32 protein-coding genes and 3 pseudogenes are annotated in these 40769 nt (G+C 28.9%); 7 read left to right on the top strand and 28 right to left on the bottom strand.

The window, feature by feature from the left end; translation table 11 throughout:
- Positions 1–72: 72 nt before the first annotated feature.
- Positions 73–453, top strand: a pseudogene (locus tag ACJDTP_RS23790) (manganese catalase family protein); the annotation flags it as partial.
- 222 nt (positions 454–675) lie between these two features.
- On the opposite strand, the pseudogene ACJDTP_RS23795 reads toward ACJDTP_RS23790, so the two are convergent.
- From ACJDTP_RS23795 to ACJDTP_RS23805, 3 genes and pseudogenes are all read right to left on the bottom strand, one after another.
- Positions 676–2439: pseudogene (locus ACJDTP_RS23795) on the bottom strand (sensor histidine kinase).
- 552 nt (positions 2440–2991) lie between these two features.
- Positions 2992–3120, bottom strand: a complete 129-nt coding sequence (locus tag ACJDTP_RS23800) for a hypothetical protein (protein ID WP_406762642.1) — start codon at positions 3118–3120, stop codon at positions 2992–2994.
- A gap of 203 nt (positions 3121–3323) precedes the next feature.
- The gene (locus ACJDTP_RS23805) at positions 3324–5420 is read right to left on the bottom strand and encodes a methyl-accepting chemotaxis protein (RefSeq protein WP_406762643.1); all 2097 of its coding nucleotides are present in this window, start codon (positions 5418–5420) and stop codon (positions 3324–3326) included.
- Positions 5421–5857: 437 nt separating this feature from the next.
- Between ACJDTP_RS23805 and ACJDTP_RS23810 the strand changes: the two genes are divergently transcribed.
- Entirely contained in the window at positions 5858–7228 is a 1371-nt protein-coding gene (locus tag ACJDTP_RS23810) for an 8-oxoguanine deaminase (RefSeq protein ID WP_406762644.1), read from the top strand.
- A gap of 3 nt (positions 7229–7231) precedes the next feature.
- On the opposite strand, the gene ACJDTP_RS23815 is transcribed toward ACJDTP_RS23810, so the two are convergent.
- On the bottom strand, positions 7232–7627 hold the full coding sequence (locus ACJDTP_RS23815; protein WP_406762645.1) for a hypothetical protein: 396 nt from the start codon (positions 7625–7627) through the stop codon (positions 7232–7234).
- A gap of 500 nt (positions 7628–8127) precedes the next feature.
- Positions 8128–9372, bottom strand: coding sequence for an ammonium transporter (locus ACJDTP_RS23820; RefSeq protein ID WP_406762646.1), 1245 nt, complete (start codon positions 9370–9372; stop codon positions 8128–8130).
- A 364-nt stretch (positions 9373–9736) separates the two neighbouring features.
- On the opposite strand from ACJDTP_RS23820, the gene ACJDTP_RS23825 reads away from it, so the two are divergent.
- Positions 9737–9874, top strand: coding sequence for a hypothetical protein (locus ACJDTP_RS23825; RefSeq protein WP_161223409.1), 138 nt, complete (start codon positions 9737–9739; stop codon positions 9872–9874).
- A gap of 125 nt (positions 9875–9999) precedes the next feature.
- On the opposite strand, the gene ACJDTP_RS23830 is transcribed toward ACJDTP_RS23825, so the two are convergent.
- The 5 genes from ACJDTP_RS23830 to ACJDTP_RS23850 form a co-directional block, all read right to left on the bottom strand.
- Entirely contained in the window at positions 10000–10608 is a 609-nt protein-coding gene (locus tag ACJDTP_RS23830) for a hypothetical protein (protein WP_406762647.1), read from the bottom strand.
- A gap of 250 nt (positions 10609–10858) precedes the next feature.
- Positions 10859–12178, bottom strand: a complete 1320-nt coding sequence (locus ACJDTP_RS23835) for an SEC-C metal-binding domain-containing protein (protein ID WP_406762648.1) — start codon at positions 12176–12178, stop codon at positions 10859–10861.
- A 266-nt stretch (positions 12179–12444) separates the two neighbouring features.
- Positions 12445–13095 (bottom strand): DsbA family oxidoreductase, encoded by a 651-nt coding sequence (locus ACJDTP_RS23840; RefSeq protein WP_406762649.1) that lies wholly within the window; start codon positions 13093–13095, stop codon positions 12445–12447.
- Positions 13096–13591: 496 nt separating this feature from the next.
- Entirely contained in the window at positions 13592–16015 is a 2424-nt protein-coding gene (locus tag ACJDTP_RS23845) for a flavocytochrome c (protein WP_406762650.1), read from the bottom strand.
- A 14-nt stretch (positions 16016–16029) separates the two neighbouring features.
- A complete protein-coding gene (locus ACJDTP_RS23850; RefSeq protein ID WP_103698688.1) occupies positions 16030–16629 on the bottom strand; it encodes an NADPH-dependent FMN reductase in 600 nt (199 codons plus the stop codon).
- 244 nt (positions 16630–16873) lie between these two features.
- Here ACJDTP_RS23850 and ACJDTP_RS23855 point away from each other — a divergent pair.
- The 3 genes and pseudogenes from ACJDTP_RS23855 to ACJDTP_RS23865 all read left to right on the top strand — a co-directional run.
- Positions 16874–17011 (top strand): annotated as a pseudogene (locus ACJDTP_RS23855) (helix-turn-helix domain-containing protein); the annotation flags it as partial.
- A gap of 126 nt (positions 17012–17137) precedes the next feature.
- A complete protein-coding gene (locus ACJDTP_RS23860; RefSeq protein ID WP_406762663.1) occupies positions 17138–17740 on the top strand; it encodes a LysR family transcriptional regulator substrate-binding protein in 603 nt (200 codons plus the stop codon).
- Between the two features lie 144 nt (positions 17741–17884).
- Positions 17885–18823, top strand: a complete 939-nt coding sequence (locus tag ACJDTP_RS23865) for an FAD:protein FMN transferase (protein WP_406762651.1) — start codon at positions 17885–17887, stop codon at positions 18821–18823.
- Between the two features lie 258 nt (positions 18824–19081).
- Here ACJDTP_RS23865 and ACJDTP_RS23870 read toward each other — a convergent pair whose 3' ends face one another.
- From ACJDTP_RS23870 to ACJDTP_RS23935, 14 genes are all read right to left on the bottom strand, one after another.
- Entirely contained in the window at positions 19082–20650 is a 1569-nt protein-coding gene (locus tag ACJDTP_RS23870; protein WP_406762652.1) for an AAA family ATPase, read from the bottom strand.
- A 176-nt stretch (positions 20651–20826) separates the two neighbouring features.
- Positions 20827–21834 (bottom strand): DUF7309 domain-containing protein, encoded by a 1008-nt coding sequence (locus tag ACJDTP_RS23875; RefSeq protein WP_103699385.1) that lies wholly within the window; start codon positions 21832–21834, stop codon positions 20827–20829.
- 73 nt (positions 21835–21907) lie between these two features.
- Positions 21908–22255, bottom strand: coding sequence for a calcium-binding protein (locus ACJDTP_RS23880; RefSeq protein WP_103699386.1), 348 nt, complete (start codon positions 22253–22255; stop codon positions 21908–21910).
- A 362-nt stretch (positions 22256–22617) separates the two neighbouring features.
- The gene (locus ACJDTP_RS23885) at positions 22618–23427 is read right to left on the bottom strand and encodes an ImmA/IrrE family metallo-endopeptidase (RefSeq protein ID WP_103699387.1); all 810 of its coding nucleotides are present in this window, start codon (positions 23425–23427) and stop codon (positions 22618–22620) included.
- Positions 23411–23848, bottom strand: a complete 438-nt coding sequence (locus ACJDTP_RS23890; RefSeq protein WP_103699388.1) for a helix-turn-helix domain-containing protein — start codon at positions 23846–23848, stop codon at positions 23411–23413. Before ACJDTP_RS23890 ends, ACJDTP_RS23885 begins: the two co-directional genes overlap by 17 nt.
- Complete coding sequence (locus ACJDTP_RS23895) at positions 23845–24204, bottom strand: DUF4258 domain-containing protein (protein WP_206490982.1); 360 nt, start codon at positions 24202–24204, stop codon at positions 23845–23847. Before ACJDTP_RS23895 ends, ACJDTP_RS23890 begins: the two co-directional genes overlap by 4 nt.
- Before the next feature lie 290 nt (positions 24205–24494).
- Positions 24495–25205 (bottom strand): Fic family protein, encoded by a 711-nt coding sequence (locus tag ACJDTP_RS23900; RefSeq protein WP_206490976.1) that lies wholly within the window; start codon positions 25203–25205, stop codon positions 24495–24497.
- Positions 25206–25947: 742 nt separating this feature from the next.
- Positions 25948–26082, bottom strand: a complete 135-nt coding sequence (locus ACJDTP_RS23905) for a hypothetical protein (protein ID WP_278286309.1) — start codon at positions 26080–26082, stop codon at positions 25948–25950.
- Entirely contained in the window at positions 26079–26903 is an 825-nt protein-coding gene (locus ACJDTP_RS23910; RefSeq protein WP_406762653.1) for a CPBP family intramembrane glutamic endopeptidase, read from the bottom strand. The genes ACJDTP_RS23905 and ACJDTP_RS23910 overlap by 4 nt, the downstream gene beginning before the upstream one ends.
- 397 nt (positions 26904–27300) lie before the next feature.
- On the bottom strand, positions 27301–28434 hold the full coding sequence (locus ACJDTP_RS23915) for a hypothetical protein (RefSeq protein ID WP_406762654.1): 1134 nt from the start codon (positions 28432–28434) through the stop codon (positions 27301–27303).
- 39 nt (positions 28435–28473) lie between these two features.
- The gene (locus ACJDTP_RS23920; RefSeq protein ID WP_406762655.1) at positions 28474–29181 is read right to left on the bottom strand and encodes a hypothetical protein; all 708 of its coding nucleotides are present in this window, start codon (positions 29179–29181) and stop codon (positions 28474–28476) included.
- Positions 29182–29306: 125 nt separating this feature from the next.
- Positions 29307–29528 (bottom strand): YdbC family protein, encoded by a 222-nt coding sequence (locus ACJDTP_RS23925; RefSeq protein ID WP_406762656.1) that lies wholly within the window; start codon positions 29526–29528, stop codon positions 29307–29309.
- 13 nt (positions 29529–29541) lie between these two features.
- Positions 29542–33051 carry an Eco57I restriction-modification methylase domain-containing protein gene (locus tag ACJDTP_RS23930; protein WP_406762657.1) on the bottom strand — a complete coding sequence of 1170 codons (3510 nt, stop codon included), beginning with the start codon at positions 33049–33051 and terminating at the stop codon, positions 29542–29544.
- A 2-nt stretch (positions 33052–33053) separates the two neighbouring features.
- On the bottom strand, positions 33054–36230 hold the full coding sequence (locus ACJDTP_RS23935) for a helicase-related protein (RefSeq protein ID WP_406762658.1): 3177 nt from the start codon (positions 36228–36230) through the stop codon (positions 33054–33056).
- A gap of 118 nt (positions 36231–36348) precedes the next feature.
- On the opposite strand from ACJDTP_RS23935, the gene ACJDTP_RS23940 reads away from it, so the two are divergent.
- Positions 36349–36543 (top strand): CopG family ribbon-helix-helix protein, encoded by a 195-nt coding sequence (locus tag ACJDTP_RS23940; RefSeq protein ID WP_406762659.1) that lies wholly within the window; start codon positions 36349–36351, stop codon positions 36541–36543.
- A gap of 55 nt (positions 36544–36598) precedes the next feature.
- On the opposite strand, the gene ACJDTP_RS23945 is transcribed toward ACJDTP_RS23940, so the two are convergent.
- The 4 genes from ACJDTP_RS23945 to ACJDTP_RS23960 all read right to left on the bottom strand — a co-directional run bounded on the left by ACJDTP_RS23945 (position 36599) and on the right by ACJDTP_RS23960 (position 40353).
- Complete coding sequence (locus ACJDTP_RS23945; protein ID WP_406762660.1) at positions 36599–37063, bottom strand: hypothetical protein; 465 nt, start codon at positions 37061–37063, stop codon at positions 36599–36601.
- A 361-nt stretch (positions 37064–37424) separates the two neighbouring features.
- Positions 37425–37616, bottom strand: a complete 192-nt coding sequence (locus ACJDTP_RS23950; RefSeq protein ID WP_103699348.1) for a YwbE family protein — start codon at positions 37614–37616, stop codon at positions 37425–37427.
- Positions 37617–37722: 106 nt separating this feature from the next.
- Positions 37723–38502, bottom strand: a complete 780-nt coding sequence (locus ACJDTP_RS23955) for a class I SAM-dependent methyltransferase (RefSeq protein ID WP_406762661.1) — start codon at positions 38500–38502, stop codon at positions 37723–37725.
- A 45-nt stretch (positions 38503–38547) separates the two neighbouring features.
- Positions 38548–40353, bottom strand: a complete 1806-nt coding sequence (locus ACJDTP_RS23960; RefSeq protein ID WP_406762662.1) for a sensor domain-containing diguanylate cyclase — start codon at positions 40351–40353, stop codon at positions 38548–38550.
- Positions 40354–40769 lie beyond the last annotated feature (416 nt).

Consider the following 40769-nt stretch of genomic DNA (forward strand, 5'->3'; position numbering starts at 1 on the left):
AATTAAAGTTGTTCCTATAGGCTCAAGTCTTACACGAAGAGATTTTGGCAACTTTGCATTTAAGTCAACTGAACAGAAGAAATGGCCCATGTAGAAATAATTGCTACAATGGTATATCAACTTATGGAAAACGCAACTATAGAAGAGATAAAAAAAGCAGGACTTGCTGGGCATTATGCTGATCATAGAAAAGCATTATTTTATACAGATGCAACTGGAAATCCATGGACAGCAACTTATATACAAGCAAAGGGCGAGCCAATAGCTGATTTACATGAAGATTTAGCAGCTGAACAAAAAGCTAGAGTAACTTATGAGAATTTAATACACTTAACTGATGAACCTCAAATTAAAGAAATACTAGCATTTTTAAGAGAAAGAGAAGTTGTTCACTTCCAAAGATTTGGTGAATGCTTAATGCACGTTGAAGATGCAATGTGCATTAAAAAATAAAATATTATAATTTATATATAGGCTTATATATATAAATAAAACTGCCTCAAAATATAGTTTTGAGGCAGTTTTATTATACGTTAATAACTTTTTTATATTTTAAGTTAAAAAACCATAGAAATCAATTTCCCTATGTTTTTCTTATTATAGCTTATAATTTTTTCCGTATACCCTTTGTATTATTTAGGCCTCATAGTCCTACTCACCGCATTTTCCCATGAATTATAAGGTATATATATCTGAAAATTCAACATTTATTTTTTCTACATGATTGCTTAAATTGCTGTTAAATAACTTAATATTTTCTTTACTGTTACTTTCACCTGCCAGCCTAACAGGAAGTTTTATATAAAACTTAGTTCCAGCTCCATACTTACTTTCAACAGTTATTTTACCACCTTACATTTCTACTAATGATTTTACAAGAGATAATCCTATTCCACTGCCTTCATAATTTCTTGTAAATGATTTATCTATTTGTCTGAATCTATCAAATATTACATTAAGTTTTTCCTCTGGTATTCCTATTCCTGTGTCCTCAATTACTATAGTAATAAATTCTTCCCCATCAAATATATTTACAAATATATTTCCACCTGGTTTTGTAAATTTTATAGCATTTGAAAGTATATTAAGAATTATCCTTTCAATTTTATCTAAGTCACAGGCTATTATCTTCTCTTCTATTTCAGTATCAAATATTAGGTTTAAATTATTACTCTTTATATATTCAGCAACTGATAAAGTGATTTCTTCTATTACATTAATGACATTGCAATTAACAAGATTAACTTCAAAATATCCTGCATCCAGCTTAGTAGAATCAATAAGATTATTTACCAATCTTAGAAGCCTTAGACAATTTTGTTTTCCCATATTCATATTACTTATAATTTTTTCTTTTCCAACATTTTGCTGTTCAAGATTCATACAACTAATTTTTATCACATTTAATATTATATTCAGTGGAGTCCTAAGTTCATGAGAAATATTAGCAAAGAACTCTGTTCTTAATCTTTCTAGTTCAAGAGATTCATTTTTTAATGCTAATTCTGCTTGTTTTCTCTCTGAAATATTACGTACTGTAGTTATAATCCTTTTAGCTCCACCTATATTTGCAATTATAACATTTCTTTCCCCCCAAAACTCACTATTATTGCTCCCAATAAATATAGCCTCACCAATAAACATATTTGTTTTTGTTGTACTATTTAATCTCCCTTCCTTAGCTATTCTATCTAATAGCTCTTCTTTAGTTAAATAAGGATCTGGAGAATCTTTTGAAATAATATCCTTTATCCTCATATGTATAAATTCATTTCTGGAATATCCAAACATAGCTATAGCTGTTTGATTTACATCTGATATATTTCCATCATAATCATGAATTAATATAGCATCATTCACAGAATTAAAGATTGCATTGAGGTATTTCTGACTTTTTTCAAGTTCGTTTTGAGACTTTTTAAATTCTAACTTACTTAATCCATTTTCAGCTAGTATTATGATAAGACCTTTTAAACATTCTATTATATGGTTAACTTGTTTTCTTGGAAAAATAGGCACTTTACTAAGTGCTTCTAAATATTCTTTTTCATCAAATCCAAATTTTTGTGCCTGCCTGCGAAAATATTCTATATCTATAATTTCATCATCATAAAAAAATTGTCCAATAAAAATTGTAGCAACATGCATGTTAGATATAAAAATAGGCATTATAACTTCACGCATATTATTTAAACATTTATATTCCAAATGTTCATTTTCAGCCATATGTTTTTTTAAGTACATAATACTATTTTTACAATTTTCACAAGTAATTTCATGTTTCCTGTGAAATTTAGTACAAATATCCTGCCATCCCACTCTAATCTCATTAGTTCCATCTGCCCCATCAATCCCCATTGGAATTCCAAAAGTTTCATAAATATTATCCATGACTCTTTTAATCTCATTTATATTTATTAGTTCATTAAGTTCAAGCATTTTAAGTCCCCTTTACCAAATCAATTGCCAAATTATATTTATAGCACCTAGGCTGTATATTTATATATATCTACTGATTTATATGCTAAATCTAATTTATAATTATTATGTAAATGCTTTCTGATACCATAATTGTTTTTGTTTTCAAAACAATATAGTTATATAATTTAAGAAATGAAAATTTCACTAAATAATTATTTTATTATAGCTAACTTCTTTACGCTGTGATCTCTATAATATATTTCTTAAGTTCCAGTTCTAGATCCGCGTTAGTCATGTTCTCCAGTAGTTATATTAACTAGTAAATAAAATAGTTTAGTTTGTTTCTTCACCCTAATTATAACATATTTTACACATTCTTTACATAGTTTTACAAAAAGTACAAACTTACACAACAGTACTAAGTCGTATGGAACAAAATCACAATGGACTTTGGTTAAGTTCCGTATTGTGCTTCGCCTCTCTTCATATGCTTTCCAATTTTGCAATATAGCCAATAAATATTTATAGTTTCGGTAATCCACCAAATAAGTCTAAGTTCACATTTGAATATCATCCTTCTTTCTTTAATTTCTCTAATATTTGTTTTTCTATCTTTACACCATATTTAGCTACAATTTCATCTGCTAAAGCATGTAAACAAAGTTTGTTTTCACCACTATTACTATTCGTAATAGTCACTTTTTTATCTTCAACAATAGAGATTAACATTTTTGAAACATTAACAAAAACAATGAAAGCCACTGAAATCAGTGGCTTTGCATTGCCTGCATACCTGGTATAGCTTCTAAATTCTTTAATTTTAACGCAAAAAATGAGCTAAGAAATTTTCCCTTAGCTCATTACATCTTTAACTTGTTATTTTCTTTCATGTATCTTAAATCTTACAATGTAGAATCCAATTTAAACAATTTAACTATTTCATCCATTTTGCCAGCTAGTTCATTAAGTTTTTGAGATGTTTCTGAAATGGAATTCATAGAATTAGTTTGTTCTTTAGCTATGGCTGCTACTTCTTCCGTTGCACCTGCTGATTCTTCTGATACAACAGATATCTTTTCAATAGAAATTATCGCCTTTTCTTTATTTTTATCTACATTTTTAATATTTTCTGATAAATTATGAATATGATTTAAGCTATTTTTAATAGAATCCTCAATTAAATCAAAAGATTTTTCTGTTTCAATTATTGCAGTATTAGCTTCACTTACAGCATCCACACCCGTATCCATAGTCTTCTTTGCAAGGCTTATTTCTCCTTGTATTTCATTTATAAGCGTAGCTATTTCCTTTGTATAATCTGTACTTTGTTCTGCTAAATTACGTATTTCTTCTGCTACAACAGCAAAGCCTTTACCATATTCACCAGCTCTAGCTGCTTCAATAGCTGCATTAAGTGCCAATAAATTTGTTTGTTCTGCAACACTATTAATTGTACTTACTATATTATCAATAGTGCCTGATTTATTGCCTAAATTATCAACAATTATAGATATTTTATTTGTTGCATCGCTACTTATCTTAAATTTTTTTGTAAGTATATCTAGAGATTTAGAACCTCTGATACCCATTTCTTTAGCCTTATTAGAAGTTTCTTTCACCACGTCAGAACTTTGTAGTGCAATTTGTATGTCATTAGCTAAACTTTTAATTGTTTCTAAACTATCTTGAGAATGCATTGTATGTTCAGTTGCACCATTTGCCAATTCTGACATTGCCTCTGAAACATTATTAATGTACATAACTGTATCCTCAGTATTTGTAGATAGACTTTTAGAATATTCATAAACATGGCTTGAACTATTTCGCAAGTTATCAACTATATTAATCAGATTTTGCTTTAAATTAAATACAGCCTTGATCATAATACCTGTTTCATCTTTATTTCCATAAAATTTCTTTGCTTTTTGATCTAAGTTCGAATCCAGATTATAATTAGATATATTATTTATAAGTTCAGTTGCTACTTTAATTGGTTCTGAAATTTTCTTCCCCAAATATAGTGCTACAATTATAGATAGCGCTATTCCTATTATTATAACGATAGAAATTATTGTTGTTAATTTATTTATACCGCTAAGAACTTCACTTATAGGTGGTGCCAAAGTTAGAACCCATCCATTTGAAAGTTTTGTATAAGCTAGGATTTTATCTTGTCCATTTTTGCTCTTATATTTAGCAACACCAGATTCCTTTCCTTTTATTTGGTCATAGATATCTTTGTAAACACCGTCTTTAACTGTAGCTAGATTGTCTTTATATGTAAAATCAGGATGTACTAAATAATCAAAGTTATCATTATATAATGCAGCATATCCTGTAGTATATACTTTAATTCCATTTATCAAATCTTTAATATCACTAAATTTTAAATCCACACCAACTACACCTATAAGTATGTTATCTTTAAATACGGGTTTTGAATATGTAATTACTTCTGAATCAATTGTTGATGCAGCATGTGGAATAGACCACTTTCCATCCTTTTGCTTCATGGTTTCATAATACCACTGCATATTTTCATTATTAGAATCATATTTATCTTTTGTTAATTCTGATTGTATTTGGAAACTGCCAGTACCTTTAGTATCTGCTAGAGTCACATCGGCTACATTACCAGTTAAATCCGGATTTAATATGAAATACATTGATAAATAATCTTTAGAACCATCTGAATAATTTTTTATGGTTGATGCCAATACACCTTTGTATTTTTCCATATATTGTGGGTCTACTTTTAATTGTTGAATATCACATGTGCTCATTACGTTATAATACAAAGAATCAACTTTATTTACTGGTAATTCAAATTTCCTATCTAAATTTCCACCCATACTTTGTGACATATATAAAAGCTTATCCATAGCATCATTATTAATAAATCTTTTTCCTACCGTTATTGAAATTACTCCTAAAATGGAAGATAGCACAATGCAGCAAGATATAATAGTTATTATAATTTTAGTACTTATTTTTTTCATCTTAATATTCCTCATATAGTAAAATTTGCAGTCAATTTTAGGCAAACGAGATTTAGCCTTAGATTAATTTCCAGCAAACAAACTGACTACATAAGACATAAAATTACTGGAAAGTATACTTATAAAATAGAAGATTTAGGTAAAATTTACCATTTTAATACTATAACACAAATTAATGGAAATTTAAATAACCTTATCCTAGACATTATGAGCCTATTAAATGACCGTATTGATAAACAGTTAATTTATTAAAATATTAGCATATGAAAGATGAAATTTATTACAAAAATTATAAATAAAACTATACAAATATCAAAATAATTGATATTATAATACCAAGGAAAATATAATTTTATATTTGCGCAAAAACGTGTAGAGTTAACCACTTTGAAATTACTCATTTCAAAGTGGTTTTTTATTTTAAGGAGGATTTTATGATGAAGAAATTAATTTTAAAGAACATTAGACATGCCATAACATTCAATGACAGAGAAGAGGTATTTGAAAATGTAGACATATTAATTGAAGGGTCTAAAATTACTTCAATAGCTACTTGCCTTGAAGTACCTGCTGAGACCGAAATTATTGATTGTACTGGACTTGTGGCTTTGCCAGGGTTTGTAAATACTCACCACCACTTGTATCAAACGCTATTTAGGGGAATAAAAGAAGTTCAAGAAAAGCCACTTTTCCCATGGCTTATTGGGCTTTATGAATTTTGGAAAAATATAACTCCAGATGCTGTATATTATGGGGCACTAGTAGGTTTTAGTGAACTTTTAAGAACTGGATGTACCTTAACTTCAGACCATCACTACGTATTTCCAAAGAACCAGCCTGATACATTAATTGATGAACAAATAAGAGCAGCACAAGAAATTGGAATTCGCTTTACTTCTACAAGAGGTTCTATGTCTTTAGGTAGAGATCATGGTGGACTTCCTCCAATGTCAGTTGTTCAAGCTGAAAGTAAAATATTAGAGGATAGTGATAGACTTATAAGCAAATACCATGATACAAGTGATTTTGCAATGACAAGAATAGCTCTTGCACCATGCTCACCATTTTCAGTCACCAAAGAATTAATGCTTGAAACTAAGAAGTTAGCCAGAAAAAGAGGAGTTATGCTTCATACTCATCTTGCAGAAACTATTGATGAAGAAAGATTTTGTATCGAAAAATATGGAAGAAGACCCTTTGAGCTTATGGAAGAACTTGAATGGCTTGGTCCTGATGTTTGGTATGCACATGGAATACACTTTAGCGATTCAGAAATAGATAGATTGAATGGAACTGGTATTGCCCATTGTCCTTCATCAAATATGAAACTTAATAGTGGTATCTGTAGAACTTCTGAAATTTTTAAAAAAGGTGGACATATAAGTATAGCAGTTGACGGAAGTGCAAGTAACGATGGTTCGAACATGTGGGAAGAAGTTAGACGTGCGTACCTTCTAAATCATTTAAAGTATGGAGCTGACGGACTCAATGCATATGAAATACTAAAGATTGCAACTAGAGGTGGTGCAGATGTTTTAGGAAGGCCTGATACTGGAAGACTTGATGTTGGAAAGGCGGCTGATATAATACTATTTGATCTTAATAAGGTTGAGTATGCAGGATGCCATGATCCACTTGTTTCATTAGTATGCCTTGGAAATTCAAGCTTTACCAAAATGACTATTGTTAACGGAAAGTTAGTATCAAGAGATGGACAACTTATTACTATGAATGCAGATGAAATTGGAAAGACGGCTCATAAAATTGCTAAAAATATAGTCAGCAATGAAAGATTACACAAAGGGTAGTATTCAAGATTTTTCACATATTATCTCGTAATTTCCTTTAAATTTATCGCCTTCTATAAAAAGCTCATATATGTCGGTTTTCTCTATTTTTATATCCTTTTCTCCCTTTCTCCCTGGATCAAACTCATATATTAAGTTTCCTTGTGAATCAATAAATCTTAGCAATAATTTTCCATCTTTAATAGTTGATTTATAATTAAATCGTATAATATCCCCTTGATTAAAAGTAATTGTATAAGGAATTTTTGAAGAATCTGTCCATTCTCCATTTGTACTCATACGCCTAGTTATTGATGTTGTTTTATTATTTTCTTTTATAACTGTGTAACATGATAATAATGTAATTAATCCAAAAAGTATAATGCATACAAAAGATTTTTGATAAGAGTTTAATTTCATGATATCCTCCTTTATTAAAATATTGTGATAAAAATATAATCAGTTTTAAAGAATTATGTATTAGTTTCTTAATAAATCATAGATATTCTACGATCATATAAATAATATGCCATCTTTCCTTCTAAAGATCTTACCTTTACCTGCTATATTCTAATAATAAGCATAATTTTTAAAGAATACCTTGCTATATTTCTAAGGATTTTCTAAAGATTATTTAACTTAACTTTATTCTTGCACCATTAAATTAAATATCTCGAAGGTTTAAATTTTCACCAGTGGATATGTTTCAAAGCAAAATAAAGGGGCTGTTGCAAAACTAACATATTTAGTGCGACAGCCCCTTTGTGAATTGCCGCCATGCAGCGGCTATCCTCTTAATGTATTGTCGTGGGTTTCATGATGGCGGCGAAGCACGACCTTTGAAATCCACCATAGAATTTTTTTAATTCTATTTTTTAATATTATACTTTCTCCATTTTATGCATTCATGCATTATATTCCTAGTCTAATCCATTAAATGATGGATAAGCAGATTCCCCATGTTCAGCTACATCAAGTCCATCAGCTTCTTCTGAGCTATCAACTCTAATCTCCATAAACATTTTCATAACTTTTATAATTAAGAAAGTCATCCCACCTGCAAATATTATTGTTATTACAATACTCATTATTTGTGCAATGAAAAGTTTAACATCTCCATAGAAAAGACCATTCCATTGTGCTACAGGATTAATTGCAGTTTGTCCAAAAATTCCAGTTGCAATACCACCCCAAATTCCACCGATTCCATGACATCCAAAAGCATCAAGTGCATCATCATATCCAAACTTAGCTTTTACTTTTTCCACAAAGAAGAAACAAATTGGAGATACTGCTATACCAATTATAATTGATGACCAAAGTGGAACAAACCCTGCTCCTGGTGTAATTGCAACTAACCCCAATACTGCTCCTGTTGCTGCTCCAAGTAATGTTGGCTTACCATGTTTTACTTTTTCAATTAACATCCATGAAAGCATAGCTGCAGCTGCTGCAGTATTTGTTGTCATGAATGCATGTACAGCAAGTGGACCAGCTCCGAGCGCACTACCTGCATTAAATCCAAACCACCCAAACCAAAGTAATGCTACTCCAAGAACTACAAATGGAATATTATGTGGTCTATATGCCATAATTCCATATCCACGTCTCTTACCTAACATAATACAAGCTACAAGGCCCGAAATACCTGAGCTTATATGAACTACATTTCCTCCTGCAAAATCAACGGCACCTAAAGAACTTATTAATCCACCAGCTCCCCATACCATATGTGCCATTGGATAATATACTAAAAGTGACCATATAGCTACAAATATGAACAATGCTGAAAACTTCATTCTTTCTACTAAAGCTCCAGTTATAAGCGCTGGAGTAATTATTGCAAACATCATTTGAAATGCAGCAAAAAGCTCTTGAGGTATTGTAGGTGCATATGCTGAAGGCTCTGCTCCTACCCCATTAAAACCTAAGAAATTAAGTCCGCCTATTATCCCATGAAAATCATTACCAAAAGACAATGAATAACCTACTAAAACCCACATTATTGATGCTAATCCACAAACAAAGAATGAAGACATCAATGTATTTAAAACATTTTTCCTACGAACCATTCCACCATAAAAAAATGCAAGTCCTGGTGTCATTAAAAGTACAAGTGCTGAACAGATTAATATAAAACTGCAATCGCCTAAATTAATTTCCATATAAAATCCTCCTTAGTATGTTAAATCTCAAAACAAAATTTCAGCTATTTATGTATAAGTTTTTTTAATTTTTGAATGTGCCTTAGTTTAAAAGTTACTGCGCATTACCTAAAAATTAATTTTTGAATTCTTTTTCTCAACTAAATAATGTCCTATTTTTTGTATAAAAAAACGACATCCGAAAAATATACTTTTTAAAGTATGTTTGTCGAACATCGTCGTTCTTATTTCATAGTATATTATTCTCACGGAATTTTGTCAATATTATTTACATTTAAAAATACAAATGATTATTTTATTATCATAACGATGATTAAATCCTCGAGTAATCTATAAAACATTGAATAATTCTAATATAGGGGCAATGGCCATAAAGAAGGAAACAATTGATGCAGCTGAAAATGAAATTTCTAATGATTTGAATATCTGCATGGTAATTCATGTAGATCCAGTAAAAGAACAACCAAAAAAAATAGGCTCAACAATAGCCCATTTTCACTAATCTTATACCTTGTCTATAAAAAGTGAGCTGTTACATAAAAAAATCACTACAGCTTTAAAAATCTTTATCAATAAAAAAGAATTTTAACAATGCTCTTGTGCATTACTAAAATTCTTTTTACATAATTATAATTTTTTAACCTTGAATTTATCCTTGTCATTTACTATTTTAATATTTAAATTATTTAATACTTTATCTAAACTTTTTATTTGATTAATATATTTTATATTATCTTTTTTAATTACCTTTTCTATCATTTTAATTATAGCTTCTTTTTCTTCAACTTCTAATTTAATTCTTTTACATATATATTCTCTGTTAATGTGAATTAATGTAGTCCAAATTTGTTCTTCTACTATGTTATTAATGTTCATCATAACCCAAGTGAAATCTTTTCTTCTATCTTTTACAGGGTATGCCTCCTTAAAGAATTTTATAAAGGCATCTTCTTCTTTAGGCTCCTTTTCAACTACATATTTGCCAAACTGATTTTTTAATTCATTTTGAAGATACATAACAGTATTCGGTTTAACTTTATCTGACATCTTCTCAATATTATCATAGATAAAATTATAAGTATCTTGAATCTTTTCTGGGTCAGCCTCACCCTTTTTTAGTATCTTAGCAATATCAATATATTCTAAAATGTTCTTCTTACAATTTAATTCTTTCTTATATAACTTTTCCCATATTTCTTCTGCATTTAAATTTTCTAAGCTTAAGTTTTCTTCCATGCTTACACTCCTTGGTATCTTTTAAGATACTATGTATTAAAATAATTGTACTCGTAAAAATATTTGTATTAAATTATTATCAAGGTACGCGATAATTTTATCACAATAAAATAAAAGGAGCAATTATAATGAATAATATCTTGAAAATTAACAAGGAACCGTCAAAAAATAACTAATAATTATACTTGTATATTTTGTATACTTTATTTGTTATTTTATTTCTGTTTCCTTAATTAAAGTAATCTAATAATTATTCCAATAAATTAATAACCTTCTCATCTTTACCACAACACTTTTTATATTTTTTTAAACTACCACATGGACAAGGATCATTTCTTTTTATATCCTTATTTGCCTTTAAGCTAACTACATTTGATTTAATCTCATTAGTGGTTGACCCCTTATATCTCCATAACCTAATTTTCTTAACAAATTTATTCATCATACTAGATGCAACATATCTGGCTTCGTCATTTTCAATATTAATTAATTCTATCATTTTATCTACTGCATCTTTAGGTTCATTTTCTTGAACATCAAAAATCAAGTCTTCCATCATAGCTATTAGCATGTCTCTATCTACTCTAAACATATTAGTAAACTCTTTATAAAAAGTTTTTCCTGCTTTACTATTATAAACCCAATTTTCTTCTAACATATTTAATAATTCTTCTTTCGAAATCATGGCATAACTCAAATCTTTTTCTGTATCTATATCCTTTAATAGTTCCTCAAAATTATCTATTTCATTATTAACAATAAATATTCCTTCTTCTCTATATTCATTGTAGTAATATGTTGCCTCCCTAATTAACTCTTCTAATTCACAATTTTCTATATTAAAATATCTTTCTATTATCTCTTTAGCATCTTCTAGTTTTAAAATACCATATACTTTATTCATTGCCCTAAAGATATTTATAATTTCACTATTGAATTTTATTTTACGTCTATATTCAAGATTATTTCTTTCTTTGATTAATCCTTGTACTATTTCAGGCATTAAAAATATTGATACCCCATCTTTTGCAATTGGAAAGAGCATTCCTTGCTGTATAAAATATACGCTCTTATCTGCTTCCTCTTCATCAATATCATCAAAAAGTTTTACACCTTTGCTATCCACATAACTTTTTAAAATCTTATATCTTTCTTCGTCAAAGAATAAAGCTCTTTTTTCAACCAAATTCTTATATTCTTTAAGTAATGTTTCAATTAATTTTTCTTTATTTAAACCTGATATCTTATTTACTCCAAGATTTCTTGCTATATTATATATTTCATCTTTAGATAAACAATTTATTAATTCATTTAAATCAAAAGAATAAACTCTTTTACTTAGCTTTTTCTCTATTTTATCAGCAAGTTTATCTAACCCATCTTCTATGCTCCTGCAATCCTCACATAGCCAACCATTATTTTCATCACTAAAATAACTTGCTTGTTCTCCACAGTTTTTGCATTTATTATTTTCTATTTCCTCTTCATTGCACTTTTTCATCTCAATACATTTACCTGTATTTTCTTCTCCATTTTTTATTTGTTTATTATAATCATTCTTTTTCTTCAAATAATTCTATCTCCTCTGTATATAAAATCAAGCTAATTCTTAAGCACAAATTTGATTTTATATATAAATTAAATTTAAGTCAATAACTCACTAGTACTTTCTATTTTATCTGATAAAATACCAAAGGCTATTTCAAAATTGAAATTAAATTCCTATTTTGAAATAGCCAAGTCTTAGTTCTTTATTAATTTTTCAAGAAATCAACTATAAATTTTCCGTTGTATTTCCTTCACCAACTAAACTATAGAAATCTTTAGTAAATACGTCTACTGAAGTAATGAGAGTTCTTCTTTTCTTACTTTCTCCAATATCTCTAAAAACAACTCAGGTTGTTGCGCACCAGATATTGCATACTTATTATTAAATACAAAGTAAGGAACACTGTTTATTTTAAGCTTTGAGGCACTTTCTTCGTCCCTTCTCACTTCCGCTCCATACTTATCTGATTCCAATACTTGTAAAGCTTTATCAATATTAAGACCCACTTCACCAGCTAGCCCAGCCAATACTTTATAGTCAGATATATTTAGTGAATCTATAAAGTATGCTTTTAAAATTCTTTCTGCTAATTCATTCATCTTTCCTTCTGTTTTTGCATAATGTGTTATCCTATGTGCATCAAAAGTATTAGTTGGCATTAAATTATCAAAATTATAGTCAAGACCAATATCCTTAGCTTGTTCAACAATTTGATTATTTGATGCTTTAGCTTGCTCTACTGATATGCCATACTTTTTTGCTATTATTTCATGAATATTTCCATCAAATTTCTTTTTAGCTGCTAAATCAAGCTCAAAACTTCTAAAAACTAATTCAACTTCATTCCTATGTTCAAATCTATTTAAAGCAATTTCTAATCTTCTTTTGCCCATATAGCAAAATGGACACATAAAATCAGACCATACTTCTATTTTCATTTCTAACACTTCCTTCCTAGTATTTATATAATAAAATTTTAATTATAAATCAAACTTTCTCTTAATTCTCTCATGCTAATTCCTACATTAAATAAATTAATAGAATTATTGATAATATGGCTAAACCACCTTACTTCATAAAAATACAAAAACTAAAATTTATCTTTTTATAGCACGATAAAATATTTATTTCAATTAAATTGTAATAAATACAATTGTACTTGTCAATATATTTCTGCTGTAATTAGTATATAACTTCAATAGCAATTATTCTTTATCTGAAGTCCTTTTACCCATTTCCATACCATATATAACTCTACCGAACATTTAAAAGAAAAACTTGATTTTTATAATGTACAATATCTAATGAAGAATAAGAGAAAGAGCCTATAACAGCATTTTCACTTATGCGTGTTATAGGCTCTTCGTCTTTGTATCTGGCTCTTTATCTAAACATTAGGCACAATCAAATAAATAACAAGCCCATGTGCCTTAACTATTTCATTTCATCAACTGCAGTTTTACCAGCAATTCTTCCGAAGGTAAATATATCAGTTAATGCATTACCGCCAAGACGGTTACCTGCATGGATACCTCCAGCAACTTCTCCAGCAGCATAAAGATTTTTAATTGGTTTATCATTTTCATCTAATACATGAGCTTTAGTATCTATCTTAAGCCCACCCATTGTATGATGAACTGCTGGCTTTCTTGGAGTAGCATAAAACGGTGCTTTCTCTACTTTTAAGCTAAATGTATCCTTATGGAATTCAGGATCAAAACCAGCATCCACATATGAATTATATTTATTAATTGTGTCTACAAGAACTGCAGGATCCATTCCAACTTTTACTGCTAGTTCTTCTAGGGTATCTGCTCTAAATAAAGTACAAGCTTCTACCTGACGGTCTAACTTTTCTTGACTTGTATTAGCTGCAGTTTTCTTTATTTCATCATCAGCTATAAGGTAGAATAAACCACCCTGTTCAATTGCAGCTTTTGTTAAAACATCTCTTCCAGAGAATTCATTAATAAATCTTTTTCCTTCTTTATTTACCATTACAAAGTTTTCAGGAGGTACTTGAACTCCACTGAATAATTCACCAGTTTCAGGATCGGCTACAGGCATCATTTGAGTAAAGCCCATTCCTGTAAGTGCTGCACCTACAGTTTTACCAAGCAATATTCCATCACCAGTCATAGCATATGAATTGGTAGTCTTTACATCATCAGCTATTTCACTCCAGTAAGTGTTGTATTCTTTTAGCATCTTTGTGTTTGCACCAAAACCACCACTTGCAAGGACTACTGCTTTTGCATGAACAGTTATCTTTTGGCCATTGACACCAGTTGCTATAACTCCTTTTATTTCACCATCTTCTATGATAAATTCTTTTACAGGGCTATCAGTAATGATTTTTCCTGAGTTATCTTGTACATATTTTGTTAGTGCAAGTATAAATGATGAGCCATGGCTTTTTGTAGGCTTATGACCACGACGCCAAAGTGCACCAACAGGAGCAAATACTATGCTCTTATCATACTCAACCCCTATATCTTCTAGCCATTTAACACTTTCTAAAGCTCTGTCTGTAAGTATCTTTACCAGGTCATATTGGCCGTATATTGTGTTTCCATTAAGGTCAGTTCTTTTACCTCCAAAATATGTTTGCATTCTGTGAAGTAATGGAGAGTCAAATAGATGTCCCTTTTGTGTGCCAAACTTTTCCTTATAAGCAGAAAATTCTTCTCTAAGTGCATGAAAATCATCTATATATTCTGGATGAATTAAGCTCTCATCTGTAGCTAGAAGTTCTTCAATTGTATGTCTTTCTCCTTTATTTTCTTCAAACTGCATCTGCCACTCTGGATCTGCAGCATTGATAGGACCACCTGAACGTATTGTATTTCCACCTACTGCTGGGTATTTTTCAAGGACAATAGCACTTTTACCATTCTGAAGTGCTGTTGCAGCTGCACTTAATCCAGCGCCGCCTCCGCCTACAACTACTACATCACAAGTATATTCTTCATCTTCTTTTATAAGACTGCTAGCAGGCTTTGGACGTCTCTTAAGTATGTCAGGGTTAACTCCTGCAAGCTTAACTGCTTTGGCTACACCGTCTAATACAGCATTACTAGTTTCTGAAGCACCAGAAAGAGCATCAACATTTAATGTTTGTCCTTCAATTATTTTATCTGGTATTCTTACAAAAACTACATCTGCAAGTCCTTCTGTCTCACCATCTGTATTTATATCTATACTTTCTATTCTGTTCTCACTAAAGGATACTTTCATTGGAAGACTTCCGCTGTGACCTATTGCATCTACCTCATATACTCCCGGGTTAAAGGTAAACTCTTCTTCTTCATTAAGCTGATTTGAAATCTTTGCAAAACGCATAAAGCGTAGGAAGCATATTTCTAAGAAGTCTATGGTTCTTTCATTATTTAGATTACCTTCCTCATCAAATGCTTTATTTGCACTTCCAAGTAAAAATTCATATCCTGGCATTACATTTGCATCAACACCTGGTGCATCTAAAATTTGACGAAGATGTAGCTGAGCACGAGAAGAACCTTGACTATCAAGAGAAGCACCAAGGATCATTACTGGTTTGCCAGCAAGTGGATGAAGATCAAAGCTTAGCCATTCAATTAAACTTTTAAGGCTAGATGGAATTGAGTGATTATACTCAGGAGTAGCTATAATAACACCATCACTTGCTGTAATCTTATTATTGAACATCTGTATAACTTCACTTGAAGACTGATTATCAGATTGATTAAACATAGGAACATCAGTAATCTCAAGTATTTCTATTTCTGCCTTTGACTCAAAATATTTTTTCATAAACTGAAGGAGTTTACGATTATATGATCTTTTTGCACTAGTTCCAACAATTGCTATAAATTTCATTGATATTAATCCTCCTACTCTTCCCAAGTGAATTTTTTAACTTTTTTATGTAAAACTTTTTCTGCTAAAAGTTTTGATGTAATATCTGTAAATAGAAGAAACTCTCTGAAAATTTCATCAAGCTCTACTAGCTTATCTGCATAGATAAGATTTCCTGCGCTATCAAATGCACCTTGTGATTTTCCTAAAAGGAATTCACTGCTTGGCATTATTCTTGCCGCAAGCTCAGGTGAATCAAGTATTTGTCTAAGATGTGCCTGTGCACGAGAAGAACCAAGTGTACCAAGAGAAGCCCCAACTATTAAAACAGGCTTGTCTGTAAGTGCCTGACTAGTGTAACTAATCCATTCAAGAGCACTCTTTAAAACTGCAGGTATGGCATGATCATACTCTGGAGTTGCTATTATTACACCATTTGCTTTTAAAATTTTATCAGATAATTCTGCTACCTTTTCAGGAACATCAGAATCCTCTGGTTCATTAAAGGCAGGTAAATCCTTAATTTCATATAGTTCTATCTCTGCCTCACTCGAAAAATGCTTTTGCATAAATTGAAGCAGCATACGATTAGTTGACACATCTGAGTTAGTGCCTACAATTGCTAAATACTTCATAGTAATCCCCTTTCTGTACTTCAAAACTTCATAATTTTAGTAATTCTTTGATATAATTTTAACATGTTAAGTATATTATATCTAATAGTTATTTGTTGAAGTTTGATAACATATTTGTTATAATCGAACACAAGAATCAATGAGTTAAGGCACTATCAGATAAATAACAAGTCCATTTGCAATGCTATTTGGGACTCGTTATTTATTTTCATGTGCCTAATTATTTCGCAAAAGGGTGAATTAAATGTCAAAATACTATTCTCAGGATATTCTGTATTATATTGATGCCATTTTAAAATACAGTAATTATGGCAAGGCTGCCAAATCACTTTATATTTCTCAACCTCACTTGACACAGAGTATTAAAAGGATAGAAAATCAGTTAAATTGTGAGCTTATAAGTCGCAGCACGCTTCCATATCGATTAACCGAGCAAGGTAAGATATATTATCAGTATTTAACTTCAATAGAAAATAATTACGCAAGACTCATTAGGGAAATATCAGCTGTGTCAGATATAGATAACAAGGTCATAAAGATAGGAGTGCTTCCTAGCCTTGGAACCTACCTTTTACCTCTTTTTTTACCAAAGTTTTTGGATATGCATCCAAACTGTAGGATAGAGCTTTCAGAGACTTTACCAGAAAAAAATGAGAAACTCATTCAAAATGGTGAATTGGATTTTTGGATTGGACAAAATTCAAGAAATATTTCTCCAAACTTAAACTCTATTACTTGGGGCAGACACGGATACCGTGCTATTATTCCTCGAAGCTGTGATCTATATCAAAAAGATGTAGCCATTATTCCAGAAGGAACTATGGACATAACCAAGATATTGCGTCAAAATCTCATACTAACTTCCAAGGGTTCTGCTATAAGAAAGCAGATAGATCAATTATTAAGCATTTACAAGGTAGAACCAAAAATCATAATGGAAAGCACCGAAATCAACACTGTATGTAACCTTGCAGCGAGTAATTTAGGACTGACCTTTATACCAGAAAGCATATATGTAAAAGAGTGTCCATCTGAATACAACATATATCAAATTCCAATTGATGAATTGAATTTAGATTATTTTATGGCATATCACAGTGAAAAAAACTAACTGATATTGATAAAGACCTTATAGATGCATTTCTAATTCATGGGCAAAATAATTTAGGAAACTGACAATTAATAACAAGTCCAAAATATAATGGCAAGAGGACTTGTTATTAATTTGATAGTGCCGCAAATATAGGAGGGCAAAATGAATGAGTATACGAAGATAATATATCTTATGGGAACGAAAATCTCTCTATATGTAAAGGGAGATGATGCTGAAAAGCTAGCAGAAAAGGCTGAGTCTATGCTTATTAATTATGAAGAAGTCTTTAGTGCTAACAGTGATAAATCACAGCTTGCAATGCTAAAAAAAACAGCTCCACTAGCTCCACAGGAAGTTGATGCAGAGCTGTATGAACTGATAAAAATAGGAAAAAAACATAGTCTATGTGAGAATACATATTTAAATATTGCAATAGGACCATTAATAAAGTTATGGAGAATAGGCTTTAAGGAGGCACATATACCAGAGAAAGAAGCTATAGCAAAGGTACTGGAACTTTTAAAGCCTGAAAATATACAACTAGATGATGAAAAAAAGACCGTGTATTTCTTAAAAAAAGGCATTGAAATAGACCTTGGAGCCATAGCTAAAGGCTATTTTGCTGATAAAGTCATGGAATTCTTTAAGAAAAATGGCGCTGTTTCAGCTATGGTAGATATGGGCGGTAATGTTCTCGTTTTTGGAAACTCACCATCAAACGGTGGTGACTGGAATGTGGGAATACAAAATCCATTTCTACCAAGAGGAAATGCTGTGGCACTTGTCAAAATAAAAGATCAATCCGTTGTAACCTCAGGAATATATGAGAGAGTGTTTGAAAAGGATGGACGTAAATACCACCATATATTTGACAGCAAAACAGGCTATTCAATAGAAAGTAATATAGCTTCTTTAACTATTATTGCTGATAAATCAATAGACTGCGATATATATACTACAAAATTGTTTGGATTAGATGCTGCTTCAATTATTCATAGAGTTAATAAAATTAAAGGTATGGGTGCTGTTGTAATAACTGTGGATGGAAGACTAGCCTATACAGACAATCTTAAAGGAAAAATATCTCCATTAACAATGTAGTATTCCAAAGAATAAGGTTGCATTCATTGTTGTAACCCAAAATCTCAAAAATTTTGTGCGAATTATAAATTATGTTTGTTTATATAAGGCACATTCAAATAAATAACAACTCAATTTGCTTTCCAGTTAAATTTTTGTGGTTTTGATTGCAATGCTACCCCAATAAAAAAACATAACCGCTTGTAAGTAGCTAGTTAAGCTACCTACAGGCGGTCTTTGATATTTATGGTGGAGGCGAAGGGTGACATTTTAAATCAACTATGCTTCACTAAAATACATACTTTCTATCTTACAAGTATGATTTTTCATTTTTGAATCATAACATATAGCTACTAGTAGTACATTTTCATGCTCTTTTATAAATTTTTGAAAATACTCTTTTTCCTTCATTTGATTAATTGCTGAATCTACAGTATCATCTTTCTTAAGTTCAAGAATAAATGGAGTATCAGCCTTTCTTCTTGAATGAAAAGTAAAATCAGCAAAACCTTTTCCTGTTTTCTCTTCTCTTTCAACCCTATATGTATCCCTTGCACTTAAATATGCTAAAGTTACTACACATGACAAGCTATTTTCGTCATTATATTGTAATATAGGTATTTCTGAATTGTGAATATCATGTAATATTTCTGCTACTTTTTCAGTATCTTGTGATACTGTTGCCTTTAACATGTTTCTAGAATTTTTAATAATTTCAGATACATAACCAAAAGATTCATCTTGAAGAGCTTTCTCAAATTCTCTCATTAATTCTTTATTAGGTATTTTCAAATATCCATCGTAATAAGATAAAAATCCTAGAATTATCATAGCTGAATATATTTCTGTTTTAGTTTTAGGTGCTTCTTGACCTGCCCTAAATTCTTCATTTATTATGATATCAACATCATAACCTGATACCATTTTTATTACATCTTCCCTTACATCCATAGTATTATACTTTAAATATTCCTTAACTTCATCCATAGCCCCTGTATTAGTCCAATAGCTTATACATTTCCCATTTTGAAGTGCTTTAACTACAGAACGTGGATTGTATATTCTATCTCCATCTTCATTTATATATCCATTATACCATTCACTTATTTCTTCAAAAGAAATCTTACTTTGCTTTTCACATAATTCCTTTACTTCTTCCTCTGTAAAACCAAAATATTTTCCATAAACCATATCATTTAACATTGTATATTCATCAAACATATTTAAAGCTGAAGTGCTTGAATGTTTCTTTATTGGAAGTACTCCAGTCATATAAGCAAGTGCAACATATGATCGATCCTTTAACAAATTTCTTAAAAACTCTAAGAAATCATTTTGATGCTCTTTAAATAAATTATTATTAAATATATAATCCCATTCATCAATAATAAATATGAATTTGTCATTTGTAGCCTCTAGCATATCACTTATTGTAAAATATTTTTCTGGTTCAATTTTGCCATATTGCTCTATTATATCATTTATAAGTGACGTTTTTATCATTTCCATATAATCACTATACGTATTTCCTCTATCTGATAACTTATTAAAAGATATGCTTATGACATTATATTTATTTAAATTCTGTAAATAGCTTTCACTATTACTTATTTCAAGTTTATCAAAAATTTCTTTACTATTAATTCCTTTTGTATAATAAGCTCCTAGCATGTTAATAACACTAGTTTTTCCAAATCTTCTTGGTCTTGTTATGCATATATATTTACTTTTACTAGATATTTTTTCATTTAATAATGATATTATCTCTGATTTGTCTACATAATATTTTTCCTTATATAATTCAATAAAATTTTCTAAAGAACTTTTCGTATTTAAATATATCGCCATAATACATCTCCTTTAGCAAAACCATTTATATGTTAATATTATATCCCATTTATAGGAACTATTAAACATAACATAATTTACTTTCCGCATCATCTTTTATATTTCTTTCTACTTCCCTCAAGGACATGGTTCTTTTCTTCCAATATTAATATTTTTATAATTACATTTTTTCTATTTTAAAATCTAAACTGATAAAAAGATTCAACAAATTCATCAATTGTATGTAAGTTCAATGATTCTATAACTTCTATGTCAGTTTGTTCACACAAGTCAATTAATATGCTTGCCATATAAGCATCTCTAACTACTATATTTTTAGGTCTTCCTATTCGAATAATATAATTTATTACTGTTTCAAATATTAGATCAACAACATTATCTCCAGGTGTTACCATGTTTTGTGATAATACCACTCCTTTTCTTGCATCTACTAACATACATAATCTATGTATAAATGGTTTATCATATTGCTTATCGTTTATTGCAGAATTTAAATATGCTATATCTAGTTCTAAAATAGAATTATCTTGTTTTTGCTTCTTTAAGCGATTTATTAATAATTCATCTTTCAAAATAGCAACAGGATAATCCATATCTGGAATAATCACTGCTTCTTCTGAATTTACCCATATATTGTTTTCCTCATCAAATTTACGCATTAATGTCTTACCATTTTTAAAATCAATCTCCATACCTTTATTTAGTGAATCAATAGCCATATATACATGTTTTAATATTTTTGTAAATTCTAATACTTCATCTCTATCAGGCATATACGGTACATAACCACTTTCAAAAGTTCTAAAATATATCCAATTATTTTTTCCTCTAAACTTCAAATCTAATTTCTTTATAATGTCACGTTCTTTTGTTGTCAATTCATCTCTATTACCATAATTACACATAACATTATTTTGATATCTTATTAACTGATGACTAGGCATCTCACTACTATAAGCCATTTTAAAAAAGCCCTTTATAGAATCTAATCCATAATAAGCAGCAATACCATAACATTCTCCACCTTTTCCCATAACACTGCATACACATGGCTCTTTTTTATTTGACTCAATTATAGTTATTAAATCCATATCCCATAGTCTCTCCCATGGCTTTAACTCCTTAAGCTTTATAGCAATATCATATAAAGCTCTCCATTCTTCCAACTTAGCTTCAGTTCTCATCTATTAAATTTCTCCTATCTATTTTTATTTACAATACACGTTTATTTAAATGCTCTTTATTATAATCAAATATTTATCTATTACAAAACCATACACTATAGTCATCAACTATTTCTTTTTCTTCCCCCTCAGCTTCTAATAAGCATAATTCTATACAATATTTTCTTCTTCCTTTCTTTACATCAACTATTATTCCATGCAAATCATCTATCATACCAATACCAAGAACTTTTAACCTATCACCAACTTTAATTATTGAATCATAATCACTTTCTACAACTTTTGCTTCAAAAGGAAATTTTAATTTAGCATTTAGGTATTTTTCCCACTCTTCCAGCACTTTTATCTCATCATCTTCTGGCATATCTTTTATTACATTATAAATTCGTTCATCTTGCTTACAATGTATTTCCCATTTCAATATTATCAAACTCCTCTACTATATGTTTTTGCCGCAACACTTAAAATAATATCATATTCAATAATATTTTAAGACATAATTTTGTAATTGATGCATCTTTTTTCACTCATACTTGCTTCCATTAGTATTTTTATTGAAAATTAACAAGTTCAGTCATTCTTCCCTCTGAAATACCCCAGGGGTGTTTTAGGAGAACGTAGTTATCCTCTTGCTACTGAAGTCCGAAGGGCTGAAATTGCTACTTAATTAACCTGTGTATATCCTAATTTTATCATACATTTTTTGGTATGTAATTAAAAAGCCATACTTTTTTTAGGAAGTATGACTTTTCTCTATTACACATATCTTAAATTATCCGTTTATTATATGTCCCATAATAAATCCAATATATCATCATCATCTGCTTTTCTTAATAATGTAAAAACTCTGCCTAAGTTATTTTGAAACATAGATTCTTCTATAATTTTATAAGTATCTCCATTTTCTTTAAACCAAATACTACTTTCCAATACATCCTTAATTTCAGCACTTGTATTATATGAGGTTAACAATTTATGTGCTGATGATTTAGTTATACATCCATCTTTTAGTTCTTCCTTAAATGTTTTCGACTTCATTTGAACATATTTTTTTCCATTTGGATAATAAATTAATACTACAGCCTCACTATCTGCATATTGTAAGACTCTTCTAGCCATTACTACTAGAGATACACCATACTGTTCAGCTAAATCTTTGATTAAAGTCAACGTAATTCTCTTACCTTTTATGTCCTCGAGTAAATTACTTTTTGGTACTAATAATTCTGATGCAAAATCATTTGCTTGATTCTCAACTTCATCATCTGAATCAAAATTTACTATCTTATCACACTGCTGCAAGTTTTCATGCCATGGCATTATATAATGTCCAATTTCATGAGCTATAGTAAAACGTTCTCTCTGAGGATATATTGCTCTAGAATTATCTATAATTATATTTTTCTTGCCTGCTGATACTATTAGCAATGCTTCAATTGAATATAATGGTTCATAATTGATTTTTAATTCTAATGTTTCACATATTTTTGTTAAGTCTATAGGTGGAGTTAAATCAAATGATGAAACAATATCCTGAGCGTACTGCTCAGGATAGTTATATATATAATTACTCATTTTATTTATATTTTTCAATAGTCTCTGCAACTCTTGAGTCTATTTTTCCTTTTTTATTTCTTGCTGCTATATCATATGAACCATTGATATAAGCATCTATATCTTTTCTATTAAATCTCCACTCTCTCCCAAACTTTACAGCCTTTATTCTACCATCTTTTATCATATTATATATAGTTTGATTACTTACCCTTAGAAGATCTGCAACCTCTGTTAGGTTTAAAACATCTGGTTTGTCTTCAGTTTTTATATCTTCTAAGCTCTTACTAAGCTTTTGAAGCATCATTGCATCTTCACTCTCTAATACCATTTCTCCACATTCTGGACATACATACGCACTTATACCATTTACAGTAACCTTATAATCACCCCACCCAGTGTTAATTGCAGTGATTTTCTTTTCCATTTCATGATTACAAATATAGCATTTCATACTCATTTTTTATGCATCTCCCTTCTTTTTAAAACATTTCCGATACATTCCCAAACCTCATCTTTTGTTCTACAAACTGTAACTATAACAGGAATATCTCTATCTGCCACTACCGTATAAACTTCAGGCTTATCTATATTACCTTCTTGAAATAACACTTTAAAATCATCTATTTCATTTCCGATTTGAACCTCAATATTTTCCCCTTCAGTTATGCAACTTATAACCTTCTCTAAAGAAATTTTACGCTCTCCCATTCTATCAAGTGCATGATTACTAACTCTATAATAACCATCATTAACCTTCTGACGTATATTATTTTCAGCCATTTCACATCGTAACTTTGCCAACTCATCTATCATAAATTTATTACCTCTTCTTATATATAATATACACATTTAATTAAAAAATTACAATAAATTATTATAAATTGTTATAAAATATTATAAATTAATATAAAAATTAAAGCCTTAACTTTTCTAAAGTTGTTAAGACTTTTAATATTATCCAATTCCTTAATTCATTAAATTTATTAATTAATTATCTGATTCACTTAACTCTATTTTCATTGAACTCAATAACAAGTTCAGTCATTCTTCCCTAGCAAATACCCCCGAGGGTGCTTCTGAAGTCCGAAGGGCTGAAGTTGCTGCTAAAACATGTTCTTATTTTCTAATATAAAATCTTTTTGATTTTCTATATATTGAGTTAATGGTTTTATATTATCTTTTAAAGAACCACCTAATGCCTTTTTATATTCATCTGCTGATTCACCATTCATATATTTTAGTGGTAATCTATTATCTAGTAACTGTTTTAAATATATAAATCGCCCTATTCTTCCATTGCCATCTTGAAATGGATGAATGACTTCAAACTCTAAATGAAATCTTGCTATATCCTCAATTGTTACTTTTTCTAGTGAGTTAAAATTATTTATTAAAATATTCAACTTATCTTCAACTTCCAAAGGACTTGCTGTTTCAAAATCAGCTCCAAGTATTTTATTTTGATATTTTTTAAATATTCCAGCAAGTCCCATGTCATACAAACTTGTTCTATACATTAAACTCCCATGCCATTCCTTTATCATGTCTAAAGTTAGCTTTTTATCTAAGGTATCAATTACCATATCAAATGTATAAAATGAATTTACTGTTTCTTGAACATCATCTAATTTATGAGTACCCTGAACTATATTTTTTTCAAATAAAAGCTGTAGTGCTTCTGGTGTAAAATTGCTTCCTTCTATTTTATTTGAATGATATATAAAATCATATTTTAATATTTCATTTAAAGAATTATGAAGACCTTTAGTTTCTTGTAATACTTGTAGAAATTTTTTATAATCTATGTTTTGCATTTTTACACCACCCTCTTTTTTAATTGAGAATTGAAAATTAAGAATTGATGCCCTGCAAGGGTATCCTGTGGAGAATTATTTCCTCTTTTCAAAATTATCTCCTATTCTCTATTCTACATTCCCCATAGCAAGTTCACTCATTCTTCCCTCACAAATACCCTCGAGGGGTGCTTCTGAAGTCCGAAGGGCTGAAGTTGCTAGACATTAAATGGTAGTCGAATTGATTTTTCATATATTTTTTACACTACCCTTTAAATAAACATTTCATTTAAGTTAAATATCATCTCAATAATAACTATGACTCTTTAATTTTTATCAGGCAGTCTTTTCTATAAAAAGCCATTCCATATAAGCAAAGTTTTATCAATAAAATAATGTCCTCTTGTTATTAACATTTCAAAATTATCTATGCCTATTGGTAGTGCTTTGGATTCCATTTAATCACTTCCATTTCTTTTTTGTCTTGCTAGCTTTATTATAACCTAAATTACATTAATCTAAAATAATCTTTTCCAATTATATAGTAGAACCACTGTCTCCACATGTCACGAAGTGGTTGAGGCGTTTTCTCTCCCCCTTTCCGCAACATAACTTACAAACGAGGTGAATTTTGTTGCATACTGTAAAAAAATTCTTCAAGAAATTTTTTATAGCACAAAAAAGCACATAATTAGATTGATTAATCTGTTTATGTGCTTTTCATTCAATTATTCCTTCAATATGTTGCAAAAAGCTATATTCCTTACAATTTTAACTTATTAGCAAGTTCAGTCATTCTTCCTTCACAAAGACCCTCGAGGGGTGATTCTAAAGTACGAAGGGCTGAAATTGCTATTCCCATATTGCTTCTCTGAATGACTTTCCACATAACTGTCAAAGAGCTTCTTCTCCTGTTTTATCAGTCTCTCTAGATATTTCAAACCGTTTGAAAATATACAATGATATAACTAACAAAACAACTCCAACTGCTAGCTTAATAGGACTGAAATCCACTTTATATAGTTCTGGAAAATATGATACTATATAACAGAATAAATTATTCAAACCATGTAATAAAATAGTTATAATAAGGTTTCTTGTTTTTAAATATACTAATCCCAAAATTATGCCTAGTAAAAAGGCATTAATCCCCTGGATCACATTTAAGTGCAAAATTGCAAATAATAATGCTGAGACAGTTATTGATATAATAGGCTTATACCTTCTTGATAATTGTTCCAATATTATTCCTCTCATAAATAACTCTTCAAAAATAGGAGCTATAAATACCATCGAGCAAAACGCTGCAAATGGAGTTTGTAACATTTCTGTAAAAACAGCATCAATCGAACTTTCAGAGACTAGATTTTGTACTATCAAACTAATTGTATTATCATATGTTAAAGTATACCCAATTAAAATGAATAAACAACAAATGGTAATTTTTATATCAAACCTACATTTTAATTTTATGTCAAACTTATTTTTCTTTAATAAACTCTTATATATAATAATATACGCTATCATATTGCCAATAGCAGATGCATAAGCATTGTTTATAATTTCAATTCCACTTGCATTATTAAGAATACCCATTAACATAGCTATAAAAATTCCACCTATTACTTGAAGCCCGATTATTAGAAGTAGTATCATAATACTCTCCCAAATACTGATACCACCCTTTATTTCATTATCATCTTTATGTACACACTCCATAAAAACCTCCATCTATATTTACATATTAATTGAAATAAATAACTACCAACTTCTACTATTATGATACATAACTATGTCCATGCATATAACAATCTATATCCTGAAACTACCAATAACAACTTTATAATACATTGTATTTTTTATAATTATAGTACACTATGCAAGTTATTGTGTAACATTCTCTAATCAAATTTATAAGTATCTTATTCCTACCATATCCGAATGGTGAAGGCATAACTATAACAAGTTCAGTCATTCTTCCCTCACAAATACCCCCTGTGGTTGCTTCTGAAGTCCGACGGGCTGAAGTTGCTAATTTAATCAGCTAACTTGTATCTGGTAATATTTAAACCTCAGAGATCGTTGCACGACTTAGGTGTGCTTGCTATCTCTATAATCAACTATTTTCAGTTTCTACTCTTATTTTTGCATTATTATAAAGCAAATTGTAATCAAATTTTCTTAGATAATCAGGATAATTCTCATTATGATAACAAGCTATCCAAATCTTTTGAGATGCATCAATACAATATTTAGCAATACTTTTAAGATCCAATAGCCAAATATCTGGAGGAATAAGAATTTTTCCTTTTTCTATTGAAAAATGTACCGAAACATCACGCTGATTTTTAAATTTATTAAGTAATTCAATAAAACATTTTTCTTTTAATTGTTGATGATTTTTAGTCTTATAAATTACTTTTCCACCAATAATTTTTTGAATATATTCAATTCTATCCCCCATTTTTATATAATTAGTCCCCTTACTATTTTTTCCTTTCAATAAAAATCGTTCTTCTTCTGAAATCATATTTTCATTTTTATATACATAATCAAGACTAATTCCATTCATCAAAGCTTCAAAATAAGCAAAAAAATTTATTAATCCATTCCTACATAATGTACATACATTTCTATTAAATCTACTAACTATCTCTAATTGATTTTCTTTAATAACTTTTTTATCTTTTTTTAGTTTTATTGCAACATCATTCATTATATTATATTCTTTTTCAGCAAGTGCAAGCATAAAAAAAGCGTCTTCTAATAGTTGTTGTTCCTCATTAGCAACCATTCCAGAATGATATCCTAATCCTATTCTTGAATAATAAGGTAATCCTTCTTTCAAATAAGGAGTATTTTTTAAGTCAAATATATTTTCTAATACGCCAATTTCTATTCCATTCCTAAAAGGTTCATTTATAAGTTGTTCTCTCAAAATTTTTGCAATAAATTTTATTCCTTTCTTTAACGGAAATTTTTCTTTCATTTTATAGTATGACATATTTATCAAGCTAATAAATTCATCTGTAAAACACCATTCATGTTGGAGATCTTTTACCCCTAAATATACATTAGAGAATTGATTTAGTATAGAAAGACTATATTCATTTTTTGGTAGAATAGCTATGCAAAATATAATATATGTAAGCTTATCAAACAATAATGAATTTTCCTCATTCTCAATATTATATTCACTATTCAATAGCAAAAATGCATTATTATAAATATCATTATCATTCATCTTCATTTAATAACAACTCCATTCGCTTTAATTATAGTTGTTAATTTATCTATTTATTTGAGTATAATCCGCTCTAAAATAAACTTTATAATTATTTACCTTAATTCCATATTTCTTAAGTATCTTAACTATTAAGTTTCTGATTGAGTTTCCACTCATATTAGTTTCAATATATATTTTATCAGCTACTTTTTCTGGCTTTCGTAATTTTTTCTCATCTATTGAAAAATATTTATTCTTTTTACCATTCATAGTTTTATTGTTTTCAAAGTTCAAGAATTTTTCAGAATCTATACAAATAAACATATCACAAGTCTTTAATAGCATTTCTTGCCACGTTTTCACTTCGATAAATTTACTATCATTAATTCTAAATCCAAATGGTCTTATATGAGTAAAGTTTTCGTATAAAGTATGCTCCACCTTATTATCAACAACATATTCATCATAATTAGGTAGAATTCTAGTTATATCCTCTTCTGCATTCTCCTCAGTAATATCAGCCTCTTCTATTCTTGTAAAATTAATTATTTCATCAATTTTTGTTTCATAGAAATTAATTGCCTTACCAAGAGTCGTGTATTTTTCAATAGTTGAAAAATCTCTATTTGAATATGATTGTCCTATTTTTTCATTTATTCTATTCATAACATCATCAATAGTATCCATTAAAAGTCCTAAACTTTCTGAAATATCAATTGATTTATCTGGGAAGTCTTCTTTTATAATTTTTAAAATTTCTTCAAGTTCCATAAATCACACCTCATTATAAAATTTTATATAATTACAGTATTCTTTATAAATGGTAATATTCCTCCTAAATTCCAATTGTTTGTACAAAAAAACACCAGTAGTTACACTGATGTTTCTCTTTTTAATTATAACTCCATATCATTAAGTATATCCCTAAGTTTCTTTAATTCATCCAAAGATAAAGTTACTCCTTTACCCATTTTCTTATGTTCTGAATCCCAGTCTCTAATATCATACTTAGGCTCTTTATCATTCCAAGAAATTAGGTTTAATTCTTTCTTCCAACCTTTAGCTGATTCTGAAAGAACTCCTGTGGTTTCTTTAATTTCAAATTTAATATCTGCCATATATACTCCAATCCTAATTAAAATAATTCTCTATTTCTTGTATTTCAACATCACTTAATTCATATATAGTATATACCATATCATCTATGCATTTTTCTATACTTTTTATGTCATCTATTTCTTTATCTAATATATTATCTACAAGTTTCACTATTTGTTTCATTCTATTATCATCTGTTAATTTTATTGGTAGATTCCTTATATCATTAACTAATATTTTAGGAAATAAACCCTTATTAGCTTTAGGTGATGTATTTATATGATAATAGGACATTAATTTTGAGTTTAATAAACCTAAAATATATTTGTAATCAACATTCTTTATATTAATTATATTTATTATTGATGGTGTATTATAATATTCTTCATCTACAATAGTTGCTAATATTCTAGGATTAGTTATTTCTCTTACTAATATTCTCTTATAAGTGAAAAACTCTTTTTTTCTTGGTGCTGCAAGCCATTCTCCATAGCTTATCCATGTTTGACCATTCCAATGTAACTTGTATCGTTCTATATCTTTACCTTGTAATTCCTTCTTAAAGGTTTCATCCTTTTTACAACTAGAATGCCAGATCCTATTCTTTATTGTTTCTTCACTATGTCCCCTATATTTATCATAAGGTATTAATCCTTGGGATATTTCACTAATGATTCCTAGTTGAATAGAATTCTCCTTTAACTTGTTAACTAAATTTATAGTTTTTTCATCTTTATAAAATATATTTAACCAATTATTACTGTTCTTAATAAGAGAACTTTTTTCTATTTCTTTCTTATTTAAAACACTATATACTCCGCTATTAATTATTGGGTTTGAAAATTTCACTTTATAATTATCGCTAAAATAATTTTTTAGAGCTAATATACAAGTTCTAACCTTAGCTGATTCGAAAACATCAATTTCTGATAAATTATCTATAAAATTAATTTGCCATGTATGAACTAAATCTTTTCTTAGTTTCTCTGCATGCAAATTTGAAAGTATTGTGTTCGGAATAATATAACTGATGTATCCACTTATTTTTAACATTTCCATTCCCTTATATATAAAATAATCAGCCGATTCATAATCTGGAACATTAATATATTTTTTATTTAATATCTTTTTAGTTTTGCTATCAAATTTTGCTCCATATGGTGGATTTCCTATTATAATATCAAATCCACCTTTGTCCTTAAAAACCTTACCAAATTCAAGTTTCCAAAGAAAATAAGGTTTTGTTTTTGCTTTTAAACTTTCTTCATATTTTTCTAGTCCCTCTGAATTATTATCATTTGCTAGTTTCAACCTTATCATATCATCAACTATCTTTTCAATATTTTTCTTTATTTCTAATTTATGTTTACTATCATCTTCTCCATAAAATCTATCTTGTTCTTTAAATAAATCTTCTAGAAGTTTTTCAATATTATCATTAAATAGTGATACTTGCCAATTAGATATTTCACTTTTTGATGTATGCTCTTTTTTGTCTAATATGCTCTCATCAAATAATTTAATTCCTTCGAACTCATCTATTAAACTGTTCCCACACATAATATTATAATCAAGATTAGGTAATGCCTGTGGATCCTTTTGCTTATCAAATCCCATAATTATATCATCATATGTTGGTTCTAGATCTTCATCTACTACTAATGATAGCCATATACGAAGCTTTGTTATATCTACTGCACTTGCTTCTATATCAACTGCATATATTGAATTTTTAATTATATTCCTTTTCAATTTATATGGATTGCGATTTTCATAAAGTCTTGCCCTTTGGGATTGTTTTAGCTTTTTTTCTGAATCAGTCATTTCTTTAGTAATAACGTATTGAGCTACAAAATATTCAGTTATATTATTTCTAGCTTTTACAATTTCACTAATCATCCCCATTGGAAATGCTCCTGAGCCAACTGCTGGATCAGCTATTCTTACATCTGCTAATTTATCATCTATTAATTTAATATTATTATATACTGATAATGGAATCTGCATTTGTTCTGTTCCTAATTTAACTTCCTTTCCTGTATCTTCATCTTTCATTATTTCACCATAAATAATAAAATCCTTTATGTCTTCATACTCAATTCCTGTTTCGTTGACCAAGTAATTTACAAGACTTTCTTGACACATATAATGAACTATTTCACGAGGAGTATAGAAAGCACCTTTTGATTTTCTATCCTTTACATCAAGAAGGTTTTCAAAAATTTTACCTAACATTTCAGGATCTACTGCCACTTCTCTTTCTAATGGCTCATCTTCATTCATTGTAAAATTATATCTATCAAATATATCTAAAATACCATCTGCATTTTCTTCATCTTTAATATCTATATTAGAAAATAATTCATTAGGAATTTCAAAAGTTGAGTTCTTCCAATCATAGTTTTCTAATGGTTCAAAAAGTCCACCATTTAAAAATGGTATCTTACAATTAAACTTATTATAATAATTGTTATCTCCTCTTTTATGATTTAAAGCTTCATAAAAAAGTGGTTCTAAATAGTCATCAAAGAAATTCTTCTCTTCTTTTTCTTTAACTTTTTTACAATTACTATATAAATGACGTATGAATCCTTTTTCTCCGCTCCCCCATTTTTCTGATGTAAAACATCCTGCCAAAATATCTGAATCGTCATCATTAAGTTTCTTTAATTCTTCATAATTTAGTTTATATGAATTCTCTGAAACTTGTTTATAGACTTGAGGGACTATTCTTCTTGCAGATTTATTGTTATTATAATAAGCATTTTTGTATTGTTTATCATTAATAACATGTGGTAATACTTTAACACCTAACCAACCTTTTTTCTGTATAAAATACAAGAATGCTAATTGCCCCATTAACTTTTTTGCAAATTGCTCACTTGTGAAATTATGTTTTTCAGCTTCCTCATTAAAATCATTGCTTTCATCAAGATGATCTTTTAACTCACAATACTTTTCCCTATACTTTTTAAAGAATTCTTCTGTTACTTTTTCAACATTAAATGCTTCTTCTATATTATCAAGTGTAGGATTAAATTTATCATTTTCAAAGATAGGTAGCAGTCTTTCCTTAGCAGTGTGACAAGGTTCTTTTTCGCCTACTAAATAAGAATATCTTTTTGCTGGAGTCAATTTAGATTTTACTCTACCCTTTGCAAATTCATAATCTAACCTTACTAATGAAAGTCTCCATTTGGGTTCATCCTCTGAATAGAATGCAACTATAGCCGCATCATAATTTGCTTTTGAAAGGAGCTTTGAAATAAAATTTCTTTGCATACTTCTAGCTCTTTCAACATTTCTATTTTTCTTAAGCTCTACAGCAAATATTGCTATCTTATTCTTATCTTGGTCAATGTAGTTGCCAATATGTGTGTAGCAATTCATATAATAACTAAACTCTGACCAATTCCAATAGTCTTTATATACCTTGCTAACAATGGTGCAATTATTGAAAAATTCCTTTATAAATTGTGTAAATCTTTCTGATTCATAAGTTTTAGTAAAAGTATTTTCTAAGATTGCTCTTTTACCATCCATATTTATATACCCCCATTTTTCATAAAGCAAGATAAAACAATTTGTTTTTCCTTGTTATTAATTTTTGCCTTAGTTTCTCTTTCTTCAAAATATCTTTTTGGAATAATATCCTTTATATAAGAAAATGCTTGCAACTCATCTTCTATCTTTTTAACTTCTTTAAATATTTCTTTAGTTAAAGCTTGAGATACTTCTCCATTCTCCCAAAGTCTTAACATCTTGCTAATTAGTTCATCATCATTATCAGTAAACTTCTTGCATTTAGATAATGATTTAAGTAATTTAACCATTTTTGCATCATTTCCAGTGATAGATGGTTTTTCATTTATAATTTCATCTTCTGTATTTATTCTGTTATCAAAAGCTTTTTTATTTTCACTTAAGTGTTCAAAATAAATTTCATCAACAATAACTGATTTTTCTTCCTTTAAAGCTTTTATATATGAAATTGCGTTCATAAAAGTAATGTCTTCTGTAACACCATTTTCTGTTTTAAAGAATGATTTTAGATACCCTTTTCTTAAAAATGTTACTGTAGCCTTGTCCAATACTTTATTAGTATACTTACCTACTCTAGCCTTTATTGGAAGATGCTTTATTTTCTGAAATAGATTTATGTCTGTATCCCTTATTTTACGAATCTCTGCAAGATATGCTAGTTCTGGATTTGCTCCTTCTTCTTCATCATCTAAATTTTGTGTTAAATCTTGATATAGTTTATGTGAACTTACATCTTCTTCCTCTGATAAATATTTGAAGTCTTCTCCCAAAGTATCATGAAATGCTTGCAACTTTTCTATAATACGATCTTTTAATGACAATTGACTATCAGCTTGTGATGTTGGAAAAAAGTTAAAAATATAGATTCTTTCATGCTCGCTACCGACTCTATTTATACGACCGCTTCTTTGCATCATCCTTGTAGGATTCCAAGGCAAGTCATAATTTATAAGTACATTTGAACGATGTAAATTAACACCCTCTGCTAATACATCCGTTGTTATTAAAACATCATACTTATCTTTTTTTTCTTCCTTGTATTTAGGATTAAAACTATATTCAATATCTCTTTTTAAATATTCACTGCTTTCTCCACTAAAAGCTACTACTCTATCCTTGTAAATATTCTTTAAATTTTCGCCTAAATAATATGCTGTTTCTTTAGACTCAGTAAAAATAATTATCTTACTTCCTTTTAAAATTTTATTGTCCTTTAATTCAACCTTAAATTGCTCAAGCTTTGGATCGTCATTTATATTGTCCCAATCTGTTTTTAATCTTTTTAGCATTCCTAAATCTCTTTGAAGCGAAGGTATAAAATCTTCTGTAAATTCATCAATTTTAAAATGTTGCAGTTTATCCGATTTTTCAAGTTCTTCAAGTTTACTATCATCACCATTGTCTAATAAATCATATACATTCACTTTTTTACTAATATAAATATCTCCTACTTTAGTCATTTCAATAAATCTTGAATATGATTCTATAAAACGGTCAAGAGTTTTTCTAAATGCAAAAAAACTACTTTCAAGCCTTTTAACAAGTATTGATTTCATAAAGCCATTCATATTTCTTTGTGATACTAACATAGTTGCAAATTTTTTATTATTCTTTAAATATAAAAGTGGTGTATAACGTGCATAATCAAGAGTTTTAATTATTAGCATTGTTTCCTTAAAGACTTCATCTGTGAGTTTATCAAAGGTATAAACTATTTTTTCTGGTGTACCTAAACTAGGAAACTTTAATCCTTGTTTATCTAAATCATCTTTATAAAATTCCATTATCTCTTTACGAGTTCTTCTTATCATTATATTTCTTAGTACTTTATCTCTTATTTGTTCTGAATTCTTACGAAGCTGAATATAATATTCTGGTGTACCACGTTCAAATTTGTTTAACTTAGTTTTAAGCTTTGCAAAAAAGCCTTCTAAGTTTTTATCTTTAGGCATAATAGTACTATTATGTTTTGATTGAAATAAATAAATTTGATTTTCTATATCTGATGAATAGTTGTTAATTGGTGTTGCTGAAATAAGTATTACTTTTTTGTTATAGCAAATTTGATGTAATAATTTAAAGTTTTCAGTATCTTGATTTCTAAAACGATGTGCTTCATCAATAAACACATACTGATATTGATTAAGTAATCTTTCATCTTCTAAGATTCTATCTAATTTTCCTAAAGACACCACATCTGCTACAACATCAAATTCTTTCATAACTTCATTCCAATAATCAATTAATACTGGTGGACAAATAATTAATTTGTTATGTCCTTTTCTTAAAGTTTTTGCGAGCATTGCACATATGTATGTTTTCCCAAGACCAACTACATCTGATATAAATACTCCTCCATAAGTTTCAAGAATTTTCTTTGCTTGAGTCATTGCATCTAATTGATATTGAAGTCTCATATATCCATCTGGTAAAATCTTATCTAATACTGATTCTTTATCTGCATTTATTTCTTCTTTGAAGAATTCATATATAGTTTTCAAATACAATTCATAGGGTGTAATATCATTTTTAAGCCATGTCCTGTTTTCAATTGTATCAATGTATTCTTCTTTAATATCAACAGACTTTACCCATAACTCTTCAAATCTTTCTAATGCAAAATCAATATCTCTTCCATCTTTTAATTCAACATTAAACTCAAGATTATTCCTAAATCCTGCTAACGAAAAATTACTAGAGCCAGTTATTACACTTCCTCTATAGTCAGGACTTTTTTCCTCATCTTTACGCATTATGTACAATTTTGCATGAATTGGTGCTTCTTTATAAATTCTCATTTCAATTTTTCCAGCTTTAAGCCAATTTATAAATGTTATTACCCCTTGTTCAATTTCTAGTGTATCATCAGATTTTACAAATTCACTTTCAACCTCATTGGAAAAATTATCTTTAGCTTCCTTATAAGAAAATTGTGAAGTTTCCACTTCATTATTGGCTTGGTTTATTATCTCTACAGTCTTTGAATCTACATTCAATCCAACTAATATTCTTATTTTATCTATTTCTCCCATAGTTTTATATAAATTATAAAATCCACTTGTTCTAAAATACCCTACCAATACATCAAAATACTGCGTATTAGTTTTTAAAATACTATTAAATCTATCAAGTAGTGTCCTACCTTCTTCATTTGTAAAAAAGGTTAAATCATTATTCAAATTTATCCCTCCCTTACTAATTTGTAACATAAAAATTATACCATTTTTGTGTTACAAATTGTGTGATATTAATAATTTATTTTCTCATCTATACTTTTAAGTAGTAGGGAGGTTTACTATGAATACTAAAATAATATTAAAACCTAAAGAAGATACCACTTCAACCTTCAGTATTAGAATTGATAAATCATTACTATCTAGATTTGATATACTAAGTAATGAAAGTGGTTATTCTAGAAATGAACTTATTAAATTTGCTATGGAACATTACATTGATTCTGTAGAAGTATTAAAAAAAGATACTAAAAAATAAAGCTAAAGTAAATCCATCACAGACTTACTTTAGCTTTCAAATTCACATACATATACTAGTATTTTATAATTCTATCTATTCCCTCTATGCTTTCAATGTTATCTTCAACCTTTGTTAATTCTTCCTTATCCAATGGATTTATGTTCAAAATCTTAAGCAACATAAACAACTCTCCATTTTCAGAATGTGACCTACTTAATTTAAATTCATATCCCTTATCATTTAAAACTTTCTTTATACTATTATTAATATCACTGGAATCTTTTGAACTTATAAAACTATAGTAATACTTCATATATTTATCTATTTCTAAAATGTAATCTTCATCCTTAATAATAGATTTAATATTATTGAATTGGTCTTCACCTATCTCTGCTCTAAAGATTAGTGTTTCATAATTTCTACTAATATATGAATCTATAAATCTTATATCATATATCTTAGAATTTATTTTTTCATTAATTAATTTTATACTATTCTCTCTGTTTACAGCCTCATCTAACGTTATATATAAATACATTTTCACTACCTCCAAGTACAGGATATTATACCATAATTATTTCTTGTTAATATAGTATAACCTAAGATAATATATTTATTAACTTTAAACATAACAAAAAGCACCCACAAAGTGATGCTCTTTATTATATCTAAATATTTGCTGTCTCCTAATATAATAAAACAATATTCACCTACTCAACCATTAATACTTTTTGCTGTGTAAGGGAACATATTTATAATTATTTCAAACCAAGTATTTTCAATGCTTTTACTTCTTATATAGCAGAACCACTGTCTCCACGTGCTTTGTATTAGGCAACATATTAGATTATACAGTAAAGCGCGACCTTTGAAATCCGCCAATAATATTATAATAACTGTTACTTTATCTCTTTCACCCTGCCCACAATACCGCTCTCAAGCATTACTTTTATGCCACGATGATGCTCTGGTGAATTAGTAAGTATCTTCTTAACTATTCCTTCTGTCAATTTTCCTGTACGTTGATCCTGCTTTTGAACAACTAAAACTGTTGCTCCTATTTTAATATTGCTTCTATTTGTTCCGTTCATTTCAATTTCCTCTCATCTATGATTAATATTTATCCCATTGTACACTAAACTAATTATTATTTAAACCTTGCATATAAAACTTCTTACCTTAGCACATCTAAATTTCTTATATATTTTTTTCAATTACTCCATAAATAATTGAACCTCTTTTTTTGCCGCCATAATATTTTTCTATTCCTAGCTTTTCAAAATCATTAGAGCCTTGTCTTTCTTTAATAACAACTCTTTTTGAACATACTCTAAGTGCTTCCATTAAAATATCTTTTGTTAATCCTTTGTGATCTGCAAAATCTCTAAAGGAATTTATTGATGTTGATTTTCTATTTGGTTCTTTAAACATAGGATCAAAATATACTACATCAAAACTATTATCTCCCTGCTTTAAAATATAGTCTTCATATGATTCATTAACAACCTTTATATTATCTATATTTTTACCATTAACACCATTATAGTTTTCTAATCCACATTTACTTAAATAAGCTATATACTTATTAATTTCCGTACCTACTACATATCCCTTTTCTCCAACAACTGCTGAAAAGACAAGAGAATCACCTGCAAGACCTAATGTACAATCTAGTATGCTATTTCCTTCTTCTAATTTTGTTGCCTCTATTATGGCTTCCTTATTTCCTTGTCTTATTGATTTAACCTTAAGTTCTGACATATTAGGATGCCAAAATAGTGCACTATCTTCTCCCTTTATAACAATCTTATCTCTTTCAACTACTAATAAATAGTCAAAACCATCTTTCAAAATTGTTTCTTTGATACTAAAATTACCTCTTTTTATATATGATATGTTTAAATCTTTAGATACACCTTTTGCTTTATAATTTAAGCTTTCATCTGCATCTCTTGTAGTAGTAACTGCAATCTTCATTTTTCCCTCTCTGTCTTTCCAGCTGCCTTGTGCTCTAATTTATTTTCATTGATTTTTAGCAAATTCAACTCGATTTTTACCGTTATTTTTTGAATAATATAATGCTTCATCTGCCTTTGCAATAAATTCTGCAGAATTTTGATTTTTATTTGGAATATCATAAACTATGCCTATGCTTACTGTCACTACTCCATAGATTGATTCAACATGTTCCATATTTAAATCTTTTATGCCTCTCATTATTTCTTTTGAAATTTTTATAATGCTATCTTTATCTGTATCTTGAAGGAGTACTATAAATTCCTCTCCACCATATCTTGCAGCCATATCAGATTTTCTTTTAATGGTATTTTTTAAAACAGCTGCAACATTTTTAATACATTCATCTCCTTTTAGATGACCATATGTATCGTTATATTTTTTAAACTCATCGACATCTAGCATCAATATTGCTATAGGCTTAGAATTTCTAATACTTGAACTAAATGCCTTGTTAAAGAACTCATCAAATCGCCTTCTATTAGGAATACCAGTAAGTCCATCAAAAAAAGATAGTTCTTGTAAAAATTCATTTCTTTCTTCTAGTTCACGAGTGCGTTCTGCTACCTGCATTTCTAGATTAGCTACTAAACCTGTTAGCTGAGAACCCATAATATTAAAGGATTTTGTTAACTGTCCTAGTTCATCTTGACGATTTTCATGATCTACATATTTAAAAGTACCTTCTGTTAATGCCTTTGCTGAAGCATTAAGATTAACAATAGGCTTTGTAATCCTTCTTGCTATCCAGAAACCAAATACTAGAAATAACAAGATAAATAGTATATTAAACATTTCTGTTTTTCTAATAGTATAATTCATTTCAGATAAAAAATCCGCTTCAGATAAAACAATATATATTCTCCATTCAACTCCATTTTTTTCAAAGCTTTCCGAGTTGGCGTAATATTTTTCCTCGTTAACATCAAAATTTATCAATTTACTTTCTGGAAGATTTTCTGATAACTCTATTGTCTTTCGAATAATTTTATTTTCGCTTTCTTCTGCTTTTATCAATTGTGACTTTCCATCTTCAATCTTAAAAATTTTCTCGTCGGAAGATGAAGCTACCAATTGATTATTGGAATTAACTACAAAAATTTGACCAGATTTACCTATTGGTAAACTGTTTAGGGTTTTTCCAAGCCAAGTTAGAAGATAGTCTACCCCAAATACTCCTATGAGTTCATTATTTTCATAAATAGGAGTGCTGACAGTTATTGTTGGTTCTTTAAATACAAAATGATTATATATATCACTAAAACTTGAGGATTCATTCGATACTGCTTTTATATACCATGGTCTTGTTCTAGGATCAAAATCATCAAACTTTTCAACAAAAAAAAGCCCTTCTCCGTTTTCTGATGTACTATAGTATTCTGAAGATCCTTTGGTCATTTTATTATTTCTAACAACTTGTATATTTCCATCTATAGTACGCCTGGCACCATAAAATGATCCATCCTTTAATCCAACATAAGTCATAGCAACATCATTGAAATTCTTTAATAGGCTAACGAAATATCTTTCTCTTCCACTTTGATCATCTAGATTAAGAAAACCTGCTTTAAAAGAATCTATATGTATCTCATTTAATTTATTTGCTTCACTAAATCGATTATCTAATTGAATTTTAACTTGCTGAAGCATAGATTGACTCATTTCTCTTAATACTGAATCTACAGCTCTTTGGCTTCCATTCATTAAAGTAATGGTTACAAAAACTAAAGCTATGACTATAGGTGCTATAAATGGAACTATAAATGCATTTCTAATAGATTTAAAACCGATACCTTTTACATACAATTTCATATTTCACCTCTCCCCCTTTTAATCTTATAAATTATATATATCTACAATATTCATACATCTAATTAAATATTTATATATGTTGCAATGCACAATTATCAGTTATCAATTCACAATGCACAATTCTCACTTTTCAATTCACAATGCACAGTTCACAATTCATAATTCTCAATTATCAATTCATGATTCACAATGCACAATTATCAATTCTCAGTTCACAATGCACAATTCTCAATTTGCGATTCATAGTTCGCAATTTGCGATTCTCAAGTCATAGTTTACAATTAAGGATAAAATTTTTGTAATTTTTTTAGAATTATTATGAAGGATTATTTTTGTAAGATATATATGTTGCAAAATGAAATTCCCAAAATAATTTATTGTGAAAAATATCCATTAATATAAAATGAACAAAACAA

The organism is Candidatus Clostridium helianthi (assembly GCF_045310795.1).
Classification (GTDB): Bacteria; Bacillota; Clostridia; order Clostridiales; family Clostridiaceae; genus Clostridium; species Clostridium helianthi.

Bases quoted from the DNA above. Each gene is read 5' to 3' on its own strand.
- ACJDTP_RS23865 (WP_406762651.1), top strand. From the start codon at position 17,885: ATGAATGAGTATACGAAGATAATATATCTTATGGGAACGAAAATCTCT.
- ACJDTP_RS23930 (WP_406762657.1), bottom strand. From the start codon at position 33,051: ATGGATGGTAAAAGAGCAATCTTAGAAAATACTTTTACTAAAACTTAT.
- ACJDTP_RS23960 (WP_406762662.1), bottom strand. From the start codon at position 40,353: ATGAAATTGTATGTAAAAGGTATCGGTTTTAAATCTATTAGAAATGCA.
- ACJDTP_RS23950 (WP_103699348.1), bottom strand. From the start codon at position 37,616: ATGAACGGAACAAATAGAAGCAATATTAAAATAGGAGCAACAGTTTTA.
- ACJDTP_RS23895 (WP_206490982.1), bottom strand. From the start codon at position 24,204: ATGATAGATGAGTTGGCAAAGTTACGATGTGAAATGGCTGAAAATAAT.
- ACJDTP_RS23840 (WP_406762649.1), bottom strand. From the start codon at position 13,095: ATGAAAATAGAAGTATGGTCTGATTTTATGTGTCCATTTTGCTATATG.
- ACJDTP_RS23810 (WP_406762644.1), top strand. From the start codon at position 5,858: ATGAAGAAATTAATTTTAAAGAACATTAGACATGCCATAACATTCAAT.
- ACJDTP_RS23890 (WP_103699388.1), bottom strand. From the start codon at position 23,848: ATGAGTATGAAATGCTATATTTGTAATCATGAAATGGAAAAGAAAATC.
- ACJDTP_RS23910 (WP_406762653.1), bottom strand. From the start codon at position 26,903: ATGGAGTGTGTACATAAAGATGATAATGAAATAAAGGGTGGTATCAGT.
- ACJDTP_RS23945 (WP_406762660.1), bottom strand. From the start codon at position 37,063: ATGTATTTATATATAACGTTAGATGAGGCTGTAAACAGAGAGAATAGT.
- ACJDTP_RS23850 (WP_103698688.1), bottom strand. From the start codon at position 16,629: ATGAAGTATTTAGCAATTGTAGGCACTAACTCAGATGTGTCAACTAAT.
- ACJDTP_RS23820 (WP_406762646.1), bottom strand. From the start codon at position 9,372: ATGGAAATTAATTTAGGCGATTGCAGTTTTATATTAATCTGTTCAGCA.
- ACJDTP_RS23825 (WP_161223409.1), top strand. From the start codon at position 9,737: ATGGCCATAAAGAAGGAAACAATTGATGCAGCTGAAAATGAAATTTCT.
- ACJDTP_RS23955 (WP_406762661.1), bottom strand. From the start codon at position 38,502: ATGAAGATTGCAGTTACTACTACAAGAGATGCAGATGAAAGCTTAAAT.
- ACJDTP_RS23845 (WP_406762650.1), bottom strand. From the start codon at position 16,015: ATGAAATTTATAGCAATTGTTGGAACTAGTGCAAAAAGATCATATAAT.
- ACJDTP_RS23915 (WP_406762654.1), bottom strand. From the start codon at position 28,434: ATGAAGATGAATGATAATGATATTTATAATAATGCATTTTTGCTATTG.
- ACJDTP_RS23830 (WP_406762647.1), bottom strand. From the start codon at position 10,608: ATGGAAGAAAACTTAAGCTTAGAAAATTTAAATGCAGAAGAAATATGG.
- ACJDTP_RS23870 (WP_406762652.1), bottom strand. From the start codon at position 20,650: ATGGCGATATATTTAAATACGAAAAGTTCTTTAGAAAATTTTATTGAA.
- ACJDTP_RS23940 (WP_406762659.1), top strand. From the start codon at position 36,349: ATGAATACTAAAATAATATTAAAACCTAAAGAAGATACCACTTCAACC.
- ACJDTP_RS23805 (WP_406762643.1), bottom strand. From the start codon at position 5,420: ATGAAAAAAATAAGTACTAAAATTATAATAACTATTATATCTTGCTGC.
- ACJDTP_RS23920 (WP_406762655.1), bottom strand. From the start codon at position 29,181: ATGGAACTTGAAGAAATTTTAAAAATTATAAAAGAAGACTTCCCAGAT.
- ACJDTP_RS23900 (WP_206490976.1), bottom strand. From the start codon at position 25,205: ATGCAAAACATAGATTATAAAAAATTTCTACAAGTATTACAAGAAACT.
- ACJDTP_RS23875 (WP_103699385.1), bottom strand. From the start codon at position 21,834: ATGAGAACTGAAGCTAAGTTGGAAGAATGGAGAGCTTTATATGATATT.
- ACJDTP_RS23815 (WP_406762645.1), bottom strand. From the start codon at position 7,627: ATGAAATTAAACTCTTATCAAAAATCTTTTGTATGCATTATACTTTTT.
- ACJDTP_RS23925 (WP_406762656.1), bottom strand. From the start codon at position 29,528: ATGGCAGATATTAAATTTGAAATTAAAGAAACCACAGGAGTTCTTTCA.